The sequence below is a fragment of the Burkholderia sp. MSh2 genome, from assembly GCF_000731655.1.
In the GTDB taxonomy this organism is placed as follows: Bacteria; Pseudomonadota; Gammaproteobacteria; order Burkholderiales; family Burkholderiaceae; genus Burkholderia; species Burkholderia paludis.
This window is the reverse complement of the sequence record NZ_JPGM01000047.1, coordinates 1-56,357: the sequence shown is the minus strand read 5'-3', so window position 1 is coordinate 56,357 and position 56,357 is coordinate 1. Positions and strand designations below refer to the sequence as shown.

The 56,357-nt window shown below is 69.0% G+C and carries 52 protein-coding genes (1 of these 52 running past the window's edge); 33 read left to right on the top strand and 19 right to left on the bottom strand.

What is annotated here, in order from left to right; all coding sequences use genetic code 11:
* A protein-coding gene (locus GQ57_RS27315) for a sensor histidine kinase (protein ID WP_235215135.1) crosses the window boundary here: on the top strand, positions 1 to 1,870 show its 3' portion. Its footprint begins 152 nt before the window's first position; only the last 1,870 of its 2,022 coding nucleotides appear in the window; its start codon lies off the left edge, out of view; the stop codon is at positions 1,868 to 1,870.
* Positions 1,871 to 2,086: 216 nt separating this feature from the next.
* Here GQ57_RS27315 and deoC read toward each other — a convergent pair whose 3' ends face one another.
* A complete protein-coding gene (gene deoC / locus GQ57_RS27310; RefSeq protein WP_034199524.1) occupies positions 2,087 to 2,767 on the bottom strand; it encodes a deoxyribose-phosphate aldolase in 681 nt (226 codons plus the stop codon).
* A 146-nt stretch (positions 2,768 to 2,913) separates the two neighbouring features.
* Here deoC and deoR point away from each other — a divergent pair, with 146 nt between their 5' ends.
* Positions 2,914 to 3,684 carry a DNA-binding transcriptional repressor DeoR gene (gene deoR / locus GQ57_RS27305; protein ID WP_034199523.1) on the top strand — a complete coding sequence of 257 codons (771 nt, stop codon included), beginning with the start codon at positions 2,914 to 2,916 and terminating at the stop codon, positions 3,682 to 3,684.
* 22 nt (positions 3,685 to 3,706) lie between these two features.
* On the opposite strand, the gene GQ57_RS27300 is transcribed toward deoR, so the two are convergent.
* From GQ57_RS27300 to GQ57_RS27275, 6 genes are all read right to left on the bottom strand, one after another.
* A complete protein-coding gene (locus GQ57_RS27300) occupies positions 3,707 to 4,759 on the bottom strand; it encodes an aldose 1-epimerase family protein (protein WP_031403552.1) in 1,053 nt (350 codons plus the stop codon).
* 2 nt (positions 4,760 to 4,761) lie between these two features.
* On the bottom strand, positions 4,762 to 6,135 hold the full coding sequence (gene fucP, locus GQ57_RS27295) for an L-fucose:H+ symporter permease (protein ID WP_034199522.1): 1,374 nt from the start codon (positions 6,133 to 6,135) through the stop codon (positions 4,762 to 4,764).
* 41 nt (positions 6,136 to 6,176) lie between these two features.
* Positions 6,177 to 7,103 (bottom strand): ribokinase, encoded by a 927-nt coding sequence (gene rbsK / locus GQ57_RS27290; protein ID WP_034199521.1) that lies wholly within the window; start codon positions 7,101 to 7,103, stop codon positions 6,177 to 6,179.
* Between the two features lie 336 nt (positions 7,104 to 7,439).
* Positions 7,440 to 8,246, bottom strand: a complete 807-nt coding sequence (locus tag GQ57_RS38300) for an HD domain-containing protein (protein ID WP_152603361.1) — start codon at positions 8,244 to 8,246, stop codon at positions 7,440 to 7,442.
* A gap of 90 nt (positions 8,247 to 8,336) precedes the next feature.
* The gene (locus tag GQ57_RS27280) at positions 8,337 to 9,197 is read right to left on the bottom strand and encodes a PhzF family phenazine biosynthesis protein (protein ID WP_034199520.1); all 861 of its coding nucleotides are present in this window, start codon (positions 9,195 to 9,197) and stop codon (positions 8,337 to 8,339) included.
* Positions 9,198 to 9,298: 101 nt separating this feature from the next.
* Positions 9,299 to 10,117: a TrmB family transcriptional regulator gene (locus GQ57_RS27275; protein ID WP_031403547.1), complete on the bottom strand. Its 819-nt coding sequence runs from the start codon at positions 10,115 to 10,117 to the stop codon at positions 9,299 to 9,301.
* Between the two features lie 139 nt (positions 10,118 to 10,256).
* Here GQ57_RS27275 and GQ57_RS27270 point away from each other — a divergent pair, with 139 nt between their 5' ends.
* From GQ57_RS27270 to GQ57_RS27260, 3 genes are all read left to right on the top strand, one after another.
* Positions 10,257 to 10,622: a RidA family protein gene (locus GQ57_RS27270; RefSeq protein WP_034199536.1), complete on the top strand. Its 366-nt coding sequence runs from the start codon at positions 10,257 to 10,259 to the stop codon at positions 10,620 to 10,622.
* On the top strand, positions 10,619 to 11,824 hold the full coding sequence (locus GQ57_RS27265; RefSeq protein WP_034199519.1) for an MFS transporter: 1,206 nt from the start codon (positions 10,619 to 10,621) through the stop codon (positions 11,822 to 11,824). Before GQ57_RS27270 ends, GQ57_RS27265 begins: the two co-directional genes overlap by 4 nt.
* Positions 11,825 to 12,358: 534 nt before the next feature.
* On the top strand, positions 12,359 to 13,195 hold the full coding sequence (locus GQ57_RS27260) for a M48 family metallopeptidase (RefSeq protein WP_052001493.1): 837 nt from the start codon (positions 12,359 to 12,361) through the stop codon (positions 13,193 to 13,195).
* A gap of 245 nt (positions 13,196 to 13,440) precedes the next feature.
* Here GQ57_RS27260 and GQ57_RS27255 read toward each other — a convergent pair whose 3' ends face one another.
* Together GQ57_RS27255 and GQ57_RS27250 are read right to left on the bottom strand one after the other, a co-directional pair.
* Positions 13,441 to 14,448, bottom strand: coding sequence for an AraC family transcriptional regulator (locus GQ57_RS27255; RefSeq protein ID WP_031403233.1), 1,008 nt, complete (start codon positions 14,446 to 14,448; stop codon positions 13,441 to 13,443).
* 15 nt (positions 14,449 to 14,463) lie between these two features.
* Complete coding sequence (locus GQ57_RS27250; RefSeq protein WP_031403234.1) at positions 14,464 to 14,916, bottom strand: GNAT family N-acetyltransferase; 453 nt, start codon at positions 14,914 to 14,916, stop codon at positions 14,464 to 14,466.
* 583 nt (positions 14,917 to 15,499) lie between these two features.
* On the opposite strand from GQ57_RS27250, the gene GQ57_RS27245 reads away from it, so the two are divergent.
* From GQ57_RS27245 to GQ57_RS27215, 7 genes are all read left to right on the top strand, one after another.
* Complete coding sequence (locus GQ57_RS27245) at positions 15,500 to 16,345, top strand: ABC transporter permease (RefSeq protein ID WP_031403235.1); 846 nt, start codon at positions 15,500 to 15,502, stop codon at positions 16,343 to 16,345.
* Complete coding sequence (locus tag GQ57_RS27240; protein ID WP_034199518.1) at positions 16,332 to 17,183, top strand: ABC transporter permease; 852 nt, start codon at positions 16,332 to 16,334, stop codon at positions 17,181 to 17,183. Before GQ57_RS27245 ends, GQ57_RS27240 begins: the two co-directional genes overlap by 14 nt.
* Positions 17,180 to 18,211: an extracellular solute-binding protein gene (locus GQ57_RS27235; RefSeq protein WP_031403237.1), complete on the top strand. Its 1,032-nt coding sequence runs from the start codon at positions 17,180 to 17,182 to the stop codon at positions 18,209 to 18,211. Before GQ57_RS27240 ends, GQ57_RS27235 begins: the two co-directional genes overlap by 4 nt.
* A 644-nt stretch (positions 18,212 to 18,855) precedes the next feature.
* Complete coding sequence (locus GQ57_RS27230) at positions 18,856 to 19,182, top strand: H-NS histone family protein (RefSeq protein WP_034199517.1); 327 nt, start codon at positions 18,856 to 18,858, stop codon at positions 19,180 to 19,182.
* A gap of 117 nt (positions 19,183 to 19,299) precedes the next feature.
* On the top strand, positions 19,300 to 19,806 hold the full coding sequence (locus GQ57_RS27225; protein ID WP_152601959.1) for a hypothetical protein: 507 nt from the start codon (positions 19,300 to 19,302) through the stop codon (positions 19,804 to 19,806).
* A gap of 234 nt (positions 19,807 to 20,040) precedes the next feature.
* Positions 20,041 to 20,730 carry an NUDIX hydrolase gene (locus tag GQ57_RS27220; protein ID WP_034199516.1) on the top strand — a complete coding sequence of 230 codons (690 nt, stop codon included), beginning with the start codon at positions 20,041 to 20,043 and terminating at the stop codon, positions 20,728 to 20,730.
* 37 nt (positions 20,731 to 20,767) lie between these two features.
* Positions 20,768 to 22,153, top strand: coding sequence for an MFS transporter (locus GQ57_RS27215; RefSeq protein ID WP_031403241.1), 1,386 nt, complete (start codon positions 20,768 to 20,770; stop codon positions 22,151 to 22,153).
* Between the two features lie 28 nt (positions 22,154 to 22,181).
* Here GQ57_RS27215 and GQ57_RS27210 read toward each other — a convergent pair whose 3' ends face one another.
* On the bottom strand, positions 22,182 to 23,153 hold the full coding sequence (locus GQ57_RS27210) for an AraC family transcriptional regulator (RefSeq protein WP_031403242.1): 972 nt from the start codon (positions 23,151 to 23,153) through the stop codon (positions 22,182 to 22,184).
* A gap of 94 nt (positions 23,154 to 23,247) precedes the next feature.
* On the opposite strand from GQ57_RS27210, the gene GQ57_RS27205 reads away from it, so the two are divergent.
* The gene (locus GQ57_RS27205) at positions 23,248 to 24,081 is read left to right on the top strand and encodes an oxidoreductase (RefSeq protein ID WP_031403243.1); all 834 of its coding nucleotides are present in this window, start codon (positions 23,248 to 23,250) and stop codon (positions 24,079 to 24,081) included.
* Positions 24,082 to 24,292: 211 nt separating this feature from the next.
* On the top strand, positions 24,293 to 25,129 hold the full coding sequence (locus tag GQ57_RS27200) for an alpha/beta fold hydrolase (protein WP_031403244.1): 837 nt from the start codon (positions 24,293 to 24,295) through the stop codon (positions 25,127 to 25,129).
* Between the two features lie 87 nt (positions 25,130 to 25,216).
* Here GQ57_RS27200 and GQ57_RS27195 read toward each other — a convergent pair whose 3' ends face one another.
* On the bottom strand, positions 25,217 to 26,137 hold the full coding sequence (locus tag GQ57_RS27195) for a LysR substrate-binding domain-containing protein (RefSeq protein WP_034199515.1): 921 nt from the start codon (positions 26,135 to 26,137) through the stop codon (positions 25,217 to 25,219).
* A gap of 165 nt (positions 26,138 to 26,302) precedes the next feature.
* Between GQ57_RS27195 and GQ57_RS27190 the strand changes: the two genes are divergently transcribed.
* Both GQ57_RS27190 and GQ57_RS27185 read left to right on the top strand, forming a co-directional pair.
* Positions 26,303 to 26,953, top strand: a complete 651-nt coding sequence (locus GQ57_RS27190) for a LysE family translocator (RefSeq protein ID WP_034199514.1) — start codon at positions 26,303 to 26,305, stop codon at positions 26,951 to 26,953.
* A gap of 58 nt (positions 26,954 to 27,011) precedes the next feature.
* The gene (locus GQ57_RS27185) at positions 27,012 to 27,386 is read left to right on the top strand and encodes a gamma-glutamylcyclotransferase family protein (protein ID WP_031403247.1); all 375 of its coding nucleotides are present in this window, start codon (positions 27,012 to 27,014) and stop codon (positions 27,384 to 27,386) included.
* Positions 27,387 to 27,411: 25 nt separating this feature from the next.
* On the opposite strand, the gene GQ57_RS27180 is transcribed toward GQ57_RS27185, so the two are convergent.
* The 4 genes from GQ57_RS27180 to GQ57_RS27165 form a co-directional block, all read right to left on the bottom strand.
* A complete protein-coding gene (locus tag GQ57_RS27180) occupies positions 27,412 to 28,119 on the bottom strand; it encodes a DUF3142 domain-containing protein (protein ID WP_034199513.1) in 708 nt (235 codons plus the stop codon).
* 11 nt (positions 28,120 to 28,130) lie between these two features.
* Positions 28,131 to 30,302, bottom strand: coding sequence for a hypothetical protein (locus tag GQ57_RS27175; RefSeq protein WP_031403249.1), 2,172 nt, complete (start codon positions 30,300 to 30,302; stop codon positions 28,131 to 28,133).
* A gap of 178 nt (positions 30,303 to 30,480) precedes the next feature.
* Positions 30,481 to 31,893, bottom strand: coding sequence for a hypothetical protein (locus GQ57_RS27170; RefSeq protein WP_034199512.1), 1,413 nt, complete (start codon positions 31,891 to 31,893; stop codon positions 30,481 to 30,483).
* A 111-nt stretch (positions 31,894 to 32,004) separates the two neighbouring features.
* Positions 32,005 to 32,559, bottom strand: coding sequence for a GNAT family N-acetyltransferase (locus GQ57_RS27165; protein WP_031403251.1), 555 nt, complete (start codon positions 32,557 to 32,559; stop codon positions 32,005 to 32,007).
* A 234-nt stretch (positions 32,560 to 32,793) separates the two neighbouring features.
* Between GQ57_RS27165 and GQ57_RS27160 the strand changes: the two genes are divergently transcribed.
* Positions 32,794 to 33,711, top strand: a complete 918-nt coding sequence (locus GQ57_RS27160) for a DMT family transporter (protein WP_031403252.1) — start codon at positions 32,794 to 32,796, stop codon at positions 33,709 to 33,711.
* Positions 33,712 to 33,743: 32 nt separating this feature from the next.
* On the opposite strand, the gene GQ57_RS27155 is transcribed toward GQ57_RS27160, so the two are convergent.
* Positions 33,744 to 34,505, bottom strand: a complete 762-nt coding sequence (locus tag GQ57_RS27155; RefSeq protein ID WP_031403253.1) for a 2-keto-4-pentenoate hydratase — start codon at positions 34,503 to 34,505, stop codon at positions 33,744 to 33,746.
* A gap of 383 nt (positions 34,506 to 34,888) precedes the next feature.
* Here GQ57_RS27155 and GQ57_RS27150 point away from each other — a divergent pair, with 383 nt between their 5' ends.
* The 7 genes from GQ57_RS27150 (at position 34,889) to GQ57_RS27120 (ending at position 41,984) form a co-directional block, all read left to right on the top strand.
* Complete coding sequence (locus GQ57_RS27150; RefSeq protein ID WP_160257558.1) at positions 34,889 to 36,124, top strand: ABC transporter substrate-binding protein; 1,236 nt, start codon at positions 34,889 to 34,891, stop codon at positions 36,122 to 36,124.
* 70 nt (positions 36,125 to 36,194) lie between these two features.
* Positions 36,195 to 37,064 carry a carbohydrate ABC transporter permease gene (locus GQ57_RS27145; protein WP_031403255.1) on the top strand — a complete coding sequence of 290 codons (870 nt, stop codon included), beginning with the start codon at positions 36,195 to 36,197 and terminating at the stop codon, positions 37,062 to 37,064.
* Positions 37,061 to 37,963: a carbohydrate ABC transporter permease gene (locus tag GQ57_RS27140; RefSeq protein ID WP_034199511.1), complete on the top strand. Its 903-nt coding sequence runs from the start codon at positions 37,061 to 37,063 to the stop codon at positions 37,961 to 37,963. Before GQ57_RS27145 ends, GQ57_RS27140 begins: the two co-directional genes overlap by 4 nt.
* A 4-nt stretch (positions 37,964 to 37,967) precedes the next feature.
* On the top strand, positions 37,968 to 38,753 hold the full coding sequence (locus GQ57_RS27135; protein WP_031403257.1) for an SDR family NAD(P)-dependent oxidoreductase: 786 nt from the start codon (positions 37,968 to 37,970) through the stop codon (positions 38,751 to 38,753).
* Positions 38,750 to 39,895, top strand: coding sequence for a galactonate dehydratase (gene dgoD, locus GQ57_RS27130; RefSeq protein WP_031403258.1), 1,146 nt, complete (start codon positions 38,750 to 38,752; stop codon positions 39,893 to 39,895). The genes GQ57_RS27135 and dgoD overlap by 4 nt, the downstream gene beginning before the upstream one ends.
* Before the next feature lie 31 nt (positions 39,896 to 39,926).
* Positions 39,927 to 41,006: an ABC transporter ATP-binding protein gene (locus tag GQ57_RS27125; RefSeq protein WP_034199510.1), complete on the top strand. Its 1,080-nt coding sequence runs from the start codon at positions 39,927 to 39,929 to the stop codon at positions 41,004 to 41,006.
* 72 nt (positions 41,007 to 41,078) lie between these two features.
* Positions 41,079 to 41,984 carry an SMP-30/gluconolactonase/LRE family protein gene (locus GQ57_RS27120; protein WP_063934600.1) on the top strand — a complete coding sequence of 302 codons (906 nt, stop codon included), beginning with the start codon at positions 41,079 to 41,081 and terminating at the stop codon, positions 41,982 to 41,984.
* On the opposite strand, the gene GQ57_RS27115 is transcribed toward GQ57_RS27120, so the two are convergent.
* Positions 41,981 to 42,976 carry a LacI family DNA-binding transcriptional regulator gene (locus GQ57_RS27115; protein WP_235212813.1) on the bottom strand — a complete coding sequence of 332 codons (996 nt, stop codon included), beginning with the start codon at positions 42,974 to 42,976 and terminating at the stop codon, positions 41,981 to 41,983. The genes GQ57_RS27120 and GQ57_RS27115 overlap by 4 nt on opposite strands.
* A gap of 318 nt (positions 42,977 to 43,294) precedes the next feature.
* Here GQ57_RS27115 and GQ57_RS27110 point away from each other — a divergent pair, with 318 nt between their 5' ends.
* From GQ57_RS27110 to GQ57_RS27090, 5 genes are all read left to right on the top strand, one after another.
* The gene (locus GQ57_RS27110) at positions 43,295 to 44,416 is read left to right on the top strand and encodes a porin (RefSeq protein ID WP_034199533.1); all 1,122 of its coding nucleotides are present in this window, start codon (positions 43,295 to 43,297) and stop codon (positions 44,414 to 44,416) included.
* A 49-nt stretch (positions 44,417 to 44,465) separates the two neighbouring features.
* A complete protein-coding gene (locus GQ57_RS27105; protein ID WP_081896781.1) occupies positions 44,466 to 45,596 on the top strand; it encodes a 2-dehydro-3-deoxygalactonokinase in 1,131 nt (376 codons plus the stop codon).
* Between the two features lie 2 nt (positions 45,597 to 45,598).
* On the top strand, positions 45,599 to 47,377 hold the full coding sequence (locus GQ57_RS27100) for a right-handed parallel beta-helix repeat-containing protein (RefSeq protein WP_034199509.1): 1,779 nt from the start codon (positions 45,599 to 45,601) through the stop codon (positions 47,375 to 47,377).
* A 181-nt stretch (positions 47,378 to 47,558) separates the two neighbouring features.
* On the top strand, positions 47,559 to 48,038 hold the full coding sequence (locus GQ57_RS27095; RefSeq protein ID WP_031403010.1) for a universal stress protein: 480 nt from the start codon (positions 47,559 to 47,561) through the stop codon (positions 48,036 to 48,038).
* Between the two features lie 16 nt (positions 48,039 to 48,054).
* On the top strand, positions 48,055 to 48,246 hold the full coding sequence (locus GQ57_RS27090) for a DUF2964 family protein (protein ID WP_031403009.1): 192 nt from the start codon (positions 48,055 to 48,057) through the stop codon (positions 48,244 to 48,246).
* A gap of 103 nt (positions 48,247 to 48,349) precedes the next feature.
* Here GQ57_RS27090 and GQ57_RS27085 read toward each other — a convergent pair whose 3' ends face one another.
* On the bottom strand, positions 48,350 to 49,534 hold the full coding sequence (locus tag GQ57_RS27085) for a tetratricopeptide repeat protein (protein WP_052001499.1): 1,185 nt from the start codon (positions 49,532 to 49,534) through the stop codon (positions 48,350 to 48,352).
* Positions 49,535 to 49,889: 355 nt separating this feature from the next.
* Here GQ57_RS27085 and GQ57_RS27080 point away from each other — a divergent pair, with 355 nt between their 5' ends.
* The 3 genes from GQ57_RS27080 to GQ57_RS27070 all read left to right on the top strand — a co-directional run bounded on the left by GQ57_RS27080 (position 49,890) and on the right by GQ57_RS27070 (position 53,206).
* Positions 49,890 to 51,626: a site-specific integrase gene (locus tag GQ57_RS27080; protein ID WP_034199530.1), complete on the top strand. Its 1,737-nt coding sequence runs from the start codon at positions 49,890 to 49,892 to the stop codon at positions 51,624 to 51,626.
* Between the two features lie 252 nt (positions 51,627 to 51,878).
* A complete protein-coding gene (locus GQ57_RS27075) occupies positions 51,879 to 52,202 on the top strand; it encodes a TfoX/Sxy family protein (protein ID WP_034199508.1) in 324 nt (107 codons plus the stop codon).
* A gap of 89 nt (positions 52,203 to 52,291) precedes the next feature.
* The gene (locus tag GQ57_RS27070) at positions 52,292 to 53,206 is read left to right on the top strand and encodes a hypothetical protein (protein WP_031403005.1); all 915 of its coding nucleotides are present in this window, start codon (positions 52,292 to 52,294) and stop codon (positions 53,204 to 53,206) included.
* A 191-nt stretch (positions 53,207 to 53,397) separates the two neighbouring features.
* Here the strand turns inward: GQ57_RS27070 and GQ57_RS27065 are convergent, their stop codons facing one another.
* The gene (locus tag GQ57_RS27065) at positions 53,398 to 55,572 is read right to left on the bottom strand and encodes a DUF4132 domain-containing protein (RefSeq protein WP_034199529.1); all 2,175 of its coding nucleotides are present in this window, start codon (positions 55,570 to 55,572) and stop codon (positions 53,398 to 53,400) included.
* Between the two features lie 563 nt (positions 55,573 to 56,135).
* Here GQ57_RS27065 and GQ57_RS27060 point away from each other — a divergent pair.
* On the top strand, positions 56,136 to 56,357 hold a 222-nt coding region (locus GQ57_RS27060; protein WP_034199507.1), incomplete at its 3' end, for a GntR family transcriptional regulator.

Below are 56,357 nucleotides of genomic sequence, written 5' to 3'. Positions count from 1 at the left end.
GAACGTCTGGGACAGCTATCGGCTGTACCGGCAGGGCAGCCTCGATCTGCGCGACTTCGGGCAGGTCGAACGCGCGATGGTCGCGTTGAATCGGGTCTCGGCCGAACGCTGGCCGGCCAATGTGCTGCTCGCGCATCGGCGCAGCGACGCGGCGGCCGACGTGGCGGCCGTGAGCGTTGCACGGGGGCGCTCGGACGAGGCGCTCGATGCGCTTCGCACGCAGCTCGAGCAGTCGGGCGTGCTCGATGCGCTCGAGCGCGGGATCGCGCTGCATGCGATCGAATCGATCCGTACCGAGCTGGCCGACGCGCGGCACGAGATCGACGTGCTCGCCGCGCAGCCGTCGAGCGCGCGCGCGGTGTGGCAGATCCAGTCCGCGCAGGACCGGATGGTCGCGGCCGGCGACGATCTGGCGACGCTGGCGCGTGACGTGATGGCGAGCGCCGCGATGCGCCATCCCGATACCGCGAACGCGTTGATGCTCGCGTACCTGCTCGGCGACCTGCGCGAATACACCGGGCGGCTCGGCGGGCTGTTCGTCGCGTCGCTGACGCGGAACACGCCGCTCGACGACGAGCGGCTCGCGCGCATTCTCCAGATGCGCGGCCGCATCGTGCAGCTCCGTGCGCTGATTGCCGGCGCGATCGCGCCGCAGCGCGCCGACGCGACCCTCGCGAACGATTTCGCGCGGCTGAACGACACGATGGACGGCAGCCTGCTGCCGCTGGTGTCGGCGACGATCCGCGCGGGTCGCACGGGCCGCTATGCGATGAGCGCCGAGGATTTCACGCGGCGGATCATGCGCGACCTGCGGCCGGCGGAGCAATTGCGCGACCGCGTGCTCGACGTCACGCGGTCGCGCGCGGTCGAGCAGCGCAACGCGGCACGCCTCAGGATGGCCTGGTCCGCCGCCGAAGCCGCCTGCTGCGTCGTCATCCTGATCCTGCTCGTGCGCGGCACGCAGCGTACGCTGTCGAAGCCGCTCGACGCATTGAGCCGCGGTATCGTCGCGCTGAGCCAGGGCGACCCGTTGCCGCTCGTCGCGGTGCCGGGCAAGGGGCCGGAGATCGCGCGCCTGAACGACGCGCTGGACCGGTTGCGCGGCGCGTACGCCCGCCGCGAGGTGCTCGAGCGGCAGCGCAACGACATGCTGACGCTGTTCTCGCACGACATGCGTGCACCGCTCACATCGGTCGTCGTGCTCGTCGGCGCCCCGGAACCGTGCCAGTCCGACTGCACGTTGCGCGAGCGCCTGCACGAGATCGGCAGGCTGGCGCGCCATACGCTGGCGATGGCGGACGGTTTCGCGCAAGTGTCGCGGGCCGAGGCCGGCGAGTACGCGCCGGAGCTCGTCAACGTCGCGGACCTGATGAACCAGGCGCGCGACGAGGTCTGGCCGCACGCCCGCGAAAAGGACATCGACGTCGGCGACGTACCGCCTTGCGAGGACGCGCTCGTGTACGGCGATCCCGTGCTGTTGTCGCGCGCGCTGGTCAAGTTGCTGGGGAATGCGGTCGAGTACAGCGCATCGCATACGCGCGTCGAGTGCCGCGTCGGGCTGACCGAGGACCGCGCGTCGGTGCGCTGCGTGATCCGTGATCGCGGCTACGGGATCGCGGCCGAGGATCAGGCCAGACTGTTCGAGCGCTACCAGCGCTTCCGGCTGGAAGGTCAACCCGATTCCAGGGGCGTCGGGCTCGGGATGGCGTTCGCCAAGGCGGTCGTGGAGCGCCATCGCGGTGAGATCGGCGTCAGCAGCGCCGCGTGGAAGGGGACGACGGTGACGGTGACGTTGCCGGCGGCGGGCGCCGGCGCGGGCGACGCGGCGGACGCGATGCGTTCGACGGCGGGCGGGGGCACGTATGGATGACGCGCGGCCTCCTCGCCGGCGCGCGCGCGCCGCCTCCTGCCGGGCCACGCGGGATGCGGCACCTCGACGGGCGCGGCGGTGCGCTGCGGCATGGCGGTGCCGCCGGCGTCCGTCCCGGGCCGGCTCGCGGCGGACGCCCGGCCTTCTCCCCGGGCCGGCGAAGTCGGCCCGCGACCGCCGCGCCTGCGGGACGCCGGCGGCGGCGCGCGTCGTCGGTCAGTACGCCGAGTCGCTGCCGCCCTGGTCGGTCACGATCGCCACGCCCGAGCTCGTGCCGAGCCGGGTCGCGCCGGCCGCCAGCATCGCGAGCGCGGCGGCGCGGTCGCGCACGCCGCCGGACGCCTTCACGCCGAGCACGGGGCCGACCGTGCGGCGCATCAGTTCGACGTCCGCGAGCGTCGCGCCGCCGTGGCCGAACCCCGTCGACGTCTTCACGAACGCGACGCCGAGATCGCGGCACATCTCGCACACGCGCACCTTCTCGTCGTCGGTCAGCAGCCCCGTTTCGAGGATCACCTTGAGCGGCACCGCGCCGCACGCGCGATGCACCGTTTCGATGTCGGCCTTCACGTCGTCGGCGCGGCCGCTCTTGAGCGCGCCGAGGTTGATCACCATGTCGATCTCGCCGGCGCCCGCCGCGATCGCGGCCGACGCCTCGAATGCCTTCGCGGCCGACAGCGCCGCGCCGAGCGGAAAACCGACCACCGCGCACACGAGCACGCCGGTGCCGGCCAGCTCGCGGGCGGCGAGCGGCACGTTCGCCGAATTCACGCAGACCGAGTAAAAGCGATGCCCGGCCGCCTGGCGGCAGAGCTCGCGGATCTGCGCGTCGCTCGCGTCGGGCGCGAGCAGCGTGTGATCGATGGTTTGAGCGAGTTGGGCGTTGGAAAGCGGCATGTTTCAGGACTCCACGGGGCGTGTGCCCGAACGGCACACGGAAAGTTGATGTTTTCACATCGGTTTGTTACAAATACGACATTCCGGCCGGGCCCACGCGCCCGGCACGACAAGCGACGGATGCGACGGGCACGCAGGATACTGGCATGGAAACGAAGAAGGGCGAACGAATCAAGACGTTGATGAACGTGCTGCAAGGGCAGAATGCGATTCATCTGAAGGAGGTGGCCGAACTGTTCGGCGTCTCCGAAATGACGATCCGCCGCGATCTCGCGGACAACCCGCACGGCCTCAGCCTGATCGGCGGCTACGTGACGCGCCACTTCGCCGCGCAGCGCAGCGACATCGGCGAGTACGTGGTCAGCACCGAGAACGACCGGCAGACCGAGGAGAAGCGCCGCATCGGCAAGCTGGCCGCCCGGTTCGTGACGACCGGCGACACGATCTTCGTCGACTGCGGCTCGACCACGCCGTTCGTCGTCGATTTCATTCCGGACGACCTCGAATTCACGGCCGTCTGCAATTCGCTGAACGTGTTCGCGAAGCTGCAGCAGAAGCCGCATTGCAACGTGATCCTGTGCGGCGGCGCGTATCACCGCAAGAACATGGTGTTCGAGTCGGTGGCCGAGACGGGCATCCTCGACACGGTGCGCGTGTCCAAGGCGTTCATCTCGGCGGCCGGCGTGAGCGACCGCTGCGGCGTCACCTGCTTCAACTTCCACGAGGTCGACGTGAAGAAGAAGGTGATGGCGCGCGCGCAGAACCGCTTCCTGCTCGTCGACCACACGAAGTTCGACGAAGTGCGCGCGGCCTATTTCGGCGAACTCGCCGACTTCAACTACGTGATCTCCGACGGGCAACTGAGCCGCCGCTACGAAACGGCGATTCGCGAACACGGGATCGCGCTCGTGACCTGACGCAGGGCGGCCGCGCGGTGCGTCATGCATCGCGTGCTTCCGCCGCGCTCAGGTAACCGGTGACGACTTCGAAGCGGCGCGTCGCGCCCGGCGCGAGCGCCGCGACATGGCCCTTGCGGCGCTCGGCCTCATAGCCCTCCGGCTCGCAGGTCGACGGCAGCGCGAACGCGGCGACCTGCTGGTCCGCGTTGTGCAGGATCCAGCGCGTCGCATGCGGGAACTGCTCGGGGCGGTACGCGGTATGGAAGGCGCCGCCGTCCGGATGGGCGAGCCGGAAATGCGCGATGCCGTCCGCGTCCGTTGCCGCGCCGTTCATGAAGAACACGATCTCCGGATCGTACAGCGCGGGCGTATCGAGCACATGAAGCCGCGCCGGATCGCGCGCGAGCGCGGCCGTATAGTCGCGCCACGCGGCGGTCGGCTTCACGTGCGCGGGCACGCTGTCGCGCAACCGCAGCGCGCCCGGCGGCAACGCCTGCACGAAGCGGCCGCCCGGCACGTACGCGTAATTCAGGTGCGCCATGTACATGAGATCCATCGGCGTGCCGCCGAGGTTCGTCACGGCCATCGCGATCGTCATCTGCGCATCGTGCGCGGCGAGCCGCACCGACGGACGCGCGATGTAGTGGCTGCCGAAGCCCTGCACGTATTCGTATTCGCCCGTCACTTCGACGCGCGCGCCATGCGCATCCGCATCGACGACGAGGCTCGCGCGGTCCATCGGCGCGCACGGCATCTCGCCGTGCAGCGCATGCGTGTCGTCCGGCCCCGGGCAGCCGTTGCGCAGCAGGCCGCTGTGAAACATGAAGCAGCCGTAGGTGTCGAGGATCGACGCCGCGCGCTTCGGTTGCCGGAACATGTGCTTCATCGTCAGGTCGCGGCCGTCGAACGCGGCGGCCCAGATCATCTGGCCGAGGTAGGGCAGCACGACGAGATGGCCGCGGCGGTTCTCGAGTTTCAGCGCCTCGACGCCTGACGGATACGCAAACGCGGTGACGGTGAGGCCGTCGGTGCGGTACAGCGTGCGCGGGGTGTCGCGGAAGTCGTCGCGCCGCAGTTCGATCTCGCCTCGCATGCTCACGCTCCCGACGTGTTGCGCGTGGCGGCGTAGCGCGCGGGCGCGTGGCCGTCGGCGGCTGCGTCGGGCGTCGCGGCCGGCAGGTGGCGCAGGCAGTAGAAGCCGTAATGGACGATCACGACGAAGCACGCGAGCGGCACGACGAAAGCGAGCTGCATGTTGCCGCCCGTGTGATCGGAGATCAGGCCCTGGATCAGCGGCACGACCGCACCGCCGACGATGCTCATCACGAGGATCGAGCCGCCGTATTCGGTGTCCTTGCCGAGCCCGTCGATCGTGAGGCCGTAGATCGTGGGCCAGCACGGGCCGAGGAACACGCTCACGCCCACCGCGGCATAGACGGCCGTGATGTTGTGCACGCCGATCGTGTACGCGAGCAGCGCGATGCACAGGATGCCGTAGACGATCAGCACCTTGGCCGGGCCGACGCGCTTCATCACGAGCGTGGCGATCAGCTTGCCGACGAAGAACGCGAAGAACGTCGCGAGCAGGTAGTGCGACGCGCCGCGCTCGCTGAGGCCGCCGATCTGCATCGCGAGCCGGATCGTGAAGCTCCACACGCCGACCTGTGCGCCGACATACAGGAACTGCGCGACGACGCCCGCGACGAAGCGCCGGTTGCCGAACAGGCGCGCGAGCGTGCCGCGGGCGTCGATCCGGTGCGTGGCCGCGCCGGGGCCGTTGCCCTTGCAGGCCGGATAGGGCGTGAACGCGAACACGATGAACACCGCGACGAGCACGACGACCAGCCACTTGTACGGCTCGAGCGTGGCCTGGATCATCGCGAGCTGGTGCACGTGCGCTTCGGCGGCCGACATGGCCGCGAGCTGCGCATGAGACGCGTCGTTTTCCTTGAAGATCAGGAGGCTGCCCATGTAGACGCCGGCCATCGCGCCGAACGGATAGAACGTCTGCGAGATGTTCAGCCGCCGCGTGCTGGTGTCGCGCGGGCCCATCAGCGTCGAGTACGAGTTCGACGCGGTTTCGAGGAACGACAGGCCCGCCGCGATCACGAACAGCGCGACGAGGAACATCCCGTACTTCGCCATCGACGCGGCCGGGAAGAACAGCAGGCAGCCGGTCGTGTAGAGCAGCAGCCCGACCAGGATCGTCGTCTTGTAGCTGAACTTCTTCACGACGGTCGCGGCCGGAATCGCGAGGAAGAAGTAGCCGAGGTAGAACGCGGACTGCACGAACGCCGATTCGAAATCGGACAGGAAGAACGACTTCCTGAACTGCGCGATCAGCACGTCGTTCAGGTTCGCGGCGGTGCCCCACAGCGCGAACAGGCAGCACAGCAGCGTGAATGCGAATAGCGGCGTGCGGTTCAGGTAGTAGCCGTCGGGGGTGTGTTCGATTCTGGCTCGGCCCATGGGTGTCTCCTTCCCGGGTGTCTCGTCGATGAAGGCGCCGTTCAGAAGCCGGCGTCGCGGAGGAAGCGTTCGAACGTCGCGGCGTCGGCGTACGATTTCTGCGTGCCGAGGCCCGTGACCGAATGCGCGGCGTACGCGGACGCGTAACGCATCGCGTCGAGCGCGTCGCGCGATGCCGCGTAGCAGCGCGCGAAGCAGCCGATATACGCATCGCCGGCGCCCGTCGTGTCACGCGCGTCGACCGGCACGCCGGGCACGTGCCGCACGCCGTCGTGCGATACCAGCAGCGAACCGTTGCTGCCGAGCGTGACGAGCACGTGCTTCAGCCCGCGCGCGACCAGCGCTTCGGCGGCGCGCACCGCGGTGTCGAGCGAATCGACCGGCATGCCCGATACGATCGCGAGCTCGGTTTCGTTCGGCACGAAGAATTCGACGGTGCGGATCCGCTCGAAATCGAGATCGGCCACCGCGGGCGCGGGATTCAGCAGCACCGGAATGCCGTGGCGCGCACCGAATTCGATCGCGTGATAGACGGTGTCGAGTTCGATTTCGAGCTGCAGCACGATCAGCGCGCATGCGGCGAGCTGCGGCGCGGCCGCGTCGATGTCGGCCGGCTTCAGGTGGCGGTTCGCGCCCTTGACGATCAGGATGCTGTTGCTCGAATCGGGTTCCACGAAGATCGGCGCGACGCCGCTCGGCACGCCGGCGACCTTGCGCACGTGCGTGGTGTCGATCCCTTCCCGCTCGAAGTTGCGGATGGTGTTGTCGGCGAACACGTCGTCGCCGACCTTCGTGACCATCACGACGCGTGCGCCGAGACGCGCGGCCGCGACGGCCTGGTTCGCACCCTTGCCGCCGCAGCCGAGTTCGAAGTTCGGCGCTTCGAGCGTTTCGCCCCGGGCGGGCATGCGTGCGACATAGGTCACGAGGTCGACCATGTTGCTGCCGATGACGGCGATTGTCTCCATCTGCGTCTCTTCCTTGGTATGGGCGCGCCACGAGCCTGTGCGGCGGTGGCTTGCTGAATATGATAATAAAATCACATTTAGTGTGAGAATGCAATCTTGTGATGTTTGATATGTCACTTTCTGAACGGGCGACGGCACGACGCGGGGGTGCCGGAGGCGGGGAGGCGCTCCGGCTTTTCGATCCGATGGTGCGGAGGCGGACGAGACGACGCGCCGTTGCGGCGCGGCCATGCCGCGGGCGTCGCGCCGGGCGAACGCGCGGGATCGCCGCGTACGCCGGGCGAGGCCGAGCCGGCGGCGCTTATGCGGGGGTGTTCGGGCGGGTGCGCATCGCGGTCACGCGTAGGCGGCGATCAACGCATCGAGATTGCGGAGCGCAACCGGCGTGAGCGGTGCGAATTCCGCCGACTGAAACAGCGGAACCTGCGCTCGCAGATGTTCAAGCGCCTGCCTTCGGCCCGTGCGGAATGCTGCTGACGGCGCATCGGGGTCCTGCACCCACTCGCGTGCGATCGCGCGATCGTATGCGCGCAGCCGCTCGGGCGCGGACGCGAGAATCGCGAGATCGGCGTCGAGAAAAATCCGCCCGGCGCGTTGCAGCGCCGGATCGGACGTGAGCGCATCGGGCAGGCGGTGCGACTTCGTCGCGAGTACGAGATCGTATGCCACGCGCACGTGCGATGCGTGCGCATGCAACCAGGCTTCGCTGCAGTGCGCGTCCGTGACGGTCACGAGCCATTGCGCGCTGTGCGCTTCGTTGTCGGCATAGCCGGGCGTCGTCGTCGCGTAGACGAAATCGTGCGCCCAGACGGCGAGCTCGATGGCCGGCCACAGCGGTTCCGCACGAAACGGCGCGAGATGCGCGAACAGCTCGGCCAGGTGCGTGAGCGTGTGGTAGTGGCGGTGCGGCTCGCCATACGCGCGCTCGACCAGCGGCCAGACGGCGGCGGTGCCGAAGCATGCGTCGCAGGTCATGCGCAACGTGCGGGCGGGATCGGGGGCGAGGTCGGTCATGTGGTCGAGCGGCTCGGGCAGGCGATGCGCGCAGCATAGCAAACGCGGCGGCGCGTGCGATGCGGGTTGCGCGTCGGCAACGGCAGCGGCAACGGCAACGGCAACGGCAACGGCAGCGCGTGGCGGCATGTCAGCCGCCGGGCCGTCGTCGCCACGCAGGGCGTGCCTGCGGCGCGAGTCGCGACCCGCGCGAGCATGGCGCGACCCGCACCTCGCGCACTACACGTTGACGACGCCGCGCCCGAGTTCGATCACGCGCCCGCCGACGCCGATCGTGCCGGTTGCACTGACCGACAGATGCAGCAGGCAGGGCCGGCCGACGGCTTCGCCCTGTTCGACCTGGAACGCGGCGGGCAGATCGCGGCGGTTGGCGAGCAGCCAGCCGCCCAGGTTCGCGCAGGCCGAGCCGGTGCCCGGATCTTCCGCGAAGCCGCCGCCCTGTTTCGCGAAGAAGTAGCGGGACACCACTTTCCCCGGGCGCTCGGCGTCGAACGCGAACACGTAGGCGGTCTTGCGGCCGAGACTGCTTTTCGGCCAGGTCTCGAGGCTGGCGCCGTCGGGCTGCGCGCGGCGCACGGCATCGACGCTCTTGAGCGCGATCAGCAACTGGTCGGCGCCGGTGTCGACCCAGAGCGGCGGCGCGAGCAGATCGCTTTCCGCGAGGCCGAGCAGGGCCGCCGTCCGCGCATCGGACAACGCGCACGCCGCCGTCTTCGGCATGCCGGCATGCGGCGCGGTGAATGCCCACACGTCGTCGCGCGCACGGACGTCGACCACGCCGGCCTTGAATTCGAGCGCGAGATCGTCGCCCGCATCCAGCAGGTCGCGCACGACGTGCGCGGTGCCGAGCGTCGGATGGCCCGCGAACGCCATCTCGTAGCCCGGCGTGAAGATGCGTACCCGCGCATGCGCGCGGTCCGACGGCAGCACGAAGGTCGTCTCGGACAGGTTGAACTGCACGGCGAGGGCGCGCATGGTCGCCTCGTCCATGCCGCGCGCATCTTCGAATACGCAGAGGGGGTTGCCGCCGAAGGTGGATTCGGCGAACACGTTCAGCAGGCGGAAAGCATACGAGGTCATGTGAGGTTCGCGTGAGGGTGACGATGGCCGTGCCCGGGCCGGGAGGCGGACGAGCACGGGCAGGGGGAGCGTGCCGCTCGATGCATGCGGCGCCGCGCGGGTCAGCCAGGCTGGCCGGGCGGCGCGAGCATCGCCTGCATGTCGGGATGCTTCAGGACTTTCCGGTATTCCGCCGGACTCAATGCGTCGATCAGCACGCGCCCGCTCACGTCCGCCTTGATGTACTCGACCGCGAGCAGCGCGATGACCGGATTGGTCGTCAAGGTGGCGTGATCGGCAGAATGATCGCCGAATTCCGCGACCACGGCTTCGGTGTCGTCCGCCACCGCGACGGCGAGCCGGCGCCCCGAGAGCCTGAGCCTGGCGCTGGCGCCGCACTTGGCCATGTCGTAGTGGCGCGGCCCGTTGAGCGTGCGATTGCCGTAAACCGCGACGTGCGTATCGACGCCCCGCGCCGCGGCCGCCTCGAGCAGCGGCCCGAGGTCGTCGAGTTCCTCGTCCCATACGCCCGCGAACAACTGCGCCTTCGCGCCGACGATGACGCGCGCGAATGCGCTGGCGATCGCTTCCCGCCCGCTCAGCGACCAGACCAGCCCGGGTTCCTGCTGAACCGGCAGCCGGTCGAGCGCGCCCGCGGCCAGTTCGAGATCCGCATTGAAGCGTGTGCGCAAGTCCTCCAGCAGCGACCGGTGCGGCACGGCCGCATAGCGGACGGGCTCGGACCGGTTGACGAGCACCGCGCCGCGCGCTTCCAGGCGCGCCAGGGTTTCGTAGATCTTCGACGGCGGCATGCCGGCGCGCCGGCCGACTTCCGCGCCGGTCAGCGCGGCTTGCCCGACGAGGGCCGCGTACGCCTGCGCTTCGTACTGGGTGAAGCCAAGCCGGATCAGCGACGTGATCAGCTCCGTGTTTTCGCTCATGTGTATCGGCTCCGGCGCCTGCTTTCGCGGCCGCCTGCAACGCATCCCTTGATTAACTACTGCGGTAGTATACAATCGCCATGACTTACTACCCAAGTAGTAAGTCATGTTCCTGAACCTGACCGGAGGGATCTTCAAGATGTGTCAACGAATCAGTACCGGCTCCCCGTGGGAGCCCAAGGTCGGCTACTCGCGCGCGGTGGTCGTGGACAACACCATCTACATTTCCGGGACGGCCGGCAAAGGAGACGACGTTTACGCGCAGACGCGCGACGCGCTCGCGACGATCGAGCAGGTGCTGACGGGCAGCGGGTTTTCGCTGGCGGACGTCGTCCAGAGCCGCCTGGTGGTCGCGGATTTCGACCATTGGGAAGACGCGGCGCGCGCGCATGGCGAGATCTACGGCGAGATCCGGCCGGCGTTCTCGCTGGTGCATGCGCTGCCCTTCGTCGATCCCGGGATCCTGGTCGAAGTCGAGGCGATCGCGGTCAGGGCCGCGGCGTGACCGACGCCGGCAAGCGCGCGCCGCTGTCGCGCGCCGCGACCGCGGTGCTGGCGCTGGCGGCCGGCGTGGCGATCGCCAACGGCTATGCGTTGCAGCCGTCGCTGTCCGCCATCGCGAGCGAGTTCGGCGTCGCCGCGTCGCGCATGGCGGATCTCGCTTCGGTCACGATGCTCGGCTATCTGGCCGGCCTTGCGCTGCTGGTTCCGCTGGTCGACCGGTTCAGTCCGCGCACGCTCGTTCCCGCGCAGATGGGCGCGCTCGCGCTGTTGCTGGCGTGCGCGTCGCGCTCGCCCGGGCCGCTCGCGCTCGACGCGGGCTTCTTCCTGGTCGGCGCGGCAACCACGGTGGCGGCGCAATGCAGCGCCGTCGCCGGAAAACGCGCGGACCCGCAACGGCGCGGCGCGGCGATGGGGGCCGTGTCGGCGGGCATCTCCGCCGGCATCCTGCTGAGCCGCTTCGTGGGCGGCGTGCTGTCGCAAGGGTGCGGATGGCGCGGCGCATTGCTCGTGCTGGCCGGATGCGTCGCGCTGGCCGCCGTCGGCGCCGCCGTGCTGTTGCCGGGCGGCCGGCCGCAAGGGCGCCCCGGCCACGCGGTCGCGATCGCCGCCATGCCGCGGCTGTTGCGCGGCAGCGTCGAGTTGAGGCGACGGACCTGCGCCGGCATGCTGTGGTTCTTCGCGTTCAATCTGGTCTGGGTGGGGCTCGCGCTGCGTCTGGCCGGGCCGCCGTATGGGCTGGGCGCCGCCGCGATCGGCGCGTACAGTCTCGCGGGCGTGCTGGGCCTGGGCGTGACGCGGGTCGCCGGGAAACTGGCCGACCGGTTCGGCGATCGCGCCGTCATTCGCGGCGGGCTCGGCGTGGCGGCCGTTGCGGCGTTGCTGCTCGGTGTCGCGCTCGGCCGTCCCGGATGGCTGGGCGCCGGGCTGGCACTGTTCGACGCCGGCTGCTTTGCCGCGCAGGTCGCGAACCAGGCGCGCGTCGTCGCGATCGAGCCGGCCCGGGCCGGCGCGTTGAGCGCCGCGTATCTGACGCTTTACTATGCGGCCGGCGCCGGCGGCGCGGTGGCTGCGGGGCTGCTCGATGCGCGGGTCGGGTGGGGCGCGATGATGATCGTGACCGCCGCGGCGATCGTGGCGGCCGGGTGGATCGGGTCCGCGGCGGCGAGCGGCGCGGCGCGGAACGAGCCGACGTCCGCCGGTTGAGCGCGTGCGGACATACGTGCGCGATCGCGCCGGACCTGCCTTTTTCTCGCATGACTGCGTGCTTCGCCGATCGGCGGTGAGCCGCGCCCGGCATTCACCTGCCCGCGACGTTGGCGGACAGGCCGGCGCCGGGGCCGGCAGTTGCGCTCGGGCGCGCGCATCACGAATCCCGAGTCCGGCGACAGGCGCGTCGGCTCGCACGGCGAAAGGCTTCCTTCGATCCCGCGCGGCGACCGGGCGGCCACGCTGTCCGAATACACGCATCCGCGCTGCCGGCAGATCGCCGGCATGAGCATGGCGTACCCCGTGCGAATTCACATTTGGCGATTGTGCCCGGCGTGGCCGAACGCGGCGGCGGCCGGTCGATCGCAGGGGCGTGTCATTGCCGGATCACGGGAAGCGAATCAGAATAGGCCGGTACCGCGGGGAGCGCGACCGATGAAGGATATCGATCGCGCGCCCCGGAACATCATCGAGTACACGTCACCGGAAATCGAAAAAAACCGGCGTTGAAGCATAAAAAAGGGAATTGCAATGAACGTGAGAGAGCTTCGCAACAAAAAGGAAAATGTCTATCACTGGCTGATGATGGTGATCGGAGCCATTCTTTGGCTGGCGATCGCGCAACTGGTGTGGGACTACTGGGATCATCCGAGATTTGGCGCAACGGTCCGTATGTACTTCGGATACGCCGTTGCGTTCGTGGTGTTCCGCTTGGTGGCCGGCGTGATGTATCGCGCGATCGCATTCGGAAACATGGTGCTGCTCGGCCCGTCCCAGTTTCCCGAGATTTACGCGATGGTGGAAGCGGGGGCGAAGGAGATCGGTCTGAGTGAGCCGCCGAAGACGTTTATTTACAATTCGAATGGATTGTTCAATGCGTTTGCCCGACGCATCCTGGGCAGTCGCTACGTCTTTCTGACATCGGCGCTCGTGCAGGCAAACAACGATGCGCAGGTGCGCTTCGTGATCGGGCATGAAATCGGCCATCATGCTGCCGGACACCTGAACCCGTGGTTGAATTTCATCAAGCTGCCGGCGCACATCGTTCCGTTCCTGGGCAAGGCCTATTCGCGCGCAAGGGAGTACACCTGCGACAGCATCGGCGCGTATCTGTCGAAAGATGCCCATGCATCCCGCCGCGCGTTGCAAATGCTTGGATGCGGCTGTCAGCGGCTGAACGATTCCATGAACTGCGAGGCGTTCGTCGCGCAAGAGGACAGCGTGCCGGAGATTGCCGGATTCATCGTCGAGATTTGCAGAACGCATCCGCGCCTGACGCGACGCGTCTCCGCCATCAATGCGTGGTCGAAATATGCGGGCGATGGCGAACCGACCTTCGACATGACGTTGCCGGCCGCGCAACGGTAATCGCGAGGCCCGCGGCCGAAAGCGTGTTCGCGGGCCTGACGGGCAACCTTGACGGCATGTCGATCCCGATGCGGCGGGGCAAGGCCCGCGCGTCGTCGATGATGCCGGCGGCCCTCGCCGGCATCGCGATGCGCTTCACGCTGGCCGACAAGCCGTCGGGCAAGCGATCGACCACCGGCATCGCGACGACGTGCCGGCCCGTGCGTCATCGGGCCGTCCGCTCGCCGCGTCGAAGGCGAACCAGTTCATTTCGACCAGCGCTTCATCGCCCGGCTGAACGCGGACGTATTCTTGTACCCCAGTCGCGCGGCGATCTCCTTCACGGTGTATTCCTTTTCCGACAGATATCGCGACGTCAGGTCCTGGCGGACGATGTCGTACAGCGCACTGAACGACGTGCCCATTTCCTGAAGCTTTCGCTGCAGGCTCCGCATTGAAATGCCGAGTTGTTGAGACAATTCCGCGACGTCCTGGCACGTGGGATCGTCGTACATCAGGCCGAGCAGCCGCCCGATGAGGTCGGAGGGAACCCAGTGCGCCAGCTCGAATTCACGTTTGGCGCACGCCTTCCTTGCCGTTTCGAATTCGAGCGGATGGGCGAGCGGAAGCGCGATTTCCAGCGTCGATGCACTCAATTCGAGGTAGTTCTCGTCGGCGCCGAATTCGATCGGGCAGTTGAAATATTCCGCGTAAGACGCCGCGTGCGGCGGCTCGGGGTAGACAAACCCGATTCTCGAGAACTCGGGATTGCATCCGATCAGGTCGCGTATCTGCCGGCGCACCGCCGTAAATACCATGTCGGTGTTGACGACCAGCAGATCGGTGCGATAGGTGTAGCCGCCGACCGTAATTCTCGCGGTCTCGCCCGACGTGGTCACCCGTATTCTGAAATAGCTGATCCCGAGCAGCGGGTGCTCGAAGCCCAGTCGCAGCGCCGCGCCCAACGTCGGGCTTACCAGCATCGCGTGGCCGCGCAGGCCGTACGACGTCACCGGGATCGCATGGCCGATATGCAGTCCGATCGCGCTGTTGCCGGTTGCCTCGCGCGCATTCGCGAACAGCACCATTTCCTGTGCATGCGTCACCATTGCGCCGGGGCGTTCGATGTCGGAAGGAGAAATGCCGGTGCCTTTCAGCAGGACATCGACCGGAACACCCATGCGCTTCATCAGGTCGAGCGTGATGAAGATGGTGTGCAGCGGTGCTGGACATTGTGCAGCAGTGCGGCGAATCGCGTCGGCTACCGGCTTCATTCGATCCCTTGGATTCTAGTTCCCCAGCGACTTCGTAAACACGACCTGGCACCCGTACTCGTCCAGGTCGCCACGCTTCCAGCCCAGACGCTGGTAAAAGCCGTCGGCGCGCGAGCCGGGATCGGTCACAAGCGTGACCTGAGCCACGCCTTTCTCCGTCAGCCAGGTCAGCGCACGGGCGAGCAGCTCGCGGCCGATGCCCGCGCCATGGAAGGGCGGTGCCACGAACAACGCTGAGATGAACGGCTTTTCGGTAATGACCGGCAGGCAGATTCCGACGGCTTCGTCGTCATGCTCGCAGATCCAGCCGCCGCCCTGCCGGATCTTCTCGATCAGGAGGTCGCGGTTCAGAAGGTGGACCTGGTGGGGGTGAATTCTATTCTCGCGCACGGAGAATCGCACATCATAAAAGGCGCCGACATCGCGTTCGGTCATCGGGCGGTATTTCAGCTTCTCAGCAATGGCCATGTTTTTATTGCCTCTCTTCTCGTTATGTGAAATTTGCGTGCCAAAAAACTGCGCAACTATCTCACGATTTTTGCAAACACTCCACGATCGAGGATTATCGATCCGGACGAAGACGTGTCGCTGGCGGTTCGCGATGGCCGGCTGGCGCGGCCGGGAAGCCCTGCTCCCCACGCGTGCGATCCGGTAGAGCAGGGCAGGGGCTGGCGGCTGCGCCGCCGAGCGCCACGGATCACCGGCCCGGTGTCGGCGCATGGCCCGGTGCACCCTATCCAGTCATTTCAGCGCGACGATCGGCCGCCTTAAAATGCCGGGGCGGCGATTTCCGTAACGCGCGCGATCGGAAATTTCCGTATATGCAATAATTCTTAAAAAAATGCAGTATCGCAAATTTATAATGACGATGGCGCACAGGGGTAACACATTGGCGTAATCGGCACACGCGCCGACTATAAATGAGGCTGTCGATTTGGTACGCTTCTTGCCAATCGAACTGACTGATTTGAGGTCGTTGGCCGTGCGCCAAGTCTCCCTGCTCAATCTGCTGAAGTCCTGGCGGCCGATGGCCAACCCGACGCTGCTCGTCATGATGGTGGGCGTCGTCTTTCCGCTGATCGTCCTGGCGGTGGTGTCGCTCAGCGCGCCGCGCGATTTCGGCGGCGTGTCGTGGGGCGACTTCACCGCCCGGGCGTACGAGCGGATTGTCTTCGATCGGGACTGGGACGGGGCGCGCGTCCTTCAGCGGGGCTATCTCGCCATCTTCGCCCGGTCGATGACCATGGCCGTCCTGACCACCGCGGGATGTCTGCTGATCGGATTCCCGACGGCGCTGTTCATTGCGACGCGCTCCCTGAAGTGGAAAGCCATGCTGCTGATCCTGATCACGATTCCGTTCTGGACCTGCGTCGTCGTCCAGATGTACGGCTTGATCATCGTCATTGCGGACGACGGCCTCCTGAACCGGCTGTTGTCCGGCATCGGCCTGATGCACGGCCCGCTCGGCTTGCTCTATACCGATCTCGCGACGCTGATCGGCCTCGTCTATGCGTTCACGCCGTTCATGGTCGTGCCGATCTTCGCCGCGCTCGACGATTTCGACTGGCGGCTGGTCGAGGCGGCCTACGACCTGGGAGCCGACAAGTCGGCGGCACTGGCTCATGTCGTCGTGCCGTGCTGCCGTCCGGGCATCATGGCCGGAACCGGGCTCGTCTTCGTTCCGGCACTGGGTTCCTATACGATCCCGGGCCTGCTCGGCGGCAACCACGCGTTCATGATCGGCAACCTGATCGACTTCCAGTTCGCCGGCGGACGGGATTGGCCGCTGGGCGCCGCCATGTCGTTCGCGTTGCTCGCCATCGTGCTTGTGGCGATGCTCGCGTCGCGCCTGGGTTCGCTGTTTCAACGGCAGGAGCGCATGCATGATTTCGCCTGAGCTGCGCCGGTTTCCACTGACCGGGGCGATCGCCTGCGCGGTGCTGGCGTTCCTCTATCTGCCGATGCTGACCGTGATGGGGATGAGCTTCAACGCCGGGCCGTCCGCCCTCGTATGGGACGGGTTCGGGATGCGCGCTTACGTCGACGCCTGGGCCGATCCGACGCTGGTCCGCGCCGCGAAGAATTCGCTCCTGCTGGCGCTGGCGTCGATGGTGCTCTCCACCACGCTCGCGACGGGCGCGGCGGTCGCCTGGTGGTCGAGAGGCAACCGGCGCGGTTTCGACTCCGCGGGACTCGTCATTGCGCTGCCGCTCGTGATACCCGAGATCGTGCTGGCGATCGCGACCATGATGCTGTTCTCGATGTTCGAGACGGAACTGGGATTCGGCGCCGTGCTGTTTGCCCACGTGGTGTTTTGCGTACCGCTGGCCTACCTGCCGATCAAGGCCAGGCTCGCGACGATCGATCGCACGCTGCTCGAGGCAGCCGCGGACCTGTCGGCCACGCCCTGGGCCACTTTCCGTCAAATTACCCTGCCGCTGGCGCTATCCGGCATCGTCGCCGGGGCCTTGCTGTCCTTCGTCGCGTCGATGAACGACTACGTCACCAGCTACTTTCTCGCCGGCGCGGGCATGACCACCTTGCCGATGTACATCTTCGGCGCATTGAAGATCGGAATCACGCCGAAGATCAGTGCCGTGTCGACCGTCATCATCGGACTCTCGACGCTGCAACTGATGGCGGTCTGGATCATCGGCGCCCGAGGCAGGAAAAGATCCAGGACCCAGCAGTCCGAGATACACCACGCCAATCTACACGCAATAGGAACAGCATGAAAAAAACAATCGGTGCGATGTTGCTGCTTGCCGCTGTCTCGACCCAGGCCGCCGAGCTCCATATCGGAAGCTGGCCGAACATCCTGCCCGTCAACCTGCTCAAGAAGTTCCAGGCCGATACCGGCATCGAGACGACGCTCGACACCTATGCAAGCGATGCGGCGTTGACCCAGAAGCTGCAGGCGGGAGGAGGGGGATACGACGTCGTGGTGGGCGGCGACTACTACGTGCCGGTGCTCGTGAAGTCGGGCCTTCTGCTCAAGCTCGACAAGAGCAAGTTGCCCAATATCGCCAACATCAAGCCCGAGTACCGTCATCCGTCGTTCGACCCGCAGCGGGATTACGCGATGCCCTTCACGGTCGTCCTGACCGGGTTTGCCTACGACAGCGCGCGCGTGCCGGGCGGCCGGCTCGACGACAGCTGGAAGTCGTTCTTCGAGCCTCCCGAGGCGCTGCGCGGCGAGATCGGCGATCTGGACGTCGAGGAGGAACTGTACATGGCCGCGAGCTGGTATCTGGGACAGGACGAATGCACCGAGCGTCCCGAGGACGCGAAGCGCGTGCTCGATGTGCTGCAGAAGCAGAAGCCGTTCGTGAAGACGTACAGCAACGACGGCACGGTCGATCGGCTCGCGACCCGGCAGATCATCGTTCAGCACGTCTGGAACGGCGCCGCCGCACGAGCGCAGGACCGCCTGCCGACGATCCGCTTCGTGTATCCGAAAGAGGGCGTCCGGCTGTTCATGGACAGCTTGCTGGTTCCGGCAAAGGCGCGAAATGTCGATTCGGCGTACAAGTTCCTCGACTGGATGATGCGGCCCGAGAACATCGCGCTGGTGACGAACGCACTCCGGTACAGCAACGAGATTATCGGATCGGAGCGCTACATCGATCCCGCGCTGCACGACAATCCCGCGATCAAGACGCCGGAGCAGTACAAGTCGCGGCTCAAGCCTTACAAGATGTGCTCGCCCGCGGCGATTCAACTGCGCAACAAGGTCTGGCTGAAGCTGAAGAGCAATCAGTGATTCGCACCGGCCGTCGACGACGGACCGGATGAGTGATTCGCGCGTGCAGGGGTGGAGCCGGGCGTGACGATGCCGCGCTCCACTTCACGCAGCGCGCACCGCGCGAGGTGCGAAGCGGCGCTGCAAGACCGCGCGGCCGCGGACGATGCTGCGACATCGCCTGCGGCCCGACCCTGGCATACCCACTGAGGGACCACCATGGCTGACCGTATGTCACGACGACCCTGTCCGATCGAAGCGCATTGCGTCGGTGCGCCGGGCGCTGTCGCTGCCCGCATCGCCCGATGCGATCGTCGGCTCCGGCGGCGGTCGAACACGGGGTTGTCGAGCCGGCATGCAGTCGCCGACGGGATCTTGCGCGCCGGAGCGCGTTGCCTGCATGGGCCCGGACGGACTTCGAGCCGTCACTTTGCCGATGCGCGATTCCAGTCCGGCGAGGACACGTAGCCTCGGTCGCCGGCCGGTCCGTGTCCGGCGATGGGCAGGCTGTCGGCGCGGACGGTTCGCGATCGCTTGTTTCGATCGCGCCTTTTATTCGACGCGGCGCACGGCATCAGCTCGATATGATTCGGATACCTATGTTTAATTGTCGCGACTGTCGAGAGAAGACAGACGATTGACTTTCTTCGTTTCGAGAATACGATATGCAGAGCTACCGAGATTTGAAAGACCAGATTCAAAAACTCCAGACGCAGGCCGAACTTGCGCGTACTCAGGAACTGGCGAGCGCGATCAAGGAAATACAACGGTTGATTGCCGAATTCGATCTGAGGCCCGAGGACCTGTTCTCCAGGCCGAAGCTCAGGCCGCGCCCCGTCAAGCGCCGCGGTCCCGCCGCCATCAAGTACCGCGATCCGGAATCCGGTGCCCAATGGAGCGGGCGCGGGCGGGAGCCCCGGTGGATCGCCGGCCGCGAACGGGACCAGTTCCTGATTCACGACGCGCATGAGATCGCGGAGCGCGCGGCATAGCGGGCAAGCGAGGGGCGGGGGCGACTCGCGGAACGATCGCCCGGCGTCACGAACCATCCGGAATGCGGTGGCCGGCACCCGAACGCCGGCCCGGTCCATGCGAGCTTACGGCATACCATGTCCAGATCATCGTCGCCCGACCGAATTCGTGTTGCCTGGGAACTGATCCGCGCATCGGTCCGGCATTGCATTCCGGCGGCGTACCGCAAGCCGGGCGGCTTGCAAGCGCCGCGCGTGCCTGCGGATCCGAGCGGGGCCGACGTGGTGCTCGCCGCGACCATTTCCGCCGTCCGGGCGGAAGCCAGCGTCTCCGAACTCGAAAATCTGGAAGGCCGGCACCTGAGCCTGGCGACCGCGCATTTCCCGAGCGTTCGCGCCCGCATCGACCTGATCGGCTCGCGTGTCCGGAAAGCCCGGCTCCACGCCGTGCGCGCCCGTGCCCACGCCGACGCTGCTGCGCTGATGTTCCTGGGGGGAATGGCGCATCACCCGGGCTCGCCGCTGGAAGGGCTCAAGCGTCACGCCGAGCAGGCGGAACAGGCGCAAATACTCGCAAGCGATCTCCTCGACATTTCGCTTGCGCTGGAACGCAGGGAATCATCCCGTTTCTCGCGACGCCGGTGAAGACTCCTCCCGGAGCCGGGCCGTCGCGCCGGCCGTGCGCGCATGCTCGCGCGACGACGCGCCGCCCGTACCGTTTCGCTGTTCAGGCGTTCGGAATGAGCGCCCGCGGCGGCAACCCGTATCGCTCCGGACCGCGCCCGCGTGAAGCGAACGAGTCGATGAGGTAAGCTGCCGACTGGCTGGAGGGTACTTTGATTTGGATGGGTGTTCTTCGACATTAATCTGGCAGAAGACATGAAACCCGACGAAAACGTCCCGAATACCGGTCGCGGGCTTGCGCCAGCGCCGACGGAAACCGGCGCGCCGCAGGCCGCCCTGGCCGCGCTCGTGCGCGGCGTGGAAAGTTACGGCATTCCTGCCGGCACCGATTGGCCGAGCGCGGAGCGCCATCTCGCGGACAACGACGGACAGTGGAAATTCTCGGCCGTCCTGGTCGCGATCGTCGCGCGGCCCGAGCCGACGATCCTGCTGACCCGGCGTGCGTCGGGGCTCAGCGAATACTCGTCGCACGTGAGTTTTCCGGGCGGCCGCCCGGCGGAGTCCGACCGTGACATCGGCGCGACCGCATTGCGCGAGGCATTCGAGGAAATCCGGCTCGATCCCGGCGCGATCGGCGTGGTCGGGTGCCTGCCGATCCACAAGACCCGAAAGCGCAATCACGCGATCTTTCCCGTGGTCGGCATCGTGCCGGCAACGGCGCAATGGGATGCGTCGCCCGCGGAAGTCGCGGAGATCTTCGAGTTTCCGTTCTCCGCGCTGCTGAATCCGGACCTGCCGCGCCAGTACGCGGACGGCGAACGCGCGGGCGCATGGTACTGGGCGGAGCAGGCGCAGGACATCTGGGGCGTGACGGCGCTGATCCTGAAGTCGCTGGCGGGGCTGGCGCGCGACGTCGCGTCCGGCGAGCGTACGCGTCGCGACTAGGCACATGCTCCGGGTGCGCGCCCGGCAAGGATCGCTCATGGAGATCGCAGAAACGTTCGACGACGAGGGCTTCGACGTTCCGCGCCGCTATTTTGCAGCCGTCGCGATTCTGATCGGCGTGTTCATGTCCGCGCTGGACAGCGCGATCGTCAACATCGCGCTGCCGACGATCTCGACCGACCTGGGCGTGAACGCCGCTTCCGTGATCTGGGTGGCGAACGGCTATCAGGTGGCGAGCGCGGCGACGATGCTGACGTGCGCGTCGCTCGGCTCGAGAATCGGCGAGCGACGCTTTTACACGATCGGGCTGGTGCTGTTTACGCTCTCGTCGCTCGGCTGCGGGCTGGCGTCCACCTTCGGCGCGCTGGTGGCGATGCGGATCCTGCAGGGTGTCAGCTACGCAATCCTGATCAGCGTCGGCTACGGCCTCTACCGGGTGATCTTTCCGCCCGGCTCGCTGGGGACGGTGTTCGGCGTCAACGCGCTGGTGTTCGCGGTGGGCACGGCCGTCGGTCCCGCATTGGGCGGCCTGATCGTCTCGTGGGCGTCGTGGCCCTGGCTGTTCTACATCAACCTCCCGTTCGGGATCGCCGCCATCGCGTTCTCGTTCGTCGCGCTGGGGAAAGACACGCATCGGGCGCGCGGCTTCGACGTGGCGGGCGCGGTGACCTCCGCCGCCGCGTTCGGCCTCTTCGCGCTCGCCGTCGACCAGATCGGGCGGTGGAGCCATCGTACGGTGCTCGTGCTCGTCGTCGCGGCGGCCGCCTCGATGCTGGCATTCTGCCTCGGGCAAACCAGGGCGCGGCATCCGCTGCTGCCGCTGGACATCTTCCGGTCGCGCCGGTACACGTTCGCGGTGCTGACATCCGTGACGATGTTCGTGTCGCAGGGCATGGCGCTGGTGGCCTTGCCGTTCGTGCTGCAGCACACGTACGGGTACGGCGTGCTGAAATCCGCGCTGGTCTTTACGCCCTGGCCGATCGCAGTCGCGCTGTGCGCGCCGTTCGCGGGGCGGCTCGCGAATCGCTTCAATGCGACGCTGCTGTCGAGCACCGGCGTGTCGGTGTTCTGTCTCGGGATCGGTTCGCTGATCCTGTTGCCCGCGCAACCGTCCGACGCGGACTTCCTGTGGCGCGTCGCGCTCTGCGGCGTGGGGTACGGCTTCTTTCTCCCGCCGAACAACAAGGAGATGTTCGCGAACGCGGCGAAGAACCGCACGGCCACCGCTTCCGGCGTGCTGTCGACGGCGAGAACCACCGGCCAGTCCATCGGCGCCGCGCTGGTCGCCGTGGTGATCGCCCTCGTCGGCGGAGCGGGCGGCGGTGAGCGGCAGTTTCCCGTTCATGTATTCGCGCTGGCCTGCGCGATCGCCGCGCTGTCGCTCGTCGCGAGCATCGCGCGCGTTTATCGGCGGCGCGGCTAGCTGGCGCCGGCGTGTCGCGCGATGCGGGTCAATGCGACGACACGAACACCGCATCGTCGAATGCGGCCGGAATGGCGAAGCTCGCGCGCATGCGCTCCGCCTCCTTCGCCGGCGTCAGGCCGAACAGGCGCTTGAATTCGCGGCTGAACTGCGACGGGCTCGCGTAACCGACCGCATGGCCGGCCGCCTCCGCCGTCAGGTCCTCGCGCACCATCAGCAAGCGCGCCTGATGCAGTCGCGTCGACTTCAGGTACTGCATCGGCGACACCTGCGTGATCGCCTTGAAGTGGCTGTGAAAGCTCGGCACGCTCATGCCGGCTTCGTCGGCCAGCTGCGTCACGTCGAGCGGTCGGGCGTATTCGGCGTGAATGACGCGCAGCGACCGGCCGATCCGGCCGAACTGTCCGCGCATTGCCAGCGCGCTGCGCAGCGCACTGCCCTGCGCGCCGGTGAGCACGCGAAAGTACAGCTCGCGCAGCAGCGCGGGGCCGAGCACCGCCGCGTCGAGCGGCCGCTGCATCGCCTCGACGAAACGCAGCACCGATGCGTGCATCGCGCCATCCATCGGCGTCGACATCATGCTGCGCGGCGCCTGCACGGGTTCGGGCATGCCTTCGCGGTCGATCTGCGCCGCGAGTTCGGCGGCCATCGTGAAATCGAGGTGCAGGTACAGCGCGAGCAGCGGGCGCTCGGGCGTGGCGTCGGTTTCCATGCTGAACGGCACGGGTACGGATACCGCCAGGTAGTGATGCGCGTCGTACAGGTAGCGTTCGCCGCCGAAATAGCCGCGCTTGCAGCCCTGGCATACGATCACGATGCCCGGGTCGTACAGCACCGGCGTGCGCGACAGCGCGCGGTTCGAACGCAGGATGCGCACGCTCGGCAGCGCCGTCAGGTTGTAGCCTTCGTCGGGCGCCAGTGCGCGCAGCAGCGCGGCCAGGCGCTTCCGGTCGCGCGGCGACGGCGAGGGCGGCGACAGGGATGCGGGTGTGGCACTCATAGTTTTGTGCAAGAAAATCAGCGGAATCGGGCTTATCCGGCATCGTTGGCCAGACTAGTATGCATGCATCAATCGATACTCGGGAGAAACGCAAATGGCATCAGGCAATCTCATGCTCATCACCGGTGTCAGCAGCGGCTTCGGCCGCGCGCTTGCACAGGAGGCGCTCGCGGCCGGCTACACGGTCGTCGGCACCGTCAGAAGCGCGCAGGCGGCGCGGGAATTCGAGGCGCTGTCCGCCGATGCGGCTTTCGCGCGGGTGCTCGACGTGACGGATTTCGATCGCATCGACGGCGTCGTCGCGGCGATCGAAGCGGACGTCGGGCCCGTCGGCGTGCTGGTGAACAACGCCGGCTACGGACACGAAGGCATCATGGAAGAGGCGCCGCTCGCGGAGCTGCGCCGGCAGTTCGACGTGAACGTGTTCGGCGCGGTCGCGATGATGAAGGCCGTCGTGCCGTTCATGCGGGCGCGGCGGCGCGGCCGCATCCTGAACATCACGTCGATGGGCGGCCACATCACGATGCCGGGCATCGCCTACTACTGCGGCAGCAAGTTCGCGCTGGAAGGGATTTCCGAAGCCGCCGGCAAGGAACTCGCGCCGTTCGGCATCTTCGTGACGGCCGTGGCGCCGGGTTCGTTCCGCACCGACTGGGCCGGCCGCTCGATGGTCCGCACGCCGCGCGCGATCGCGGATTACGACGCGCTGTTCGACCCGATCCGCCAGGCGCGCGAGGAGAGAAGCGGCAAGCAGCCGGGCGATCCCGCGAAGGCCGCGCGGGCGATGCTCGCGGCGATCGCGGCGGAGCATCCGCCGGCGCACCTGTTGCTCGGCAGCGATGCGCTGCGGCTCGTGCGCAACAAGCTGGACGCGCTCGGCGACGAGATTCGCGCATGGGAGGCCGTGACGGTGTCGACGGACGTCTGATGCGCGGTGCGACGGCGCGCGGGAATCCGGGCGCCGCGTCGCGTGCGGGTGTCGTTGCTGCAACGCAGCGCGACCGTGCAACCGCCCGCGTACCCGCCGGAGCAAGGGCGGCGAGCGCGTCTGCACCGTGGCGCGGGGGTTTCACAATAATGGCCGATAATGGCTTCCGGCCAATGTGCCGTGTTCGTCCACATCACAGGAGTCAATCGCGATGCCATACGTCACCACGAAGGATCACGTCGAGATTTTCTACAAGGACTGGGGCCCGAGGGATGCGCAGCCCATCATGTTCCATCATGGCTGGCCGCTGTCCGGCGACGACTGGGATGCGCAGATGCTCTTCTTCGTCGAGAAGGGCTACCGCGTGATCGCGCACGACCGGCGCGGCCACGGCCGTTCGGCGCAGGTCTCCGACGGCCACGACATGGATCATTACGCGGCGGACGCGTTCGCGGTCGTCGAAGCGCTCGACCTGCGCAATGCGGTGCATATCGGCCACTCGACCGGCGGCGGCGAAGTGGCCCGCTACGTCGCGAAGCACGGCGAGCCGGCCGGTCGCGTCGCGAAGGCCGTGCTGGTCAGCGCGGTGCCGCCGCTGATGGTGAAAACCGCATCGAACCCCGAAGGCCTGCCGATCGAAGTGTTCGACGGCTTCCGCAAGGCGCTCGCCGACAATCGCGCGCAGTTCTTCCTCGACGTGCCGAGCGGCCCGTTCTACGGTTTCAACCGCGAAGGCGCGACCGTGCATCAGGGCGTGATCCGGAACTGGTGGCGGCAGGGGATGGAGGGCAGCGCGAAGGCCCACTACGACGGCATCAAGGCATTCTCGGAAACGGACCAGACCGGGGACCTGAAGTCGATCTCCGTCCCGACGCTCGTGCTGCATGGCGAGGACGACCAGATCGTGCCGATCGCGGATGCCGCGCTGAAGTCGATCAAGCTGCTGAAGAACGGCACGCTGAAAACCTACCCGGGCTACTCGCACGGGATGCTGACGGTCAACGCGGACGTCCTCAACGCCGACCTGCTGGCTTTCGTGCAGGCGTAACGGCGTCGCCGCGGGCCCGCGCCGTGACCGACGGCCGGGCCCTCCGGCCGCCCCGCGAGACGCGCCGCCCGTCGCCGGCCGCGCGCTTCAGCCGATGTCGTTGAAGCGGATGCCCGGATGCGCGAGACGCGGCATCCGGTCGGCAAGGAACGCATGCAGTTCGCGCACCTGCGCGGCCTTACCGGAGTCTTCCGGCCACACGAGGTAGTACGCGTCGCCGCTGCTGACGGCTGTCTTGAACGGCAGTACGAGCTGCTTCTCGTCGACGGCCCGCGCGCACAGCGCGAGGTCGCCGATCGAAATGCCGTGGCCCGCGATGGCCGCCGCAATCCCCTGTTCGAGCATGTCGAACACCTGCCCGCGCGTGATGTCCACCTCCAGGTCGTGGCCGCTGCCCTTGAGCCAGCGTCGCCAGTCGCGCCGATCGGGCGACGGGTGGATCAGTTCGCAGGCAGCCGGGTTCGTGCGGGCGACGGTCGCGGTTGCGCGCGAGCACACCGGAATCAGCCACTCGTCGAACAGCTTCACGCACTGGGTGTTCTCGCCGAACCGGCCGGTGCCGAGCAGGATCGCGCAATCGTAGGACTCGCTGGAAAAGTCGACGGTATCGATATCCATCCACACGCTCGCGATCTGCACCTCGAACGCGGGCCGCGTGCCGCGAAAGGCGGCCAGCGCGTCGAGCAGCCAGCGCATCGTGAGCGTGGACGGCGCCTTGAGCCGCAACACGTCGCGCTGCGTCTGGAACAGCATGCACGCTTCCTCGACCTGGCGGAAACCGCGCCTGAGCCCCGACGCGAAGATGCGGGCTTCCGCCGTCACGGTCATTTTCGGCCCGCGCCGGACGAACAGCTTCCGGCCGAAGTAGGCCTCGAGCGTCTTCACGTGCTTGCTGACGGCGCTCTGCGTCAGGCTCAGCTCTTCGGCGGCCAGCGTGAACGAGCCGGTGCGCGCGGCGCTTTCGAACGCGCGCAGTGCATAGACGGGGGGCAGCGGTTTGGCCTTCACGGGTTTCGAATATGAATAAAACTCATGTCATGCGACAGGATTTTCCGTTTTTCCGACGTGAGGCCGGCGCGCAATACTGCATCAGGCCGCGCGATTCGACGCGTCGGGCTTCCATGATGCCACCGTGACAGGTGCGCGCGTCAAACCATTCGACAACTTTTTATCATGACACTCCACTATCCGCTGCTGTTCGGCTATCTGGCGGCAATCGTGCTGCTCATCGCGACGCCGGGCCCGGTCATCATGCTCGTGACGGGCACCGTCGCGCGGCGCGGCTTTCGCCAGGGCATGCTGACCGCGGTGGGCGCGAATGCCGCGAGCCTCGTGATGATCGCGGGCGCGATGCTGATGGTGTTCGGCGTCGTGCTCGTCAGCGATCGCTTGCTGACGGGGCTGCACATGGCGGGGTGCGTGTTCATCGCGGTGCTGGCGATCCGGACGCTGCTCGGCGAATCGCGTGCCGGCCGTGCGCGCGACGCCCGCGACGCGGCGGTGGGCGCGCCGGTCGCGCCGTCGCGGGGATTGCCCGGCCCCGTGCGCGGTTTTCTCGTCGGCATCGCGAACCCGAAGGATCTGCTGTTCTTCGTCGCGTTCTTTCCGCAGTTCGTCGGCATCACGCCGGACTCGCGCGTGAGCCTGGCCATCCTGGCCGTGCTGTGGATCGCGGTCGATTTCACGATCATGGCCGGCTACATGGCCGCGATCAACCATCCGCTGATCCAGCGCAAGCAACGCTGGATCGTCGCATCGTCGGCGCTCGCGCTGCTCGCGATCGCGCTCGCCGGGCTCGGCAGTGCGATCGTGGATGCTGCGTGAACGTATCGGCGATTCGCGTTACGCTTCGTTTTTCCTGACTTCCTTGCCGAATGCCATCATGTCCAGCACGACCCCGACTTTCTCCGAGCAACTCTTCTCGTACGGCACGCTGCAACTCGAGCAGGTACAGCTCGCCACCTTCGGCCGCAAGCTCGACGGGCGCGCGGACGCGATGCCCGGCTACGCGATGACGATGCTGAAGATCGAGGATCCGGACGTGGTCGCGACGAGCGGGAAGACGCATCATCCGGTGGTGACCCGTACCGGCGAGCCGGCCGACCGCGTGACCGGCACCGTATTTGCCATCACGCGCGAAGAACTGCAGCACGCGGACGATTACGAAGTCGACGCGTACCGGCGCGATCGCGTCGTGCTCGAGTCGGGCGTCGCGGCATGGGTGTACGTGGACGCGCGTTCGCCGCGCCCGGATTGAAGCGGAGCGCGGGCGTGGCCGGCCGCTAGCCGTTGCGCAGGAACACGACGTAGCCGCGGAACCACGGATTCGTCGCGAGATACGGCGGCGCGTCCCACTCGCCGCCCTGGATGATGCCGATGCGAAACGGCAACTGCAGCCGCGCGACGCGCGGCAGGTAGTTCGCATAGTCGGGAATCGTGCGGCGGCCCTGGTAGGTCTGCACGACCACTTCGTCGATGATGCCCCTGAGCTGGTTGACCTGGTCGGTATCGATGCGGCTGCTCCAGTCCAGCAGCCCCGTGATGCTCAGCCGGCAATCGGCGGGCAGGGTCGCGCGCAGCGTCCGCAGGAATTCGAGGTAGTCCTGCAGGTGGCGCGTGCGCGCATCGAAGTCGATCTGGATGCCCGTGATCGTGCGGCCCGACGCGCGCCAGCGCTCGAGCTGCGCGAGCATGATCTGCGTGACGCGCGGCGTCCAGCGCAGCGTATGCGCCCGGTAGACGAGCCACACGCGCGCATGTGGCGCGGGCGGCAGCGCGACGCCCTGCGCGATGACGCGCACCTGCGATTCGTCGCGCGGCGCCGCCTCGATCTGCCCTTGCAGCACGTAGACGGCGCGGGCGTCGCGCACGATGGCCTGCGGCTTCACGCCGGCCCACAGCCAGAACGCGTCGTACCGGGCGGCGTCGACGGTGCCGGCCGGCGCGACGCGCGCGGCCAGCAGCAGCGCGAGGCACGCGATGCGCCTCACGCGGCGCGTGCTTACCAGTAGTAGCGGAGCTTCTGCGCCCACGGGCTGCCCGGGTAGGTGCTCTTCAGCGTGTCGAACCAGCGCTTGCGCGCGTTCTTCGGCACGTCCTTGCCGCCGCATTCGTTGTTGCCGCCCGGCGCATAGCACTTGATCGCGCGGTAGAACGCGTAGGCGCGGTCGTTCGGGTTCGCCTGCGCATCGGCCATCACCGTCACGTAGCTCGGCATCCGCTCGTACGGCTTGCCCGCGAACTGCGAGGGCGCCGCGCCGAGCGTCGGCGGTACGCGCGTGGCGGTTGCCGTCGACGCATTGCGCGTCCACGGCGGCACCGGGTCACTGTCGACGCCCGACGCGGGCGGATGCAGGCGCACGAAATCGGCGAGGCAGTTCAGCGCCTTCGCGTCGCCCGGGTTCTGCTGGAGCGCCGTGGCGATGTCGCGGGCGGACGGGCACGCATAGCCGTCCTCGTTCTTGGCGCCGGCCGCGACGAACGGCTTCAGCGGATCGGCCGGCGTGCCGGATACCAGCGCGGCGTCGGCGACGAAGTCGGCGTAGCGCGAACGGGTGAGCTCCTTGTACAGCAGCGTGTACAGCGCGGTGTCGCGGATCGCGCCGCCGGCCGCCTGGTTTTGCGCCTGCGCGCGCAGCAGGTCCGCATTGGCCGAGTGCTGCAGCAGGATCGCGCGGATCGCGGCGTTCTGCACGGGCGAATCGTCGGCGAACACGTCGTTGACGAGCCCCGCCTGCTCCAGGTTGATCGCGAGCGCGAGCTCCAGCGCCTCGCGCTGGAAGCGCAGCTTCGCGAGCGGGATCAGGTCGCGCCACAGCTGGCGGGCCTTGTCGCCCTGGCCGCTATCCTCCAGCGCGAACCCGCGCAGCGCCTGCTGGCTCAGGCCGAAGTAGTCGAGCGGCGTGGCCGGCGTCTGCGGCAGCAAGGCGAGCGCGGCCTCCGGCTTGTGCCCGATCTGGACATACCAGGTCGCGAGCAGGTAGTCGTAGAGCACCGGCGCGTTCGCGAAGCGCGGCTTCTGCGCCTGCAGCTCGTCGAGCGTCAGCGGCTTGCTGGTGCCCGGATCGCTGCTGTTCGAGAGCCGCATGCGCAGCAGGTCGACGGTCGCGAGCACGGTCGGCGACTGGATCTGGCGCGCGTCGAGTTCCGAGCCGAACAGCAGCTTGCTGTCGAGTTCGTTCGCCAGCTGCATCAGCGGCACGTTCGACGTCTCCGGCGACCAGCGCGCGAGCGCGCGGCCGTAGAGGTCGGCCTGTTGCGTGACGTTCCCGCCGAGCCACGCGACGCGCCGCAGCAGCCCCGTCGCGGAAGCCGCGTAGAGCCCCTGCGGATACACCTTCAGATAGGTGCGAAACACCGTGTTCGCGGCGTCGAGCGACACCTTCGTCACGCGGTCGCGCGACGGCGCGGGGTTGTCGTTGTTGAACGCGTCGGCCTGCGCGGCGTTCAACTGCGCGCGCCCGACCATGTACAGCCCGGTTTCCTTCAGCCACGGGTTCGCGCTGTGCGAGGCGTTCGCGAACGCACGGGTCGCCGTGAGGAAGTCGTCGCGGTAGAACGCGTTCGTGCCGTCGAGGTACGCGGCGAACTGCTGGCCGAGCGGCGACTTGACCGGCGGCTTCGTCCACGCGGCGTTCGCGCCGCCCGCGGCGCAGGTTTTCTGCGCGATGTCGGTACGCGCGGCGCGCAGCCGGGCGGCTTCGTCGGCGGGGAGGCCGCCGGCGCCCGTCAGCGCGTCGTTGAACGCGTCGACGCCCGCGCTCATGCTGCGGCAGATGCTGCCTTCGCCGTCGGCGTACTGGCTCGACGACGCATCGGCATCCGCCGTGCCGCCGCCCTTGTCGGGCTGCTTCTGGCCGATGTCGATCCATCCGGAGAAGTCCATCGGGAACGGCACGATGATCTGGTTGATGCGATCCTTCGCCGGGATGGTCTTCGGGTCCGGAAACACCTGCGCGACCTTGCCGCTGTCCACCATCATCAGCATCGCGTTGACGCGCGTGTCGTTGGCGGGGCTCAGCATCGGCACGTTGGCGCACGAATAGCCGGCTTGCCGGAGCGTGGCCGGCGCATAGCAGCCGTCGTCCCCGCTGGCGCGGGCGGCCGGAATCCAGAGCAGGCTGGCCGCCAGCGCGGCAAACAGGTTTCGGTGCAGCAATCGGGTTGTTGGCATTTTTCTTGTGCGGAGGTGGGGCCGCGACGGCCGGGTCTCTCAGGGGGCGTCGTGCCCCGGCGCGTATCGTACCGCACCGGCGGGGCCGATCAGGGCACCCGGCGCCCGCTGAACCTGCGGCGGCCTTCCGGCGTGCGTGCCGGCCGGGCGGGCGGCGCGCGACGCCAGCGCTCGCGCGTCACGCGCACACGCTGCTGGCAACGCCGTCGTCGGCGGCGTCGTCGATCGCGGCCCGCAGGTCGTCGATCGCCACCATCAGTTCGCGGACTTGCCGCAACGACGGGTATTGATGCAGCACCGCGCGCCATTGCGGCAGCGTCAGCAGCGCATGCCAGACGACGCCGAGGCCGGCCGGGTCGGCGTCCGGCCGTTGCGCGAGCGCGCTCGCATAGTCGAGGCTGGCTTGCGCCGACAGCAGCTGCATCCGGCTCGCGGCGCCCAGCAGGCGCGGCGTCGGGTCCGCCGATGCATCGCAGCAATAGAGCACTTCCCGTTGCAGCGCCGCGTCGTCGGTCGTCAGCGCGCGCAGCGACGCGCCGTGCACGCGTACCGTGCCCTGATGCGTCTCGAACGAATAGGTCGTGCCCGGGTCGGCCTGCGCGAGCAGGTTCAGGCCGCGCAGCAGCCGTGGCAGGTCGGTCGTCGCGGCATCCGCCGAGGCCTTCGCCTCGACGAGGAAGCGGACGTTCCAGGCGGATGCCGGGTCGTCGCCGCGCGGGCGTTCGAGCAGGAGCGCGTCCCATTCGGTTTTCGCGCGGTCGTGCCGGCCCGGGATCGACGACGGCACGCGCATCGACGTGATCACCCGGTACGTGCGGCGGGCGTCCACGGCTTCGAGCCGGCGGGCCAGCGCGTCGAGCGCCTGCGCGGCCAGCGCCTCGACGGCCGCGCCGCGCTGCTGCGACGCGACGCCCTGCGCGAGCGCGATCGTGCTGCCTTCCGGCGGGCCCTGCCGGACCCAGAGCGCGCGGTAGCGGCGAACGTGTTCGTCCGACGCCAGCGCGCCGACCCGCAGCATGCGTTCGAGCGCCGGGCTGTCCTTCAGCCGGACGATGTCCTGCGCGAACCCGGGATCGGTCGCCATGTCGGGCAGTGCGAGCAGGTGCAGCAAGGTTGCGTGCAGGTCGGCCCACGCCGTTTCGGTGGCGGCTGCGTGCAGCCGCGCGAGCCCGTCGCGTTGCCACGCCTGCGCGCTGCGCGCGAGTTTGGCCGGATGCGCGATCGCATTGACGGCCGAATGCAGCGCGCGCCGGTCCTGCTCTGCGTGCGCGGACAACGATGCGTATTCGCGCACGCTCGGCGCGTCGTGCCGCAGCACCGAGGCCTGGAAGGCGGGATCGCCGGCATGCGGATCCATCGCGTCGCGGATCATCTGCGCGAGGGCGTCGATGAAGCGCTGCCGCAGTGCCGCGTCGGGCGCCCGGCCGTCGTCGTGCATCCGGCGTGCCGCCTCGATCACGTGGGCGAGGGTGGCGGCCGGGTTCACGGCATCGGCCGGCGACGGCGCGCCGTCGAGCGGCGGCAGCCGGTAGCGGCGCGCGACGGTGCGCAGGGTTTCGTCGAACAGGGCGGGAAGCGGTGTCAGCGACATGGCGGGATAGGAGCGTGAAGGCGGCGCGCGATGATGTGCAACGTTAGCACGCACGATAACGGGATGGTCGCGGCGATGCGGGACGCCGTCGCGCCCGGATCGCCGGCCGCGTCAGTCGCGCGCGAGGTCTTTCGTCAACGTCTCGATCGTCAGGTCGGCGTCGCGGGGCATGCCGACACCCGCATCGACCGGGTAGCGCGTCCGCTCGCCCGTGCGGGCGTAGCCGCGGCGCACGTAGAAGTCGATCAGTTCATGCCGGACCGACAGGACGACCATGACGGCCTTGCCGATCTGCCAGCGGCGGCGCGCGAGCTGCTCGGCCTCGTGCAGCAACGCCTTGCCGAGCCCGCGATCCTGCATCGACGGGGAGACGGCCAGCGTGCCGATGCGGGCCTCGGGGCCGGTCGCCGCGACTTCGATGCAACCGGCAACCCGTCCTTCGATCTCGGCGACGAGCAAGACGGTGTCGGGCGTCTCCAGCGTCTCGGCGACCTGGCGCGCCGTGATCCGCGGCCCGTCGACGATGGCCGCCTCGTGCGTCCATCCGGCCTCGGCCGTCGTCGGGCGGTAGGCCGAATTGATCAGCCGGACGAGCGCGTCGACATCGCGCTCGTTTGCTGCCCGGAAGCAGGGGGCGCCGTTGCGCGGCGCCGTCGCTCGATTCATCGCAGACACTCCGTTTCCATGGGGGCGGTTCGGCCCGAACCCGGCATCCGACAAGCATATCGGAACGGCGCGCCGGATTCGGCATGCGCCGGGCGCGGCCGAGCGGGCTGCAATCCATATTTCGCGTCACGCCGAAGCGTTCGCGCGCTGCCGCCCGCACAATCCGTTCGCATGACGCGTACCGAGCGCGTCGATCATGCCCCCGTCACGGACCACGAACGCGAGCGACCCGACATGCATTCCGCCACGCCCACCAGAGCGCCCGCCGTCGCGGACCTGCTGCTGCTCCTGACGCTCTCGACGCTGTGGGGCGCGTCCTACACCTTCATCCGGATCGGCGTCGAGACGATCCCGCCGCTGACGCTGATCGCCGCGCGCACGTTGATCGCGGGCTCGGCGCTGCTGCTGTGGATGCGCATCCGCCGCGTCGCGATGCCGCGCGATCCCGCCGTGTGGCGTCGTTTCGCCGTGCAGGCGCTGCTGAACAGCGTCGTGCCGTTCACGCTGATCGCATGGGCCGAGCGTTCGGTCGAAGCCGGCCTCGCGACGATCCTCAATTCCGCGTCGCCCGTCCTCGCGTTTCTCGGCACGTGGCTGATCACCCGCCACGAGACGTTGACGCCGCGCAAGCTGTTCGGCGTCGTCGCGGGGCTCGCCGGCATCGCGCTGGTGGTCGGCGTCGGCGCGCTGGAAGGGCTGGGGCGGCAGCTCGTGCCGCAACTGGCGATCGTCGCGGCGACCGTCTGCTACGCGGGCGCCGCGATTTACGGGCGCGGCTTCAAGGATTTGCCGCCCGCGGCGCCGGCCGCCGGCTCGCTGATCGTCGGCGCGATCGTGCTGGTGCCGGCCAGCCTCGTCGTCGATCGCCCGTGGACGCTTCACCCGTCGCCGCACTCGCTGATGGCGCTTGTCGCGCTCGCGGTGTTCTCGACCGCGCTGGCGTTCGTCATCTACTTCCGCCTCGTGCAGACGCTCGGTTCGGTCGGCGCGACGGCGCAGGCCTACCTGCGCGTGCCGATCGGCGTCGGCATCGGCGTCGTGCTGCTCGGCGAGTCGCTGTCGACGTCGGCATGGCTGGGGCTCGGGTGCGTCGTCGCAGGCGTGGCCGCGATGACGCTGCCGTCACGGCCGGTCGCGCGGCGGCGTACCTGAACCCGGGCGCATCGGCAGGCGCGCCGCGCGCGTCACGCCGTCAACGTCACCGACAGGCTGCCGAGGTCGCCGAAGCGGACCGTCAGCGCATCGCCGAGCGGCACGTCGATCGCCCCCGCATACGAGCCGGTCGTCACGATCTGCCCGGCGCGCACGGCATCGCCGCGCGACGCGAGGAAATTGACGAGCCACACCAGCGGCTTCAGCGGATCGCCGTCCGGATGGCGGCCGTCGATCGCACGGTTCAGCGCGCCCTCGAACGACAGCGCGAGCGTCTCGAGCGGCGCGTCCAGCCCGCCGGGCACGACCGGCCCGACGCACAGGCCCTGGTTGAACTGCCCGTCGGCGAGCAGCTCGAACTTCGACGCGCGCGCCGGCTCCGCATAGCGGCAGCCGAGCACCTCGAGCACGATGCGCACTTCGCGGATCGCGGCGCGGACGTCCTGTACGTCGTACGGCCGGTCGCGCGCGGGCAGGTCGCGATCGAGCACGAAGGCGATCTCCGGTTCGATCCGCACGATCGGCCCGCCGACGACGCGGTACGGCGCGTCGGCCGCGCGGATCGTCGACGCGAAGATCGGCGCGAGGATCACGCGGTCGGGCGGCGGCAGCGCGCATTTCCATCCGCCGACGGGTTCGCCGAGCAGGTCGGCCACGCGTTGCTGGATCGCCAGCGCGGTTTCGACATTCTCGGGGCGCAGCGTATCGGGCAGCAGCGGGCCGGGCGAGCCGGCATGGCGGGCGGCGACGAGATGCTGGGCGGCGCCGTCCACGCGTTCGGTAGTCGTTGTCATGTCGGTTGAACGAGTTGAAAGTGGGCCGGCAAAAAAGGGCCGGACGAAAGTCGCACATCCGATGATAGCGCCTTCGGCGCGAAGGCCGCTCGATCCGTTCGTGCACGGGCCGCCCGCACCCGTCGCGACAGGCCCCCGGGATATCCCCTAGACGATCGGTCCGCCCCGGCGCTTGCAAGCCGGGGAGGTTGTGCGACACAATAGGGAAAGCGCTTTCCCAAGTGAATCGGATGACGGGGAAACGCGGGTTTCCTGCGCGACGGGCGACGGGGCGCGGCCGGATCGCACGCTGCGCGCCGCCGGCCATGCGGCACTCGCCGTGCACCGCCGGCCGTGCGCCACTGGCCGTGCGCAACGATTCAACAACAACGTGGAGACAGCAGATGTTCAACAGGCTTCGGGCGGCAACTTTCGCAGTCCTTTCGGTGTTGGCGGCGCAGGTGTGCGCCGCGCCGGTCACGCTCGACGTGACGGGCTGGAAGGGCGGCGGCGCCGAGCCCGCCAACATGGCGGCGCTGATCGCAAGGTTCGAGAAGGAAAACCCCGACATCAAGGTCAAGTTCGAGTACATGTCGCGCAACGACACGACGACGGTCGTGTCGTCGCGGCTGCAGGGCGGCAACGGGCCCGACGTGCTGATGGTCGATCGCGAGCTGATGCGGCAATGGCAGGGGGCGCACCAGTTGCTGGACCTGAGCGGCGAGAAGTGGGTGCCGACGATCTGGCGCGGCGTGCGCGGCCATGCGCAGATCGGCGGGAAGACCTACATGCTGCCGATGGAGCTGGTCGGCATCGGCCTGTTCGCGAACCTCGACCTGCTCAGGCGCGCCGGCGTCGCGACGGTGCCCGCCGACGTCGACCAGTTGAAGGCCGCCTGCGGCAAGCTGGCGGCGGCCGGCATCACGCCGATGCTGCTGCCCGCGAAGGAAGGCTGGGCGCCCGCGGCGCTCGTGATCGCGTCCGGGCTCGCGGCCGGCGGCGGCGATGCCACCGCGCGGGCCGAATCGTTCGTCGGCGCGGGCAGCGCGCGCTTCGCGGCCGATCCGGCGTTCAGGCAATCGGTGGCCGCGCTGAAGACGCTCGCGGACGCGAAGTGCTTCGCGCCGCGCCTGAACGACGGCGTGAGCGCATGGAGCACGGGGCTGACCGAATTCCAGGCCGGCCGCGTCGCGATGATGCCGCAGGGCGCATGGAACATCGCGAAGTTCAGCGCGACGAAGGGGCTGTCGTTCCAGTTCGCGCCGCTGCCCGCGCTGGTGCCCGGCAACGGGCCCGTCGCGCTCGACATGCTCGGCACCGCGTGGGCGATCAACGCGGCGTCGCACCAGGCCGACGCCGCGAAGAAGTGGCTGGCGTTCTGGGCGCGTCCCGACAACGACCGCCAGTTCCTCGACGCGGAAGCGGGATTCAGCCCGTTCGAGGGCGGCAGCGACGCGATGCCGCCGCAGGCGCAGCCCTATGCGGCCGCGCAGAAGAACGGCCATGTCGTGCTGTATCCGAAGGGCGTGTGGACCGGCACGCTGTTCACGGCGATCTGGAATTCGATGTCCGCGTATTTCCTCGACATCGGGCAGGACCCGGCGAAGCTGCTCGCCCGCTGGGATGCGGCCGCGCGATGAGCCGCCCGTCCGCCGACATTTCCCGCACCGCGCGCCGGCGCGCGGTGCGGTTCGACCAGGGAGGCGCGCGATGAAGCGTAACCGGACCTTGCTGTGGTGCGCCGTGCCGGCGCTCGCGCTGTACGCGCTGTTGAGCCTGTATCCGCTGTTCAAGGCCGCGCGGATGAGCCTGACGGATTTTTCCGGCGTGGGCGATGCGCACTGGATCGGGCTCGCGAACTATGCCGCCGCGTTCCGCGATCCCGCGAGCCTGCACACGCTCGTCGTCACGTTCACGTATGCGGCGATCGTCGTGATCGTGCAGAACGGGCTCGGGCTGCTGTTCGCGGCGCTGCTGTTCTCGCTGCCGCGGCTGCGCGGCGCGCTGCGGGTCGGGCTGCTGGTGCCGAGCATGTTCTCGGCGGTGATCGCCGGATTCGTGTGGGAGTACCTGTACTCGCCGCTCGGCGGCGGCATCAACGAACTGCTGCATCTCGTGCATCTCGACGCGCTGCAGCAGGTGTGGCTCGGCGATCCGTCGGTCACGCTGCCGGCCGTCACGGCCGTGCACGTGTGGATGTACGTCGGCTACTCGACGGCGATCTTCCTGGCCGGCTACCTGAACATTCCGGCGGAGCTGCACGACGCGGCGAAGCTCGACGGCGCGAACGCATGGGTGCGCTTCACGCGCATCGACCTGCCGCTGCTCGCGCCGGCGTTCACCGTGAACATCACGCTGAGCACGATCGGCACGCTGAAGACCTTCGAGCTGCCGCTCGTGCTGACCAACGGCGGGCCGGACGGCGCGACGACCACGCTCGGGCTGCAGATCTTCCACAGCCTGTTCAACGACTACAAGTTCGGTTTCGCGAGTGCGCTGTCGATGATCATGCTCGCGATCGTGGTGGTGGTGGCCACCACGCAGAACACGATCCTGCGCCGCCGGGAGGACAACCTGTGAACGTCATCCGTCAACGCTTTCACGAAGGCCGCCCGGCCGCCGGCACGTCGGCCGGCGGGCGGCGCGCCGGCGCGCTGCTGCGCCGCGTGCCGGGCTGCGCGCGGCTCGTCGCCGCGATCGCGATCGTCGCGATCGTGCTGCTGCCGACGATCTACATGGTGCTGATGTCGCTGCGCACCGGCGACGACATCATCGCGCGCCCGCTCGGCCTGCCCGACCACGTGTTCTTCGGCAACTACGCGGCCGTGTTCACGCAAATGAACTACTGGCGCAGCGTCGCCAACACGATCGGCATCACGCTCGCGGTCACGTGCCTGGTCGCGCTGCTGTCGTCGCTCGCCGCGTATCCGCTGGCGCGCGTGAAGGGCCGGCTGTCGGGCGCGGTCTACATCGTGCTGACGCTCGGCCTGACGATCCCGATGTTCGTCAGCCTGACGCCGCTCTACGTGCTGTTCCGCGACCTGCACCTGCTCAACACGTATCTCGGCGTCGTGCTCGCCTACACCGTGCAGAGCCTGCCGCTCGGCGTGTTCTTCTACACCAGCTTCCTGAAACGGATTCCGCTCGAACTCGAGGAAGCCGCGGTGATGGACGGCTGCGGCCCGCTGCAGGTGTACTGGTACATCGTGCTGCCGCTGCTGCGGCCGATCACGGGCACGCTCGCGATGTTCGTCACGCTGTCGGTGTGGAACGACCTCGTCTATCCGCTGCTGTTCCTGACGGATGCGTCGAAGTTCACGATCACGGTCGCGGTGTTCCGCTTCATCGGCACCAACGACATCGATCCGACCAAGCTGTTCCCGGCGGCCGTGATGGGCACGCTGCCGCTGCTCGTGCTGTTCTTCCTGCTCCAGCGCAGGATCGTCGCGGGCATCACGGCCGGCGCGGTCAAGGGGTGAAACCATGAATCCATTCGAATCGCTCGACGGCCGCGTGGTCGTCGTCACGGGCGGCGGCGACGGCATCGGCCTCGGCATCGTCGAGGTGCTCGCGCAATGCGGCGCGCGGGTCGTCGTCGCCGAGAAGAACGCCGCGCGCGCCGGCGCGGTGCGCGAACGGCTCGGCGGCCGCGATGCGCTGTTCGTCGAGACCGACGTCGCGGAGCCGGCGAGCGTCGCCGCGCTGTTCGAGCGCGTGGACGCGCACCACGGCCGGCTCGACGGGCTCGTCAACAACGCGGGCATCACGTTGCACGGCCCGTTCGACGCGTTCACGCTCGACGACTGCGACCGCCTGTACCGCACCAACCTGCGAGCGATGTTCCAGTGCGCGCAGCTCGCGGCGCCGCGCATCGCGCGCGCCGGCGGCGGCGCGATCGTCAACCTCGCGTCGAATCATGCGGGCGCGAGCGTGCCGGGCTTCGAGATGTACGCGGCGACCAAGGGCGGCATCGTCGCGATGTCGCGCGCGATGGCGACGAGCCTCGCGCCGCAGCGCATCCGCGTCAACACGCTGAGCCCCGGCTTCACGCTGAACGCGCCGATCGGCGCGGCGCTCGAGCGCGATCCCGCGCTGCTCGACGCGTATCGCGCGCTGCATCCCGCGCAGCGCATCAACGAACCGGCCGATATCGGCCGGATCGCCGCGTTCCTGCTGTCGGATGCGGCGGCCGGCATCGCCGGCGCGGATCTCGTCGCCGACAACGGCATGTCGGCGCTGCTGTTCAACCGGACCCGTTCCTCCACATGAAGATCACTGAAATCGAAACATTCGCGGTCGCGCCGCGCTGGCAGTTCGTGAAGGTCAGCACCGACGAGGGCCTCGCCGGCTGGGGCGAGCCGATCGTCGAGGGGCGCGCGGCCACCACCGCGGCCGCCGTGCACGAACTCGCCGACTACCTGATCGGCCGCGACCCGCGGCATATCGAGGACCTGTTCCAGGTCATGTACCGCGGCGGTTTCTATCGCGGCGGCCCGATCCTGACGAGCGCGATCTCGGGCATCGAGCAGGCGCTGTGGGACATCAAGGCGCGCGCGCTCGGCGTGCCCGTCTACGACCTGCTCGGCGGCCCGGTGCGCGAGAAGGCGCGCGTCTATGCGCACGTGAAGGGCGATACGCCGGAAGAGATGGCCGCGAACGCGCGGCAGCTCGTCGAAGCCGGCTACACCGCGCTGAAGATGGGCGTCGTCAACGCGACCGACTGGATCGAATCGCCGGCGGCGATCGATCGCGCGGTCGCGCGCTTCGCCACGGTGCGCGACGCGATCGGCAAGGAAGTCGGGCTCGGCATCGACTTCCACGGCCGCGTGCGCCGCCCGGTCGCGAAGGCGCTTGCGAAAGCGCTCGCGCCGTTCGACCCGATGTTCTACGAGGAACTGCTGCTGCCCGAGCACAACGACGCATTGCGCGAGGTCGCGCGCGATTGCGCGGTGCCGCTCGCGACCGGCGAACGGCTGTTCACGCGCTGGCAGTTCAAGGCGCTGCTGCAGGACGGCGTGGTCGACATCGTGCAGCCGGACGTGAGCCATGCGGGCGGCATCTGGGAGCTGCGCAAGATCGCGGCGATGGCCGAGGCGTACGACGTCGCGGTCGCGCCGCACTGTCCGCTCGGGCCCCTGACGCTCGCGTCTTCGCTGCAGATCGATTTCTGCACGCCGAACGCGTTCATCCAGGAGCAGTCGACCAACGTCGCCTATCACGACGACAACGCGATGTACGCATACACGCGCGGCATTCCGTTCGCGTTCGACGGCGGCTACGTGATGCGCCCGGACGCGCCGGGGCTCGGCGTCGAGATCGACGAGGAGAAGGTGAGGGCGGCCGCCGCGACCGGGCACCGCTGGCGCAACCCGGTTTGGCGACGCGAGGATGGCTCGGTCGCCGAATGGTGAGCGGCACGAACGGACGAGGAGAAACCCAATCATGGCAAGTGTGTCGCTCAAGCAGATCCGCAAGCGCTACGACGACGGCGCGGACGTGATCAAGGACGTCAGCCTCGACATCGAGGACGGCGAATTCATGGTGTTCGTCGGTCCGTCGGGCTGCGGCAAATCGACAATGTTGCGGATGCTGGCGGGGCTGGAGGAGATCACGTCGGGCGACCTGCTGATCGACGGCCGCCGCGTCAACGACGTGCCGGCCGCGAAGCGCGGGCTCGCGATGGTGTTCCAGAACTACGCGCTGTATCCTCACATGACCGTATTCGAGAACATGGCGTTCGGGCTGAAGCTCGCGGGCGTCGATGCGGCCGAGACGCGCACGCGCGTCGGGCAGGCGGCCGACGCGCTGCGGCTGTCGGCGCTGCTCGACCGCAAGCCGAAGGCGCTGTCGGGCGGCCAGCGGCAGCGCGTCGCGATCGGCCGCGCGATCGTGCGCAAGCCGGGCGTGTTCCTGTTCGACGAACCGCTGTCGAACCTCGACGCGGCGCTGCGCGGCGGGATGCGGCTCGAACTCGCGCGGCTGCATCGCGAGCTCGGCAGCACGATGATCTACGTGACGCACGACCAGGTCGAGGCCATGACGCTCGGCGACCGGATCGCGGTGTTCAACGGCGGCCGTATCGAGCAGGTCGGCTCGCCGCTGACGCTCTACGAGCGGCCGGCGAACCATTTCGTCGCGTCGTTCCTCGGCTCGCCGTCGATGAATTTCCTGCCGTGCCGCGTGCACGGCGGCGCCGCCGCGCCGCGCCTCGACGTGCCGGGCGGCTCGCTGCCCGCGCCGCCGGGCGAGGCGCGCGCGTGGCCGTCGGGTTCGCTGCAGCTCGGCATCCGGCCCGAGAACCTCGCGGTCGGCGCGCCGGGCACGGGGCTCGACGGCCGCGTCACGCACGCCGAGCACCTGGGCGACGCGACGATCGTCTACGTCGAGCTCGCGGGCCACGACCGGCCGCTGTCGGTGCGGCAGAACCGCGACGCCTGCGCGGTCGCGGCGGGGCAGCCGGTCGGCGTGCGCGTCGACCTGCGGCACGCGCACTTCTTCGACGACGCGGGCCGCGCGCTCTGAATCCGGCCCGGCCGGCAGGTTCCGCCCGCCGCATCGGCGGGCGGCCGAACGCATGCATAACACCGAATTTCGATGACGACAGTGAAACTGGTACAGGGCGCGAACGCGATCCTGGGTGAGGGCCCGCTCTGGTGCGAACGCTCGGCGTCGCTCTACTGGATCGACATCAAGCGCACCGCGCTCTACCGCCATACGCCCGGCCAGGGGCAGACGGGCTTCTGGCTGCTGCCGGAGCTGGCCGGCTGTGTGGCGGGCGTCGACGACGGGCGGCTGCTCGTCGCGCTGAAGAGCGGCCTGCACCTGTTCGACCCCGCGCACGGCACGCTCGAACGGCTGGCCGACGCCGCGCACGCGCGGCCGTCGCTGCGCTACAACGACGGCGCGGTCGATGCGCGCGGCCGCTTCTGGGTCGGCACGATGGCCGACGACGGCGACGGCCCGGGCGATCTGCATTGCTTCGAGCACGCCCGTGCGTCGCGCGTCGCGGCGGCCGGCTTCGCGTGCGCGAACGGCATGGGCTGGAGCCCGGACGGCGCGACGATGTACGTGACGGATTCCGGCCGCCGCACGATCCTCGCGTACGACTTCGACGCCGACGCGGGGCAGGTGTCGAACGCGCGGCCGTTCGCGACGCTCGGCGACGCGCGCGGCGTGCCGGACGGGCTGGCGGTCGACGCGGAGGGCGGCGTGTGGTCGGCGGTCTGGGACGGCTGGCGGCTGCATCGCTACGCGCCGGACGGCGCGCTCGACGCGGTTGTCGAGATGCCCGTGCAGCGGCCGACCAGCGTCGCGTTCGGCGGCGCCGATCGCGCGACGCTGTTCGTCACGTCGGCGTCGGTCAACGTGAGCGCGGACGGGCTGCTGCGCGGGCCGCTCGCGGGCAGCCTGTTCGAGACGCGCCCGGGCGTGGCCGGGCTCGGGCCGCATCGCGTCGCGCGCGCGTGGCTGGGGGAGGCGGTTGCGTCGCGTTGCGCCTAGCGGCGGCGCGGTTCGCGCGGCCGCACCGTCGATTCGCGCACGACGAGCCGCGCGTCGAGCATCGCGTGCGCGGCGGGCGACTTGCCCGCGAGCGCGTCGAGCAGCGTCGTCATCGCGACTTCGCCGGCGCGCTCGGTCTCGGTGTCGATCGACGTCAGCGTGGGCGACGTGAGCTTGCCGAGTTCGAGATTGTCGAAGCCGCACACGGCGACGTCGTGCGGGATCGCGATGCCGAGCCGTTCGGCCTCCTTGATGAAACCGGCCGCGATCATGTCGTTGTAGCAGATCACCGCATCGGGCGGCTCGGCCGACAGCATCACCGATGCGCACACGCGCTCGCCGTCGGCGACGGTCGCGCGCGGCACGCTGAAGGTGCGCAGCGGCAGCCCCGCGCGCGCGAGCACCTGCTCGGCGCCGGCGCGGCGTTCGTCGTCGCCGCGCGCGTTCGGCAGGCTGATGTACGCGAAGCGCTGGTATTTCTCCATCAGCAGGTGCTGCGCGAGCATCTCGCCCGCGCGCACCGGATCGGAGTACAGCGTGAGCAGGCCGTCGCGCGGCGCGGAGCCGACCGCGACCACCGGCTTGCCGAGGCTCGCGGTCCAGCGCAGGTCGTCGTCGGGCATGCTGGTGTTCAGGATCAGCCCGTCGACGCGGCGGCTCAGCTTCGTCAGCGCGGGGCGTTCGCCCTTGCGGTTCTCGTCGGCGTCGACGATCAGGACGACGAAATCGTTGCGCTGCGCGATCCGGTTGACGCCCTTGACCATCGCGGTGAAGTACGGGTTGAGAATATCCTGGATCACGACGCCGACCGCGCCCGTCTGGCCGGTGGCCATCGAGCGCGCGAGCGGGTTCGACTCGTAGCCGAGCTGATCGATCGCCTCGGCGATGCGGCGCTCGACGTCGGGCGAGAAGCGCTTCGTCTTGTTGATGAACTTCGAGACGGTTCCGATGGAGACGCCTGCGGCAGCGGCGACTTCGTTGATCTTGGCCACGATGAAAGTGAGTGTCAGTGCGTTTTGCCGGCGAGCATAGCATGCGCGCCGACGGCGGCGGTCGCGCGGCGCACGGGGTCGCGTGCCGCGCGATCGGACTCGGTAGTATCCCTTGGGGCGCCAGAATTCCCTTGAAAAAGCGCGATCGCGCGTCGACAATGAAAACGCTTTCCCTTTTCGCGAGCATAGCACGCGCGCATTCCGGACGACATTCGACGGAAAACGACGCACGACAACCGCCGCGAAATTTTTTTGCCGTTGAGGGAAAGCGTTTTCCCATTTCGACAGGGCGTGAACGAAAAACAGGAGGAGATCTTGATGCGACAGTATGGGTGGATCGCGGCGCTGGCACTGGCGGTGCCGGCGGCGGCGCAGGCCGAATCGAGCGTCACGGTGTGGGGGCGCGTCGGCGGCGACGTGCAGTACCTGAGCGGCGTGCAGAACGGCGCGCATTCGACGGGTTCGCGATTCTCGGAAGGCAACGACTGGGGGACCAGCATCCTGGGCCTGACGGGCAAGGAGGATCTCGGCGGCGGCAACCAGGCCGTGTTCTGGCTCGAATCGGCGATCAACGCGGCCAACGGCAACTACAGCGGCGGCGTGCTGTTCCAGCGCGGCGCGTGGGTCGGGTTCAGGAACGAACGCTACGGCTTCCTGCGGCTCGGGCAGGGCTCGTTCATCAACAGCTACATCTGGTCGTACGATCCGCTGCTCGAGGAAAACTATTCGGTCGAGTCGCTGACGTCGTACAGGAACGGCCCGAAGCTGTCGAACGGGATCCGCTACGAATCGCCGACCTTCGGCGGCTTCTCGTTCGCGCTGCAGGCAAACCTCGGCAACAGCTCGAACGGCTGGCTGCGCGGCTCGCCGAACAACGTGAACGCGACGGGGCTCTCGGACGGCGCGACGCTCGCCTACACGCACGGCGGCTTCGAGGTGCGCGCCATCTGGAACGAGATCCGCAACCAGTACGGCCGCGAGGACAACCTGTTCACCGCGTCCCAGGAAGCCTTCATCGGCGTGCGCAACCGTTTCGGCCCCGCGCTGGTGCAGCTCGGCTATACGCGCTACAGCGCGCCCGATACGCCGGCCGGCCTGTCGCGCACCGCGAACTACTACTGGGGCGGCGTGACGTACGACGCGACGCCGTTCCTGCATCTGCAGAGCGCCGTCTATTCGATGAAGATCGACGCCGGCCAGTGGACCGCCGACCACAGCGGCGAAGGGCGTTCGACGATCGTCGGCCTCGGCGCGATGTACGACCTGTCGAAGCGCACGTTCCTGTACGCGACGGCCGCGCACGTGTTCAACAGCGCGAACGCGAATCTGGGCGTGAACCCGCAGTCGCCGGGGCTCGGCAACGGCAACGGACTCGGTGCGTCGCCGCTGCCGGGGCACGGGCAGACGGGCGTCTATGCGGGTATCGAGACGCTCTTCTGATATCGCGGCGGCAACGCGGCTCACGTCAACCCTGAAAAAGAGGAATCCTATGCAAGAGGCAACACCACGGCCCGACGGACGAGCGCCGTTGCCGCGCCTGATCGCGCTCGACTGGGGCACCACGTCGCTGCGCGCGTACCTGATGGCGAGCGCCCATACCGTGCTGGACGAGCGGGGCGCGGCGAAGGGCGTGATGCAGATCGGCGGCGCGGGCGTCCCGATCGCGCATGCCTGCGACGCGGCGTTCGAGGACGTGTGCGGCGCATGGCTCGATGCGTGGCCGGCGCTGCCGGTCGTCGCGGCGGGCATGGTCGGCAGTGCGCAGGGCTGGCGCGAGGCGCCGTACGCGGACGTGCCGATCGACGCGGCGCGGCTCGGCGCGTCGCTGCAGGCGGTGCGTGCGCGGCGCGGGACGACCGTGCACATCGTGCCGGGGCTGATGCAGCGCGGCGAGCTCGCGAACGTGATGCGCGGCGAGGAGACGCAGATCGTCGGCGCGCTGCAGGCGGGCGGCGCGACGCACGGGGCGGAGACGCTGCGGTGGTTCGGCCTGCCGGGCACGCACTCGAAATGGGTGGCCGTGCGCGGCTCGCGTATCGAGCGCTTTCGCACCTTCATGACGGGCGAACTGTATGCGCTGCTGTGTACGCACAGCCTGCTCGGCCGCACGATGCGACCGTCCGCCGGGTTCGCGCGCACGGCCTTCGAGCGTGGCGTGCGCGCCGCGCAGGCGGGCCACGCGGCGGGGCTGCTCGCGACGATCTTCGGTTCGCGCGCGCGGCTGCTGGCCGGCGAGCTGGCGGCCGACGAACAGGCCGACTACCTGTCCGGCGTGCTGATCGGTCATGAACTCGCGGGGCTGGCCGCGGAAGACGGCGGGCCGGCCGGCGCGGCGCATGCCGATGCGCCGGGGCCGATGCTGATCGGCGACGCCGCGCTGTGCGCGCGCTACCGGCATGCGACGTGGCTGATCGGCTGGCCGCCCGTCGACACGATCGACGGGGCGGCGGCAGCCGGCCTGTGGACGCTTGCCGAGCGGGCGGGCCTGTTGCCCGCGGCGGGCGAGGAGGGGGCGCCGCATCGTCTCGACGAAGCGGTGGCCGGAACGGGCGGCCGGCGCGCGGATCGACCTGCGGTCGACCCGGCGCGGGATCGCGAATGCAATATTTCAGGAGACTGACCTTGAAACACTGGAAGATGGTCGCGGCGCCGCTGATCGGCGCGCTTGCGGCATGCGGCGGCGGGGAATCGGCGGACGGCGCGGCAGCCGGGCAGCAACTGGCCGCCGCGCGGGCGGGCGGACAGGCGGCCGACGCGCCTCCCGGCACGCTGTACGTCGACTGCTCGGCCGGAGCGAACGCGGCGGCACCGGCCGCGCCGGCCGGCACGGAGGCGAATCCGGTTCGCGATCTCGCGTCGCTGAACCGTATCGTGCTGACGCCCGGCATGCACGTGCGCTTCAAGCGCGGCACGACGTGCAACGGCAGCTTCACGCCCGCAGCGGGCAGCACCGGTGCGGCCGGCGCACCGATCGTCGTCGACGCGTACGGCGATCCGCAGGCGCCGCGCCCCGTCATCGCGGCCGGCTGCGCGGACACGGCGGCCGATCCCGACCAGTCGATCACCGAGCAGCACAAGACGCCCAGCGGGTTCAGCGCCTACTACTCGCTGTGCCGGTCGGACAACCCGACGGTGAACCGCGCGGCGCTCTATCTCTACAACACCCGGTACTGGGAGATCCGCTCGCTCGAACTGACCAACGACGCGACGACGCCCGGCGGGCGCCTCGGGCTGTATGTGCGGCTCGAGGACTACGGCACGGGCAGCCACTATCACGTCGACGACGTGTACGTGCATCACGTGCGCGGCTATCTGAAGGACGTCGCGAGCAACACGGTGAGTTCGTACAAGACCACCGGCGGGATGCTGTTCGAAGTGACGCGCGACAACGAGGTGGTCGGCAAGAAGGAGAAGCCGACCGGCTTCGACGACATCACGGTCGAGAACAGCGAGATCTACAACGTCGACGCGGTCGCGTTGTCGACCCGGTCGGCGTGGATGTGCCGCGAGGGCGGCGCGCCGTGCGGCGACTATCCGCCGTACAAGGGCAATCCGGCCTACCTGACGGATCCGGCCACGCAGGCGGCGTCGGACTACTTCCCGATGACGCGCGTCGTGCTGCGCAACAACCTGATCCACAACGTCGGCGGCGACGGCATCATCGTGCGCACGGCCACCGCGCCGAAGGTCGAGGCGAATCACCTGTACGACATCTGGATGCGCGCGCCGGGCAACAGCGCCGGCGCATGGGCGATCAACACGGACGATGCGCTGTTTCAGTACAACGAAGTCAACGGCGTGCGGCTGCAGAACAACATCGAGGCCGGCGACGCGATGGCGTTCGACGCCGATCTCGGCACGCGCAACACGCGCGTCGCCGCGAACTTCAGCCACGACAACGACGGCGGCCTGATGCTGTTCTGCGGATGCGGATCCGATGGCCTGGGCCACGTTGCGCAGGAGACCGGCGCGCTCGTCGAGCACAACCTGAGCCTGAACGACCGGCGGCGGATCGTCTCGGCGGCGGGATCGGCCGATTCCATCGTGCGCGACAACGTCGTGATCACGCGCACGCCGGGCCTCGTGACCCCGATCGTCGAAAACCTCAGTTATGCGAACGCGTTCCAGGTGACGGGCAACCGCTTCTACAACGCATCCGACAGCGGCGCGATTTTCCGGACGAAGAATCCGCAGGGGAGCTACGCGAACATCGTGTGGAGCGGCAACGCGTACTTCGGCTATGCGGCGGACCCCGAGTTCACCGGGCCGAACTACCGTCACGGCGCCGAGCCCGATACGGTGCTGCCGTTCGCCGGACAGGACGTCGACGCGGTTGCGGGCGCGTGGTCGCGCGACAGCGGGTTCGAGCAGCACCGGTACCGCACGCCGCACCCGCAATGACGGCGCGGGCCCCGGCGCGCGGCGGCCGGCGGGGCGCATCGGCGGCGCGCTGCGTCGGGCGGTCGCAGGCCGATGCCCGCGGGGCTTGATCGTCGTCAACATTCGAACCCGCCATCCGCCGATGATGGTGACAAGGCCGCGCGCGACAGGGTGCGCGGCAGTTCACCCCAGCGAGGTTCGCATGTACAAGAAGATCATGGTGGCAGTCGACGGCAGTGCTTCGTCGAAGCAGGCGCTGGCCGAGGCAGTGAAGGTGGCGTTGGCGGGCGATGCGCACGTCAGTGTCGTGTATGTGGTCGACAAGTCGGTGCTGTTCACTTACGCGGGCCGTTTCGATCCGCACGCGCTCGTCGAGGAGATTCGCGACGACGGGCGCAAGGTGCTGCGCGAGGCCGAGCAGGTCGTCGCGCTGGCCGGCGCGAAGGGTGAGGCCGAACTCGTCGAGACCGAGAGCATCGGCGAGGACATCTCGGAACGCCTGCAGCGCTACGTGAAGGAGCACGCGATCGATCTCGCGGTGGTCGGCACGCACGGGCGGCGCGGCATCCGGCGCGTGCTGCTCGGCAGCGTCGCCGAGCGTTTCGTGCGCGGCTCGAAGTGCCCGGTGCTGCTGATCCGCGGCGACGACGCCGACGTGGCGGCCGCCGTGGCCGCCGCGTAACGCGACGGGGGGCGCGATGATACGCCGCCAGTACCGGATCGTCGTCGCGGCGTTTGCCGTGTTCGTGTCGCTCGCGGGGATGATGTCCGTGGTGACGGGGCTGTTGTTCGACAGCGCGATGGCGCTGCGCGGCGGGGCGATCGCGCTGGTCGTCGGCGTGGCCGGCTTCGTCGTGATGCTCAATCCGGGCCCGAAGGGCGAGGAGTGACGCGGGCGGGCCCGGCCGGGTGTTTCCGGCCCGGCCCCCGCTTTTCCGGACGACCGGCGGCGCTTGCCGCGTCGCCCCGCCGGCCGCTGCCTCGCGTAATCGCTTACTCGCTGGCGGTGCCCGGCGTTTTCGCGCCGTCCTGGCCGATCGTTATCGCCAGCCGTTTCAACGTCTCGTCCAGCGTGTCGTTCTTCGGCTGCACCTTGCGCGCCTGTGCGAACGCATCGCGCGCTTCAGCCTCGCGGCCCAGCTTCCACAGCACTTCTCCCTTGTGCGTCAACCCGGTCGCGTACGCCTCGCGCGCGCTGTCGTCGATGTCGCCGTCCCGCGCGAAGATCGCGATCGAGCGGTCGAACCACGTGAGCGCCTCGTCGTTGCGGCCGAGGCGATACAGCGCCCAGCCCTTGCTGTCGAGTGCGTATGCGTCGTCCGGCGCCTGCGCGAGACGCGCGTCGATCATCGTGAGCGCACGCCCGACCGCCACGCCCGCGTCGGCGAGCCGATAGCCGATGCTGTTCAGATGGCGGTCGGAGATCTCGCCCAGATCGAGTGTCGCCGCGACGCGGCCCTCGTCGCGTTCGGCGATCGCGAGCGATACCAGCTTCGCGACGATCTGCTGCCGCAGCTCGTCGCTGATCCGGTTGCCGTTGGCGACCAGCGTGCCGAGGTACTGCGTGTACAGGTCGGGCGCGGCGGGATCGTGCGCGCGGTTCGCGATGGCCGCGCCGGGGCCCGCGCACCAGTCGGTGTCGTCGGGCGCCGACAGCATTCCCGTATCGACGCTGACGTTGCGCGGCGTGCGCGACTGCGCATAGTAGGTGTAGCCGTTGGCGTCCGAGTAGCCGCACGCGAGATATTCGTCCTGGACGTCCATGACGTACGGCATGCCGCGCAGCGGTTGCGTGCCGGACGGGGCGACCAGCCGGAACGATTCGCCCATGTCGCCTTCGCCGATGATCGCGTTGAACACCCACTCCTTCTCCGGATGCGCTTTCGGCAGCCGGATCCTGACGGTGCGGCCGGCCGCGTCGGTCGTGCCGAAGATCACGCTATCGTGCTCGCCCGGCTTCGGGGGCAGGCCCGCGATCGTCTGGCCGGGCAGGAACAGCCGGTAGCGCGCGTTCGGCATGGGCTGGTGGGTGACGGGGTCGCGCAGCACGAACTGATGGACGTGGGGGCCCTTGCCGAACGATGCCGTCGGTGCGAGGTAGGTGCGTGCATGGGCGGCGGGCAGGGCGGTGCAGCTCAGGGCCGCGGCAACGACCGCGGCGAGAAGGCGTGATGTCATGAAATGGCGGTTCTTCTTGTAGGCAAGGCTTGATGGAACGACGGCCTGAAACGCACCGGACCCGTTGCGCAGCCCTCGACGGACCGCTGGCTGCGGCCGGCGCGTCCCGTTGCGGGCTGCCGGCTCGTTCGGCGCATTTCGATGCACGTTCCGTCCGCTGCCGGGCATGCGGCGCGGCGAGCGGACGGACGATGCGGGAATGCAGCGCGCAGCATAGCAGGCAGCGCACATCCGTTGCAGTGTGGCCGTGCGGCTCGGAGGCGCCGGCGCGATGCCGCGCGCACCGGGAATCGCGGTACCCGGAATGCCGCGCGCGACGTATCCGGCCGCGCGCGCTTCTGTCAAACTGGCGCCCATGAAACCGCGCCTCGCCTCACCGTCTTCCCCCGATTCCGCCGCTGCGCCCGCAGGTTTTCCCGACGCCGACGAACTGGCCGCGCTGCGCGCGTGGTACGCGGGCATGACCGTGCGCCAGGCCGTCGCGCGCTACCTGCCCGATCGCCTCGGCGAGGGGCGCTCGGCGCGCGGCGTGATCGGCGGCATCCGCCGCCGCCTCGTGCGGGTCGCGCGGCAGGTCGGCCGGCCCGATCTCGCGGAGCGGCTCGGTCATCCCGACGGTGAGCGGATGCGGGAAGCGAAGGCGGCAACCGAGGCGATCGGCCTGCTGCGCCACGCGCGCGAGCCGGTCCCGCAGATCAGCGACGACGTCGGCCTGTGGCTGCCCGCGCGTGCGGTCGTCGCGCTGCGCGCGCACGGGATCGCGACGCTCGCCGATCTCACGGTGCGGATTCCGCGCCGGCGCCAGTGGTGGCGCGCGATCGCGGGCCTCGGCATGGCCGGCGCGCGGCACATCGAGGCGTTCTTCGCCGCGCACCCGGACCTGACCGAACGGGCGCGCGCGCTGATCGCGGCGACGCCGCGCGGCACCATCGTGCCGTGGGAGCAGTTGAAGCTGCCGCACGAGGTCGACGGCTCGGCCGGCACGTTCCGCGCGCCGCGCGCGACCAGCACGCTCGACGCGGACGACGATTACGCGGCCGTGCACGCGTGGCTGTCGCTGCACGAATCGGCCGCGACGCGGCGCGCGTACCGGAAGGAGGCCGAGCGGCTGATCCTGTGGGCGATCGTCGAGCGCGGCCGCGCGCTGTCGTCGCTGACGACCGAGGACGCGGTCGCGTATCGCACATTCATCCGGCGCCCGACGCCGCACGAACGCTGGGTCGGGCCCGTGCGGCCGCGCGGCGCCCCCGACTGGCGGCCGTTCTCGGGCGCGTTGTCCGCGCGTTCGGCCGCGTACACGCTGTCGGTGCTCGGCGCGCTGTTCCGCTGGCTGATCGAGCAGCGCTACCTGCTCGCGAATCCGTTCGCGGGCGTCAAGGTGCGCGATACGCGCGGCGCGAGCGCGCTCGACACGTCGCATGCGTTCACCGAGGGCGAGTGGCTGCTCGTGCGCACGATCGCCGACGGGCTCGAGTTCCGCGCCGGCACGGCGGCCGGCGCGTCGCCATCCGGCTGGACGCCGGCCGCCGCGCAGCGGTTGCGCTTCATTCTCGATTTCGGCTATGCGACCGGGCTGCGCGCGAGCGAGCTGGTCGGCGCGACGCTCGGCGGCATCGAGACGGACGCGCACGGCGATGCGTGGCTGAAGGTGATCGGCAAGGGCAGCAAGGCCGCGCGCGTCGCGTTGCCGCCGCTCGCGCGCACGGCGCTCGACCGCTATCTGGTCGCGCGCCGGCTGCCGGTGACGCCGGCGCGCTGGCGGCCGGATACGCCTCTGATTCCGAGCCTGGCGGAAGACGGCGCGGCCGCGATCACGAGCGTGCGGCTGTGGAAGGTGATGCAGCGTTTCTTCGCGCAGACGGCCGCCCAGGTCGATGCCGATCACCCCGCGCTCGCGCAGAAGCTGCGGCAGGCGAGCCCGCACTGGATGCGCCATACGCATGCGACGCATGCGCTGGCGCGCGGCGCGGAGCTGACGACGGTGCGCGACAACCTGCGGCACGCGTCGATCTCGACGACGTCGATTTACCTGCATGGCGACGACGTGAAGCGGGCGCGGCAGATGTCGAGCGCGTTTGCGGCCGACAAGTAACGGCGTCGCCGTCGATCGCGCCGCGCCGGTCCGGCAGGTACGCGGACGCGATCGGCGCGCGCGATGTCGGCGCGCCGCGCGCCGTCATGTCGTTGTCACTGTCACGACACGGGGCGTCGTGGGCCGGGAAGGCCCGTACGAGCCGGAGCGCGCATTCCACCGACGAACGCATCACACGCCGCGACGCATCGGCGAGCCAGGCGGAACGGTCCGGCACACCCGGCGGTCATACACTTTTTTCAGGGGATACGGATGGCATCGAGCCAGCGCACCGCGGATTTCATCGTCGAGCAGATGGCGGCGGCCGGCACGGTATCGGCGCGCAAGATGTTCGGCGAGTACGGTATCTATTGCGACGGCAAGATGGTCGCGCTCGTCTGCGACGACCGGCTGTTCGTCAAGCCGACGCCTGAAGGCCGCGCGTTCCTCGGCGCGTGCGAGGAAGGTTCGCCGTATCCGGCCGCGAAGCCGCACCTCGTCATCGGCGGCGAGCACTGGGACGATCGCGAATGGCTGTCGGCGCTGATCCGGATCACCGCCGCGCAGTTGCCCGTGCCGGTGAAGCGTCGCCGATAACGGCCCGCTTGCATGCAATGTTGCGCTGCAGCCAGGCGTATTCTGTGACACATGGGCGCGACCGTCGCGCGCCTGGCGGGAGTACAAGAATGAAGACATCCGGACATCCGCGCGGCTGGTGGCTTGCCCGCCGCGCCCGGCACGCGCTCGTCGCGGCCCTGTGCGTCGGCTGGAGCGTGCTGTCGTTCGGCGCGGACGACGCGGCCGCGCTGCTCGACCGTTACCACAGCCTCGGTGCGCAACTGAAGGACAACGCGTTTCACCGGCCGCTGTACCTCGAATCGTCCGAGGCGTCGTCGTCGCTGAAGGGCGACATCTACGCGGTGGTCGACTATCCGTTCGCGGTCGTGAGCGGCCAGCTCGGCGATCCCGCGCAGGGGCCCGCGAACTGGTGCGCGGTGCTGATCCTGCACCTGAACACGAAGTACTGTCATGCGTCGCCGGGCGGCGGCAGCGGCCCGGTGCTCGACGTGAACCTCGGCCGCAAGATCCAGCAGAAGCTGTCGGACACCTATCGCGTGCAGTTCCGCTATCGCGTGGCGGCCGCGACGCCCGATTATTTCCAGGTCGACCTGACCGCCGACAGCGGCCCGATGGGCACCCGGGATTACCGGATCGAGCTGGAGGCGGTGCCGGTCGGAGCATCGCGCACGTTCCTGCATCTCACGTATTCGTACGGCTTCGGCACGGTCGGCCGCATGGCGATGAAGACCTACCTCGCGACGGTCGGCAGCGACAAGGTCGGGTTCACTCCCGTCGGCGCCGCGTCGGCTGCGCCGCCGCAGTACATCGGCGGCGTGCGCGGGCTGCTGGAGCGCAACACGATGCGCTACTACCTCGCAATCGACACGTATCTCGCGACCCTCGACAAGCCGCTCGACCAGCGCCTCGCGCGCTGGTTCGACGCGACCGAGCAGTATCCGCAGCAGTTGCATGAGGTTGAACGCGGTGCGTATCTGCAGATGAAAGCGCAGGAGGTGCAGCGGCAGCAGGCGGCGCGGTGACGGGGCGGTTCCCGGTCGCGCCGCCGGGCATCAGTTCGACGCGCGCACGTTCGAGCGGGGTGCTGCCGGTGGCGAGGTGCGCGTGCGGTGCGCGAAGAAACCCGCATGGATCGGAGCCGTGCCGGCTTCCGACGAACAGCACGCCGCGCGTGAAGGTCGGTGCGGGTGCGGGTTCGATCTGACGGCGGCCGCTAGTCGAGCAACCCCGCGACGACGTCGACGATCCGCTGCAGCAGCGCTTCGTCATAAGGCAGCCACGGCACCGCGCCCAGCGGCGACGGCGGTGGTTCGAGCGTGGCATCGACGGGTTCTCCGTCGCGCATCACGCGCCCGGTTGCGCAATGCACCGACCACGCGCCGACGCGCACATGCCGCTCGTCGATCGTCATCTTCCCTTGCGCCACCGGCCCGGCGAACACGAGCGACAGCACGTGCCGGCGATGCCGCGCCATCGTGCCCAGCGGCAGATCCGACAACCGGTTCACGCGATGCCGGCGTTGCGTTTCGAGTTCGCGATGGCGCACCGGGTCGACCGTGAGCGCGGCGGCCGCCGCGCGCGTCGCGTCGTCGTCGAGCGCGAACGCGGCGACGCTGACGAGCAGATCGACCGAGCGCGCCACTTCCGAGAACACCACGCGGTCGATCTCGCCGATCGGCAGCGGTACCCAGTGCCGCTCGTGCCGGCGTTCGAAGTGCAGCCGGCGCGACGTGCCGTGGCTTTCCGAGCCCGGATAGAGCCGTGCATCGACGAGGAAGGTCGCGCGCACGTCGCCGAATTCGCGGACGAGCCCGTCGTCGTACGCGCGGATCGACCAGCCTTCGCGCCGCGCGACGCCGACCAGCTGCCGGCTCGACAGCACGTGGCCTTCGAACATCGCGGAATCGCTGGCCGACGCGTCGCCGTCGGCCGGCACGTAGTATTCGCGGAAGGCCTGCCTGACCGGCTGCCGCACCGTGCGGCCGACGATCGCGCGTTGCCACGCGAGCCGCTCGTCCGCGTCGGCCAGCAGCGGGTGCCAGAGCCGGATGTCGCTGTCGCCGGCGATGTCGATCGCGCGCCCGGCCGCATCACGCAGCACGACCTTGCCTTTCGCGATGTCGGGCATGAACGACTGCGTCGAGCCATCGCTGCCGCGCGCGTGCCAGATCGTGCGCGCGGCGAACGCGGCACCGGCCGGCGCATCGACGAGGCGCTCGCGCCATTCGGCCTGGCCGAGCGTCATCGACTGCCAGAAGCCGGCTTCCATGCACGTGGCGAGCATCGCGAGCTGCTTCTTGTCGGGCTTCGCGTCGAGCGTCATGCGCAGCGCGGTGCGCGGCCGTTCGCCGAGCGCGCGTTCGGCCGGCTTCAGGTTGCGTGCGAGCTTCTTCTGCACGCCGGCGTGACGCACGGCGGCCAGCGCGTCGCGCAGCGCGTGCACGCCTTCAGGGGTCGGGATGGCCTCGACCGCGTGACCGAGCGCGATCGCGAGCGACTGCGACGGCGCGGTTTTCGCGGCCGTCGGCGCGACGCACACGCCCGTCAGCAGCGGCCCGATCAGCGGGCGCAGCCACGCTTCGTCGCGATAGGCGGCCACGCGCACGGCACGCGCGACGACCTGCGCGTCGTCGGTCGTGAACGCGCGATCGGCCTCGTAGGGAACGGCCCCCGCATGGAGCGCCGCGACCTGCCGCGCGGCCTCGGTCAGCGCGTCGCGCGCGAACGCGACATACGCGGCGTCTTCCGCGAGCGTGACGGCCGGATCGCTGAAGTCGAGCCACAGCCGCCGCGGCGAGAAGTAGCCGTCGTTCGTCGCGGCCAGCGCGAGCAGCGCGGCCGGGCCGAGTTCGGGCAGCACGTCGAGCTCGCGCACGCGAAACGGCGAATCCGCCAGCGCTTGCGCATACGCGTCGCGTCGCGCCGAGAAATCGCGGCGGCCGGCGAACCAGTCGAGCGCATACGTGCCGTACGCGGACGCGGCGCGCGCGCCGTCTGTCTCCGGTTCGTCCGCGATCCTGGCGAGTTCGGCCCGCAGCGCGGGCGACGGCAGCGCGTCGAGGCACGGCAGGTCCTCCAGCGCACGCTTCCACCCGCCGGGCGGGATGTCGCGGAACAGTTCGAGCGCGGCATCGGCGTCGACGAGCGGCACGAGACCGAGCGCATCGATCTGCCCGCGCAGCCAGCGCGCGAATTCGGCGCGCGGATCGTCATGGGGGAGTTCGCCTTGCCAGATTGCGTGTTCGGTGCGGCGCAGCGCCGGCCAGGCCGTGCCGAGCGCGTGCGCGTCGAGCGCCGACAGGTCGATCGGCGCACCGGTGAAGCGCGGATGGTCGACGCTGCCGGTCAGCCGGGCGACGAGCTGCGAAGCGAGGTCGCGATCAGGCATCGGCGGCTCCGTTGCCGGCGGGGCGCGATGCGCGGGCGCCGGCATGGCCGGCCGTGTTGTTCCGGTGCCATTTATTTTGTACTTGCCTGACGGCGCGGCGCGCGCCGCCGGGGGCGGCCGCCCGTTCGATCGGGTACTGCATGGTGTGACTCCGGCAATGAAACCGTGGGTCGCACAGTATTGCATCCCGATTGGGCTGGCCGGGCGATGGCCCGCCTGGCGGCGTCCCGCCGGCCTTCCGGCCGCCCGGCCATTTCATATGACGTACAGTTTTTTCGTCATGCGTGATCCGGGTCAAACTGTACTCTTGTTCGCGGGATCGATGTGTGTACTCGTCCCGAACTGTTCTTCTCTTAAGATCCGATCATCAAGTGCACAGTGCCGCGGATCCGGTCCTACCGGACCCTGCCGGCGCATCTTCAAGAGAGAGCCAGTGCGATGGAAAAGGCAAAACCGGAGCGACCGATCGGCAATCACGACGGCCCGATCGACGGGCAAAACGTGCGCAATCCCGGCGCACACGGCAGGGCGGCGCGGCGGCGCGGGCCGGCGGGAGGGAAGCGATGAAACTCTATGAAAAACTCGCGGACGACATCGAGCGCCTGATCCGCCAGGGCGTATACCGTCACGGCGACCGGATTCCGTCGGTACGGCAGGCGAGCCAGCAGCACCGGATCAGCATCACGACGGTGCTGCATGCGTACCTGCTGCTGGAGAGCCGCGGGCTGCTGGAAAGCCGGCCGCAGTCGGGCTATTTCGTGAACCTGCGGAACGACGAAGGGCAT

Bases quoted from the DNA above. Each gene is read 5' to 3' on its own strand.
- deoC (WP_034199524.1), bottom strand. From the start codon at position 2,767: ATGCCGCTTTCCAACGCCCAACTCGCTCAAACCATCGATCACACGCTG.
- deoR (WP_034199523.1), top strand. From the start codon at position 2,914: ATGGAAACGAAGAAGGGCGAACGAATCAAGACGTTGATGAACGTGCTG.
- GQ57_RS27300 (WP_031403552.1), bottom strand. From the start codon at position 4,759: ATGCGAGGCGAGATCGAACTGCGGCGCGACGACTTCCGCGACACCCCG.
- fucP (WP_034199522.1), bottom strand. From the start codon at position 6,135: ATGGGCCGAGCCAGAATCGAACACACCCCCGACGGCTACTACCTGAAC.
- rbsK (WP_034199521.1), bottom strand. From the start codon at position 7,103: ATGGAGACAATCGCCGTCATCGGCAGCAACATGGTCGACCTCGTGACC.
- GQ57_RS38300 (WP_152603361.1), bottom strand. From the start codon at position 8,246: ATGCCGCCACGCGCTGCCGTTGCCGTTGCCGTTGCCGTTGCCGCTGCC.
- GQ57_RS27280 (WP_034199520.1), bottom strand. From the start codon at position 9,197: ATGACCTCGTATGCTTTCCGCCTGCTGAACGTGTTCGCCGAATCCACC.
- GQ57_RS27275 (WP_031403547.1), bottom strand. From the start codon at position 10,117: ATGAGCGAAAACACGGAGCTGATCACGTCGCTGATCCGGCTTGGCTTC.
- GQ57_RS27270 (WP_034199536.1), top strand. From the start codon at position 10,257: ATGTGTCAACGAATCAGTACCGGCTCCCCGTGGGAGCCCAAGGTCGGC.
- GQ57_RS27260 (WP_052001493.1), top strand. From the start codon at position 12,359: ATGAACGTGAGAGAGCTTCGCAACAAAAAGGAAAATGTCTATCACTGG.
- GQ57_RS27255 (WP_031403233.1), bottom strand. From the start codon at position 14,448: ATGAAGCCGGTAGCCGACGCGATTCGCCGCACTGCTGCACAATGTCCA.
- GQ57_RS27250 (WP_031403234.1), bottom strand. From the start codon at position 14,916: ATGGCCATTGCTGAGAAGCTGAAATACCGCCCGATGACCGAACGCGAT.
- GQ57_RS27245 (WP_031403235.1), top strand. From the start codon at position 15,500: ATGATGGTGGGCGTCGTCTTTCCGCTGATCGTCCTGGCGGTGGTGTCG.
- GQ57_RS27240 (WP_034199518.1), top strand. From the start codon at position 16,332: ATGATTTCGCCTGAGCTGCGCCGGTTTCCACTGACCGGGGCGATCGCC.
- GQ57_RS27235 (WP_031403237.1), top strand. From the start codon at position 17,180: ATGAAAAAAACAATCGGTGCGATGTTGCTGCTTGCCGCTGTCTCGACC.
- GQ57_RS27230 (WP_034199517.1), top strand. From the start codon at position 18,856: ATGCAGAGCTACCGAGATTTGAAAGACCAGATTCAAAAACTCCAGACG.
- GQ57_RS27225 (WP_152601959.1), top strand. From the start codon at position 19,300: ATGTCCAGATCATCGTCGCCCGACCGAATTCGTGTTGCCTGGGAACTG.
- GQ57_RS27220 (WP_034199516.1), top strand. From the start codon at position 20,041: ATGAAACCCGACGAAAACGTCCCGAATACCGGTCGCGGGCTTGCGCCA.
- GQ57_RS27215 (WP_031403241.1), top strand. From the start codon at position 20,768: ATGGAGATCGCAGAAACGTTCGACGACGAGGGCTTCGACGTTCCGCGC.
- GQ57_RS27210 (WP_031403242.1), bottom strand. From the start codon at position 23,153: ATGAGTGCCACACCCGCATCCCTGTCGCCGCCCTCGCCGTCGCCGCGC.
- GQ57_RS27205 (WP_031403243.1), top strand. From the start codon at position 23,248: ATGGCATCAGGCAATCTCATGCTCATCACCGGTGTCAGCAGCGGCTTC.
- GQ57_RS27200 (WP_031403244.1), top strand. From the start codon at position 24,293: ATGCCATACGTCACCACGAAGGATCACGTCGAGATTTTCTACAAGGAC.
- GQ57_RS27190 (WP_034199514.1), top strand. From the start codon at position 26,303: ATGACACTCCACTATCCGCTGCTGTTCGGCTATCTGGCGGCAATCGTG.
- GQ57_RS27185 (WP_031403247.1), top strand. From the start codon at position 27,012: ATGTCCAGCACGACCCCGACTTTCTCCGAGCAACTCTTCTCGTACGGC.
- GQ57_RS27175 (WP_031403249.1), bottom strand. From the start codon at position 30,302: ATGCCAACAACCCGATTGCTGCACCGAAACCTGTTTGCCGCGCTGGCG.
- GQ57_RS27170 (WP_034199512.1), bottom strand. From the start codon at position 31,893: ATGTCGCTGACACCGCTTCCCGCCCTGTTCGACGAAACCCTGCGCACC.
- GQ57_RS27165 (WP_031403251.1), bottom strand. From the start codon at position 32,559: ATGAATCGAGCGACGGCGCCGCGCAACGGCGCCCCCTGCTTCCGGGCA.
- GQ57_RS27160 (WP_031403252.1), top strand. From the start codon at position 32,794: ATGCATTCCGCCACGCCCACCAGAGCGCCCGCCGTCGCGGACCTGCTG.
- GQ57_RS27155 (WP_031403253.1), bottom strand. From the start codon at position 34,505: ATGACAACGACTACCGAACGCGTGGACGGCGCCGCCCAGCATCTCGTC.
- GQ57_RS27150 (WP_160257558.1), top strand. From the start codon at position 34,889: ATGTTCAACAGGCTTCGGGCGGCAACTTTCGCAGTCCTTTCGGTGTTG.
- GQ57_RS27145 (WP_031403255.1), top strand. From the start codon at position 36,195: ATGAAGCGTAACCGGACCTTGCTGTGGTGCGCCGTGCCGGCGCTCGCG.
- GQ57_RS27135 (WP_031403257.1), top strand. From the start codon at position 37,968: ATGAATCCATTCGAATCGCTCGACGGCCGCGTGGTCGTCGTCACGGGC.
- dgoD (WP_031403258.1), top strand. From the start codon at position 38,750: ATGAAGATCACTGAAATCGAAACATTCGCGGTCGCGCCGCGCTGGCAG.
- GQ57_RS27125 (WP_034199510.1), top strand. From the start codon at position 39,927: ATGGCAAGTGTGTCGCTCAAGCAGATCCGCAAGCGCTACGACGACGGC.
- GQ57_RS27120 (WP_063934600.1), top strand. From the start codon at position 41,079: ATGACGACAGTGAAACTGGTACAGGGCGCGAACGCGATCCTGGGTGAG.
- GQ57_RS27110 (WP_034199533.1), top strand. From the start codon at position 43,295: ATGCGACAGTATGGGTGGATCGCGGCGCTGGCACTGGCGGTGCCGGCG.
- GQ57_RS27105 (WP_081896781.1), top strand. From the start codon at position 44,466: ATGCAAGAGGCAACACCACGGCCCGACGGACGAGCGCCGTTGCCGCGC.
- GQ57_RS27095 (WP_031403010.1), top strand. From the start codon at position 47,559: ATGTACAAGAAGATCATGGTGGCAGTCGACGGCAGTGCTTCGTCGAAG.
- GQ57_RS27090 (WP_031403009.1), top strand. From the start codon at position 48,055: ATGATACGCCGCCAGTACCGGATCGTCGTCGCGGCGTTTGCCGTGTTC.
- GQ57_RS27085 (WP_052001499.1), bottom strand. From the start codon at position 49,534: ATGACATCACGCCTTCTCGCCGCGGTCGTTGCCGCGGCCCTGAGCTGC.
- GQ57_RS27080 (WP_034199530.1), top strand. From the start codon at position 49,890: ATGAAACCGCGCCTCGCCTCACCGTCTTCCCCCGATTCCGCCGCTGCG.
- GQ57_RS27075 (WP_034199508.1), top strand. From the start codon at position 51,879: ATGGCATCGAGCCAGCGCACCGCGGATTTCATCGTCGAGCAGATGGCG.
- GQ57_RS27070 (WP_031403005.1), top strand. From the start codon at position 52,292: ATGAAGACATCCGGACATCCGCGCGGCTGGTGGCTTGCCCGCCGCGCC.
- GQ57_RS27065 (WP_034199529.1), bottom strand. From the start codon at position 55,572: ATGCCTGATCGCGACCTCGCTTCGCAGCTCGTCGCCCGGCTGACCGGC.